Annotated in this window: 44 protein-coding genes, 1 tRNA gene and 2 pseudogenes (1 of these 47 only partly in view); 15 read left to right on the top strand and 32 right to left on the bottom strand. The window is 59.8% G+C overall.

Translation table 11 applies throughout. The annotated features are described in order from the left end of the window. From DK254_RS08170 to DK254_RS08155, 4 genes and pseudogenes are all read left to right on the top strand, one after another. Positions 1-576 carry the 3' portion of an AraC family transcriptional regulator gene (locus DK254_RS08170; protein ID WP_109933372.1) on the top strand. The gene continues 420 nt to the left of window position 1, outside the view, so only the last 576 of its 996 coding nucleotides appear in the window; its start codon lies beyond the left edge, outside the window; the stop codon is at positions 574-576. A gap of 196 nt (positions 577-772) precedes the next feature. After that, positions 773-2,137, top strand: a complete 1,365-nt coding sequence (locus DK254_RS08165) for an FAD-binding oxidoreductase (RefSeq protein ID WP_109933371.1) — start codon at positions 773-775, stop codon at positions 2,135-2,137. A gap of 453 nt (positions 2,138-2,590) precedes the next feature. After that, a pseudogene (locus DK254_RS08160) lies at positions 2,591-3,984 on the top strand (tyrosine-type recombinase/integrase). Between the two features lie 248 nt (positions 3,985-4,232). Further along, positions 4,233-6,878 (top strand): ATP-binding domain-containing protein, encoded by a 2,646-nt coding sequence (locus tag DK254_RS08155; RefSeq protein WP_109933370.1) that lies wholly within the window; start codon positions 4,233-4,235, stop codon positions 6,876-6,878. 179 nt (positions 6,879-7,057) lie between these two features. Here DK254_RS08155 and brxL read toward each other — a convergent pair whose 3' ends face one another. From brxL to rmuC, 13 genes are all read right to left on the bottom strand, one after another. Then, positions 7,058-9,109 (bottom strand): protease Lon-related BREX system protein BrxL, encoded by a 2,052-nt coding sequence (gene brxL, locus DK254_RS08150; RefSeq protein ID WP_218281407.1) that lies wholly within the window; start codon positions 9,107-9,109, stop codon positions 7,058-7,060. Continuing rightward, positions 9,106-11,427, bottom strand: coding sequence for a BREX-1 system phosphatase PglZ type B (gene pglZ / locus DK254_RS08145; RefSeq protein WP_109933369.1), 2,322 nt, complete (start codon positions 11,425-11,427; stop codon positions 9,106-9,108). The genes brxL and pglZ overlap by 4 nt, the downstream gene beginning before the upstream one ends. A gap of 39 nt (positions 11,428-11,466) precedes the next feature. Further along, positions 11,467-13,140 (bottom strand): DUF262 domain-containing protein, encoded by a 1,674-nt coding sequence (locus DK254_RS08140; RefSeq protein WP_109933368.1) that lies wholly within the window; start codon positions 13,138-13,140, stop codon positions 11,467-11,469. A 119-nt stretch (positions 13,141-13,259) separates the two neighbouring features. Next, the gene (locus DK254_RS33750) at positions 13,260-14,273 is read right to left on the bottom strand and encodes a hypothetical protein (RefSeq protein ID WP_146219582.1); all 1,014 of its coding nucleotides are present in this window, start codon (positions 14,271-14,273) and stop codon (positions 13,260-13,262) included. Further along, positions 14,218-15,885 carry a hypothetical protein gene (locus tag DK254_RS08130; protein ID WP_109933366.1) on the bottom strand — a complete coding sequence of 556 codons (1,668 nt, stop codon included), beginning with the start codon at positions 15,883-15,885 and terminating at the stop codon, positions 14,218-14,220. The genes DK254_RS33750 and DK254_RS08130 overlap by 56 nt, the downstream gene beginning before the upstream one ends. A gap of 8 nt (positions 15,886-15,893) precedes the next feature. Continuing rightward, complete coding sequence (locus DK254_RS08125) at positions 15,894-16,406, bottom strand: SMI1/KNR4 family protein (protein WP_109933365.1); 513 nt, start codon at positions 16,404-16,406, stop codon at positions 15,894-15,896. A 57-nt stretch (positions 16,407-16,463) separates the two neighbouring features. Continuing rightward, the gene (locus tag DK254_RS08120; protein ID WP_109933364.1) at positions 16,464-19,769 is read right to left on the bottom strand and encodes an Eco57I restriction-modification methylase domain-containing protein; all 3,306 of its coding nucleotides are present in this window, start codon (positions 19,767-19,769) and stop codon (positions 16,464-16,466) included. Between the two features lie 158 nt (positions 19,770-19,927). Continuing rightward, positions 19,928-23,392 carry a BREX system P-loop protein BrxC gene (gene brxC, locus DK254_RS08115; RefSeq protein ID WP_109933363.1) on the bottom strand — a complete coding sequence of 1,155 codons (3,465 nt, stop codon included), beginning with the start codon at positions 23,390-23,392 and terminating at the stop codon, positions 19,928-19,930. 23 nt (positions 23,393-23,415) lie between these two features. After that, positions 23,416-23,961, bottom strand: coding sequence for a DUF1788 domain-containing protein (locus DK254_RS08110; protein WP_109933362.1), 546 nt, complete (start codon positions 23,959-23,961; stop codon positions 23,416-23,418). Then, positions 23,954-24,733, bottom strand: coding sequence for a hypothetical protein (locus DK254_RS08105; protein ID WP_109933361.1), 780 nt, complete (start codon positions 24,731-24,733; stop codon positions 23,954-23,956). Before DK254_RS08105 ends, DK254_RS08110 begins: the two co-directional genes overlap by 8 nt. 928 nt (positions 24,734-25,661) lie before the next feature. Continuing rightward, entirely contained in the window at positions 25,662-26,507 is an 846-nt protein-coding gene (locus tag DK254_RS08100) for a hypothetical protein (protein WP_109933360.1), read from the bottom strand. Between the two features lie 173 nt (positions 26,508-26,680). Next, positions 26,681-27,328, bottom strand: coding sequence for a peptidase M15 (locus DK254_RS08095; RefSeq protein WP_109933359.1), 648 nt, complete (start codon positions 27,326-27,328; stop codon positions 26,681-26,683). A 44-nt stretch (positions 27,329-27,372) separates the two neighbouring features. Further along, positions 27,373-28,953 (bottom strand): DNA recombination protein RmuC, encoded by a 1,581-nt coding sequence (rmuC, locus tag DK254_RS08090; protein ID WP_256595828.1) that lies wholly within the window; start codon positions 28,951-28,953, stop codon positions 27,373-27,375. A 129-nt stretch (positions 28,954-29,082) separates the two neighbouring features. Between rmuC and DK254_RS08085 the strand changes: the two genes are divergently transcribed. Continuing rightward, complete coding sequence (locus DK254_RS08085) at positions 29,083-29,958, top strand: YafY family protein (RefSeq protein ID WP_109933358.1); 876 nt, start codon at positions 29,083-29,085, stop codon at positions 29,956-29,958. A 219-nt stretch (positions 29,959-30,177) separates the two neighbouring features. Here DK254_RS08085 and DK254_RS08080 read toward each other — a convergent pair whose 3' ends face one another. From DK254_RS08080 to DK254_RS08070, 3 genes are all read right to left on the bottom strand, one after another. Then, positions 30,178-32,307, bottom strand: a complete 2,130-nt coding sequence (locus DK254_RS08080; protein ID WP_256595827.1) for an NERD domain-containing protein — start codon at positions 32,305-32,307, stop codon at positions 30,178-30,180. A 142-nt stretch (positions 32,308-32,449) separates the two neighbouring features. Beyond that, positions 32,450-33,556: an ImmA/IrrE family metallo-endopeptidase gene (locus DK254_RS08075; RefSeq protein ID WP_043106099.1), complete on the bottom strand. Its 1,107-nt coding sequence runs from the start codon at positions 33,554-33,556 to the stop codon at positions 32,450-32,452. Continuing rightward, the gene (locus DK254_RS08070) at positions 33,553-34,221 is read right to left on the bottom strand and encodes a hypothetical protein (protein WP_109933357.1); all 669 of its coding nucleotides are present in this window, start codon (positions 34,219-34,221) and stop codon (positions 33,553-33,555) included. The genes DK254_RS08075 and DK254_RS08070 overlap by 4 nt, the downstream gene beginning before the upstream one ends. Before the next feature lie 351 nt (positions 34,222-34,572). Here DK254_RS08070 and DK254_RS08065 point away from each other — a divergent pair, with 351 nt between their 5' ends. Both DK254_RS08065 and DK254_RS08060 read left to right on the top strand, forming a co-directional pair. Continuing rightward, positions 34,573-34,893 carry a hypothetical protein gene (locus DK254_RS08065; protein WP_109933356.1) on the top strand — a complete coding sequence of 107 codons (321 nt, stop codon included), beginning with the start codon at positions 34,573-34,575 and terminating at the stop codon, positions 34,891-34,893. A 103-nt stretch (positions 34,894-34,996) separates the two neighbouring features. Further along, a pseudogene (locus DK254_RS08060) lies at positions 34,997-35,848 on the top strand (DUF932 domain-containing protein); the annotation flags it as partial. A gap of 335 nt (positions 35,849-36,183) precedes the next feature. On the opposite strand, the gene DK254_RS08055 reads toward DK254_RS08060, so the two are convergent. From DK254_RS08055 to DK254_RS08005, 10 genes are all read right to left on the bottom strand, one after another. Next, a tRNA-Pro gene (locus DK254_RS08055) sits at positions 36,184-36,260 on the bottom strand. Between the two features lie 85 nt (positions 36,261-36,345). Next, positions 36,346-36,702 (bottom strand): MerR family transcriptional regulator, encoded by a 357-nt coding sequence (locus DK254_RS08050; protein WP_009617038.1) that lies wholly within the window; start codon positions 36,700-36,702, stop codon positions 36,346-36,348. Continuing rightward, a complete protein-coding gene (ihfA, locus tag DK254_RS08045; protein ID WP_003090661.1) occupies positions 36,683-36,985 on the bottom strand; it encodes an integration host factor subunit alpha in 303 nt (100 codons plus the stop codon). The genes DK254_RS08050 and ihfA overlap by 20 nt, the downstream gene beginning before the upstream one ends. A gap of 3 nt (positions 36,986-36,988) precedes the next feature. Further along, positions 36,989-39,367, bottom strand: coding sequence for a phenylalanine--tRNA ligase subunit beta (gene pheT / locus DK254_RS08040; protein ID WP_109933355.1), 2,379 nt, complete (start codon positions 39,365-39,367; stop codon positions 36,989-36,991). A gap of 37 nt (positions 39,368-39,404) precedes the next feature. Next, complete coding sequence (pheS, locus tag DK254_RS08035) at positions 39,405-40,421, bottom strand: phenylalanine--tRNA ligase subunit alpha (protein WP_109933354.1); 1,017 nt, start codon at positions 40,419-40,421, stop codon at positions 39,405-39,407. Positions 40,422-40,518: 97 nt separating this feature from the next. Next, on the bottom strand, positions 40,519-40,875 hold the full coding sequence (gene rplT, locus DK254_RS08030) for a 50S ribosomal protein L20 (RefSeq protein WP_003099086.1): 357 nt from the start codon (positions 40,873-40,875) through the stop codon (positions 40,519-40,521). 21 nt (positions 40,876-40,896) lie between these two features. Beyond that, positions 40,897-41,091, bottom strand: a complete 195-nt coding sequence (rpmI, locus tag DK254_RS08025) for a 50S ribosomal protein L35 (RefSeq protein WP_009617012.1) — start codon at positions 41,089-41,091, stop codon at positions 40,897-40,899. Positions 41,092-41,151: 60 nt separating this feature from the next. Further along, positions 41,152-41,703 carry a translation initiation factor IF-3 gene (infC, locus tag DK254_RS08020; protein ID WP_176450353.1) on the bottom strand — a complete coding sequence of 184 codons (552 nt, stop codon included), beginning with the start codon at positions 41,701-41,703 and terminating at the stop codon, positions 41,152-41,154. After that, a complete protein-coding gene (thrS, locus tag DK254_RS08015) occupies positions 41,703-43,625 on the bottom strand; it encodes a threonine--tRNA ligase (protein ID WP_109933353.1) in 1,923 nt (640 codons plus the stop codon). The genes infC and thrS overlap by 1 nt, the downstream gene beginning before the upstream one ends. A 223-nt stretch (positions 43,626-43,848) precedes the next feature. After that, on the bottom strand, positions 43,849-44,682 hold the full coding sequence (locus tag DK254_RS08005) for an alpha/beta fold hydrolase (RefSeq protein ID WP_109933352.1): 834 nt from the start codon (positions 44,680-44,682) through the stop codon (positions 43,849-43,851). 286 nt (positions 44,683-44,968) lie between these two features. Here DK254_RS08005 and DK254_RS08000 point away from each other — a divergent pair, with 286 nt between their 5' ends. After that, positions 44,969-45,337, top strand: a complete 369-nt coding sequence (locus tag DK254_RS08000; protein ID WP_109933351.1) for a histone-like nucleoid-structuring protein, MvaT/MvaU family — start codon at positions 44,969-44,971, stop codon at positions 45,335-45,337. A gap of 433 nt (positions 45,338-45,770) precedes the next feature. After that, a complete protein-coding gene (locus DK254_RS07995; protein ID WP_074980397.1) occupies positions 45,771-45,995 on the top strand; it encodes a hypothetical protein in 225 nt (74 codons plus the stop codon). 536 nt (positions 45,996-46,531) lie between these two features. On the opposite strand, the gene DK254_RS07990 is transcribed toward DK254_RS07995, so the two are convergent. Next, positions 46,532-47,134 carry a helix-turn-helix domain-containing protein gene (locus DK254_RS07990; RefSeq protein WP_177412035.1) on the bottom strand — a complete coding sequence of 201 codons (603 nt, stop codon included), beginning with the start codon at positions 47,132-47,134 and terminating at the stop codon, positions 46,532-46,534. Positions 47,135-47,184: 50 nt separating this feature from the next. On the opposite strand from DK254_RS07990, the gene rhtA reads away from it, so the two are divergent. Then, positions 47,185-48,069, top strand: a complete 885-nt coding sequence (rhtA, locus tag DK254_RS07985) for a threonine/homoserine exporter RhtA (RefSeq protein ID WP_109933349.1) — start codon at positions 47,185-47,187, stop codon at positions 48,067-48,069. Here rhtA and DK254_RS07980 read toward each other — a convergent pair whose 3' ends face one another. The 4 genes from DK254_RS07980 to DK254_RS07965 form a co-directional block, all read right to left on the bottom strand. After that, positions 48,070-48,969: a LysR family transcriptional regulator gene (locus DK254_RS07980; protein WP_109933348.1), complete on the bottom strand. Its 900-nt coding sequence runs from the start codon at positions 48,967-48,969 to the stop codon at positions 48,070-48,072. 314 nt (positions 48,970-49,283) lie between these two features. Continuing rightward, positions 49,284-50,048, bottom strand: a complete 765-nt coding sequence (locus DK254_RS07975; RefSeq protein ID WP_109933347.1) for an SDR family oxidoreductase — start codon at positions 50,046-50,048, stop codon at positions 49,284-49,286. A gap of 76 nt (positions 50,049-50,124) precedes the next feature. Beyond that, a complete protein-coding gene (gene dkgB / locus DK254_RS07970; protein WP_109933346.1) occupies positions 50,125-50,928 on the bottom strand; it encodes a 2,5-didehydrogluconate reductase DkgB in 804 nt (267 codons plus the stop codon). A gap of 317 nt (positions 50,929-51,245) precedes the next feature. Then, complete coding sequence (locus DK254_RS07965) at positions 51,246-52,712, bottom strand: sodium:solute symporter family protein (RefSeq protein WP_109933345.1); 1,467 nt, start codon at positions 52,710-52,712, stop codon at positions 51,246-51,248. A gap of 490 nt (positions 52,713-53,202) precedes the next feature. Here DK254_RS07965 and DK254_RS07960 point away from each other — a divergent pair, with 490 nt between their 5' ends. Next, positions 53,203-54,087 (top strand): Dyp-type peroxidase, encoded by an 885-nt coding sequence (locus tag DK254_RS07960; RefSeq protein WP_109933344.1) that lies wholly within the window; start codon positions 53,203-53,205, stop codon positions 54,085-54,087. Between the two features lie 37 nt (positions 54,088-54,124). Here DK254_RS07960 and DK254_RS34110 read toward each other — a convergent pair whose 3' ends face one another. After that, the gene (locus DK254_RS34110; protein ID WP_158546406.1) at positions 54,125-54,289 is read right to left on the bottom strand and encodes a hypothetical protein; all 165 of its coding nucleotides are present in this window, start codon (positions 54,287-54,289) and stop codon (positions 54,125-54,127) included. 537 nt (positions 54,290-54,826) lie between these two features. Between DK254_RS34110 and DK254_RS07955 the strand changes: the two genes are divergently transcribed. The 4 genes from DK254_RS07955 to DK254_RS07940 all read left to right on the top strand — a co-directional run. Beyond that, positions 54,827-55,255, top strand: a complete 429-nt coding sequence (locus DK254_RS07955; protein WP_089394356.1) for an SgcJ/EcaC family oxidoreductase — start codon at positions 54,827-54,829, stop codon at positions 55,253-55,255. An 11-nt stretch (positions 55,256-55,266) separates the two neighbouring features. Then, positions 55,267-56,781 (top strand): threonine ammonia-lyase, biosynthetic, encoded by a 1,515-nt coding sequence (gene ilvA, locus DK254_RS07950; protein ID WP_177412047.1) that lies wholly within the window; start codon positions 55,267-55,269, stop codon positions 56,779-56,781. Between the two features lie 111 nt (positions 56,782-56,892). Further along, positions 56,893-57,306, top strand: a complete 414-nt coding sequence (locus DK254_RS07945) for a cupin domain-containing protein (RefSeq protein WP_109933342.1) — start codon at positions 56,893-56,895, stop codon at positions 57,304-57,306. Between the two features lie 62 nt (positions 57,307-57,368). Beyond that, positions 57,369-57,671 (top strand): thioredoxin family protein (locus DK254_RS07940; RefSeq protein ID WP_177412046.1); only part of this gene is annotated, 303 nt, incomplete at its 3' end.

Genomic DNA, 57,671 nt, shown 5'->3' with positions numbered 1-57,671 from the left:
CTGCGCATGCTGAACCTGATCACCAGCAGCACCATCAGGCCGCTGCGCATGGACTTCGAACACGACCGGCCCGCGGACACCTCGGTGCACAAGCGGATTTTCCAGTGCCCGCTCTACTTCAACCAGCCCACGAACCGCATCCACCTGCCCCTGCAGACCCTGCAAATGCCGGTGGTGCGTGGCAACGAGCGGCTGTACAAAGCACTCGAGCCCTACCTCGAACGAGAGCGCGAGCAGCGCGCCGTGTCCGATGAACTGCTCGCCCAGGTCACCCGGATGATCGCGACCGAAATGAGCAGCGGCGCGCCCTCGCTGGACGAGATCTGCGAGCAGCTGAACCTGAGCCGACGTACCCTGCAGCGGCGCCTCAAGGACCATGGCATCGAATACTCGTCGCTGGTCGAAGACGTGCGCCGGGAACTCGCCCTGGCGTACATCACGGACTCGGACTACTCCATGACGGAAATCTCCCTGCTGGTCGGCTATTCCGAATCCGGCTCCTTCACCCGCGCCTTCCGACGCTGGACCGGCCGCTCGCCCCAGCAATACCGCGCCAGCAGCCGGCCACGCACCTGACCGCTCTCCCCTTCCCGACTTTGGCGCACGCGGCCCAAATGGCTGGCACCGGCTGACAATTCATCGACTCGCCCCGCCACTACCCTGATGCCGTCCTTTCGAAACCGACGGTCTCTGCACTGCGCCGGAGAAGGCCCTGCGCCACCGCCCTGCAAACGACGTCGCGTTCCCAATCCCCGGCAGACGAGAAAAGAGCATGACCGGCAACAGCGACCCGCTTCTGGGCAGCAAGTCCTTTTGGCAACACGACTACGGGCACTACTCGCCCAACCCTGCCCTGAAAGAAAACCTGAAGGTGGACGTGGCGATCATCGGCGCCGGCTACACCGGCCTGAATACCGCCTGGCAGTTCAAGCGGGACAACCCCAACGCCCGAGTGGTGGTGCTCGAAGCCGCCGTCGTCGGCTTCGGCGCCAGCGGCCGCAACGCCGGCTTCAGCACCAGGATGTTCGGCCTGGAACCCGAAATGGTGCTGCTGCGCTGGGGAAAGCAAAAGATGATCGAGGCGCACCTGTACCTGGAGAAGGCGGTGACCCATACCAGGAGCCTGATCGAGGAAAACGGCCTCGACTGCGACTACCGCCACAACGGCCTGGTTCGCATGAGCTACTCGGAGCAGCAGGCCAATCGCCTGAAAAAGAGTTATCAGCTGTTCCAGGAACTGGGCCTCGATGGCGACATGCGCTGGCGGGAGAAGTCACAGGTTCATCAGGACTTCCATTCCGAACGCTTCAACAGCGGCATCTATGAATCCGGCACCGGCTACCTCAACCCCTGCAAACAGGTGCGCGCCCTCAAGGGGCTGGCCGAGTCGGCGGGCGTCACGATCTACGAAACGACGCCCGTGACGAACATCGAAAGAACGGCCTCCGCCATCGGCCTCACAACACCACAGGGCAAGGTCACAGCCGACAAGCTAGTGGTGGCGACCAACGCCTACTCACGGCAGGTGCCGGATACCCGCGCGCTCAAGACCCGGCAGTTCCCGCTCTGGACCTACCAGATCGTGACCGAGCCACTCAGCGACCGACAATGGCAAAGCATCGGCTGGAAGGACCGGCAGTCGTTCGGCGACAACCGGCAGATGCTGCATTACTTCCGCCCCACCGTGGACGGCCGGATCCTCATGGGCGGCGGCGACGCGATCGTCTACAGAACGCCACCGATGGACGAGGTCCCCTCGCCCATGAGCTGGCAACACTGCGAAGCCCACCTGAAGTGGATCTACCCCCAGTTGAAGGACGTACGCATCGCCTACCGCTGGGGCGGCCCGGTCTCGGTGAACGTGGACATGGTCCCTGAAATCAGCTTCGTCGGCGACGAACGCATCATCTACTCGGGCGGCTGCTTCGGCCACGGCGTCGCGCTGACCCACCTCAACGGCAGAACCATCGCGGACCTGCTCAACGGCGAGAAGACCGAACTGACGGACTTCTGGATCGTGAACCGGAAATCCATCCCGATGGCCGGCGATACGCTCTTCTTCCTGGGCGGCCGGGCGGCTCGGCAGGCGCTCAAGGCGTGGGATTGGTGGGAGGAGCGGGGGTTGAGGGAGAGGTGATTGGGTGGCTGTTCCGGGGGAGCGGTTTCTCGATGCTTCGCCGTCGATGGCAAGTTATGTCGACGGTCTATATGGCAACTTGGCGGCGTGATGCCGTCGTAGGAGCCTCCTGGGTCAGGTCCTATGAGGAGGTCCGCTCTTGTCGTGGTGATGGCGGGGGCGCGATCTCGTTCCCCCCTTCTGAGTAAGCTCCGGGCGCTGCGGTAATTCATGTCATGGCCTGATGGAGCGGATTATTTTAATACTCTACCCCTTGTACCCCATGCGCTTAATTTGTGGATTTCCATAGATCGTTAGAGACATCTACAAACAACAGCAAGCCTAGTAACCACGGGACTTTCAGGCTATCTTACCTTCCCATAGCGTCCACTATCGTTCGCCACCAGCCAAGCGTTTCGGTGGCACAAAAGTGGCACAAAATTCAGGGGCGAAGAATATTGCTAGGGGTAGAGAGTGGCCAAGCTGACGATCAAGCAACTGGAGGCTTTCACAGCTGAAGATCATGGAAAGGTCTTCCGAGAGGATGGGGGCTGGTTGCCGAGGTGCGAGCTGGTGTACGCGGAGTCACGGTGCAGTTCAGCTATGAATTCAAACTGGATGGTTCCAGAACCCGAAAGCGGCTGGGCAGCTGGCCGAAGAAAAGCTTGGCGCAAATCCGATCTGAGCGAGACGAAGCCCGGGCACTCGTCACGAAAGGCTTGCACCCTACCCTTGCCGCCAAAGCAGCCCGGATCGAGGCACAAGCTGCGATTGCCACCACTATCGCTGAAGCAGAGCGTGAAGCCGCCGAAAACAAAACAGTGGCTGACCTGTTTGACGAATGGATACGCGACGGCGTTTCCCGCCAGGATGGCAATGCCGAACTGGTTCGAAGCTTCAAAAAGGACGTGCTACCCCTCATTGGCAAGAAGCCGCTGCGCAGCCTGACAGAGAAAGATCTGCTCACCGTCCTGCGCTCGGTTAAAGCGCGTGGTCTGAACCGTACCGTCGTGATTCGCAGCAAGGACATCGGTCAAATGCTGCGCTGGGGCGAGAAACGCAAGCCATGGCGCAGCCTAATGGCTGACGGCAATCCTGCCGACCTGATCGACGTGAGCAGGCTGCTGGACCACGACTATGAAGAACAGCGCGACCGCCTGCTTTCGCCAGACGAGATTCGTGAGCTGCGCGATATCTTCGAGCGCCTCGAGCGTGACTACGAGGCCGTGCCCGCCGGCCAAAAATATTCAGGTATTCGCCCGGTCAACCCGCGTGTTCAGTGCGCAGCGTGGATCTGCCTGAGCACGCTTTGCCGAATCGGCGAGCTACTCAAATCTGAATGGCGGCATGTGGATCTGGATAAAGGCACCTGGTTCATTCCAGCCGAAGCGACCAAAGGCCATAAGGGTAAGCGTCAGGATCACCACGTATTTCTTTCAGCCTTTGCCCTTGAGCAGTTCAAGCGGCTGCACAAAGAAACCAGCCATACACCGTTCTGCTTCCCTAGCAAAGATGGCGATAGCCACGTCGATACCAAGACGGTCAGCAAACTGATCGGAGACCGACAGTGTCGCTTCAAGAACCGCAGCAAGCCTCTGGCGGGCCGCCATCACGACGACTCGTTGGTACTGAGCAAGGGCACCAAGGGTGAATGGACACCGCACGACCTGCGACGCACAGGCGCGACCATGATGCAGGAGCTCGGCGTCACACTGGAGATCATCGATCGCTGCCAGAACCACCTGCTGGGCGGATCCAAGGTACGGCGGCACTATCTGCATCACGACTATGCGAAGGAGAAAACCGAGGCATGGGGCATTTTGGGAGCCCGCTTGGAAGTAATTCTGACATCCCCCTCAGCAAACTAGGTCGCTTGCTCCTTTATGGAGACCGACCGCTCGTAGCTTGTCGTTTATCAAAATGCTCTGAATCGATGCCAGGCAGTCAATCGGCCTGAATAATAACTTTACATGTATGCATAGCCATGCTGGCTCTGTGCCCGCGAAGAAGATATGGTTTGTGAGTTTAAACATTGGCCTCGGCACAGAGCAGGGTTCCATATAGCACCGCCTATCAAAACCTGAGGCACGGAAAAATTAGAACAGGGAGAGCCTCAATGAGCGCAAGCGAAGCAGTCGAACTTGCCAACAACGCGCTGGGCGTCATTCAGGAAATCGAAAACCGCGCCTCCGAAAAATTGGCCAACCGAGGCAGCGACGCTACGGGGGCCTTGGCTGCAATCAACACATTTAACGGTTCCACGGTTGTTGATCGCATAGCCTCTATAACCGACAGCGTGACCCAGTCGCTTCTTAGCCTGGTTCGCGAACCAGCCATTTCGCGTGTCACCGTTGAGAGGGACGATGGAGAAGTAAGCACCTACTACATCTGTCGTACAGCAGGAATCCCGCTGAACGGGGCGAAACTCGCGAGCTATCGGACGGATCTTGGTCGCCTGGCCTCCCGCGGCGTCGGCGAAGAAGTGGAAGTTCAGATCGGTGAAACACGGGTTGGACTGCGCGTTCTAGAAAACCTTGAGCTGAAGCCCAAAAAGGCTGACGGTCAGTGGGACTCTATCGGGGGAATATGGAGACGCGAGGAAGAACCGCCCCAGACTATCCCATCGCTACGAAAGCTGGTCACGCCCCATGAGCAGGACGATTTCGCGGCAATGCTGGCCGGAAACACCGACGAACAAAAACTCGTCGAAGGTCTACGCCACCAGATTCGTAGTGCCATGGCGCTACGTGACCAAGCGATCCTGGACAGATTCCAGGATGATATCTTCCGCTTACCGATTGATCGTCAATTAATCATTCTAGGCCCACCGGGCACCGGCAAGACCACTACGTTGATTAAACGCCTAGGTCAGAAGCTTGACTGGGAGGCTTTGGACGAGCACGAACGTTCTTTGCTGGATGCAGCCCATTACCGCTCGCGCTGGGTGATGTTCACCCCTTCGGAGCTCCTCAAGCATTACGTCAAGGAAGCCTTCAGCCGAGAGAATGTCCCAGCCTCCGATGAACACATTAAGACCTGGTCCAAGCGCCGACATGAGCTAGCAAGATCAGTATTTGGCATATTGAAAACCAATACTGGCGGGACGTTCATCCTCAAAGAGGACCGACATCATTGCGGTACGGAGACCATCGACGACCCTTGCCATTGGTTCGATGCAGTTAAAACCTTCCATCGTCACCGGATCATCAAAGACTTGCAGGAGGGAGCGACCCTACTTCGTGACTCGGCCCCAGAGCATACCCGACCAATTGTTGACCAAGTTCTGCGCGCGGTCCCAGACATCGAATCAGGACAGTTACTCGAAGCCTATGCTGCCTGGAATGGTTTGGAAGATCGGGTCGAGCCATTGCTTAAGGCAAGCCGTGAGAAGACAGACAAACTCATCAGAGAACAAGGCAACCTTCTCTACAATAAGAATCAGAAAGTATTTTCCGAACTCGCCAGCTTTCTGGACACGCTCGGGCAAATCGACGACGAAGACGATGACGGCGCAGAGTTTGATGACGATAGTGGCGAAGAAGCTGCACAGCCTTCGCATAATGAGGTGCAGAAAGCGTTCTTGGCATTCCAACGCTTCCTCCAAAGCTATGCCCGCAGCCGCTACCGCGGACGTAGCCTGGGCAAGACCAGCCGAGCTGCGCGCATTCGGGACTGGCTCGGCCAACGCGTGCCCTCAGATGAGTGGCTGAAAAACCTGGGCGGCGAGATGACCTTCCAGAATGCACTACGCCGTTTCCGTAATGCCTGGAAACGCTACGTTTTGGACGTTCCGACCAGCTATCGAGCGTTTCGTCGTCAGTGCCTTCTTGATCAGACGTACGGATATCAACGTCCTGAAAGCCCTGCCCACATCGACACTACAGAACTCGACGCGATTCTCCTTCTGATGCTCAGCTCGGCTCGAGAGCTGATCCAACAGGACTTCGTGAGGCGCCATCTCGATCAACCTAGGTTTACCGAGCTACTCAGAATCTCGAACCAATTTCAGTACCAGGTCCTGGTCGATGAAGCGACCGACTTTTCGGCGCTTCAGCTCGCCTGCATGGAAAACTTGAGCGACCCTCGCACCAGGTCGTTCTTCGCTTGCGGGGACTTCAACCAGCGGATCACCGGCAACGGCCTACGAAATCTTGAGCAGTTGAAATGGATATCTGATCGCCTGACGTATCAGCGCATCAACACGGTGTATCGACAGAGCCGACTGTTGAACGCATTCGCCAGCGAGCTGCTTAGCCTGATGGGTGGCGACCTTGAGGCTTCCGGAAGCCTGCCAGAGCATTCAACCCACGAAGGAGTCATGCCAGTTCTGGCAGAGAATCTTGATAGCAAGTCTATCTCCTGCTGGCTGGCGGATCGAATTGGTGAGATTGAGCGGCTGGTTCGTGAAATGCCGAGCATTGCCGTGTTGGTCCCCTCGGAAGAACATGTGAAGCCGATGGCTGAAGCCCTAACGGAGCAGCTGGAGTCCATAAACCTGCGTGCAGTCGCGTGTGTCGATGGCCAGACCTTGGGAGACGAGACGGACGTCCGCGTGTTTGATATGCAACATATCAAGGGCCTTGAGTTCGAAGCGGTCTTCTTTGTCGGTGTTGACGAACTCGCAACGGCGAAGCCAGGACTATTCGAGCGTTACTTGTATGTTGGCGCAACCCGCGCCGCAACATATCTGGGGGTGACCTGCCATAATGCGCTGCCCGCACGCTTGAAAGCACTTCAACAGAGATTTGTCGAAAGCTGGTAAGTAGCCAGGAAGCTTCCTGAGCTGAGGAATCTGTTACCTCAGGAAGCTCCCAATTATTCAACCCTCTGATTACAAAAGCTTAAAGGGCTTGGACCAATTCCAACAAAGTCCTACCAGTGCCCACAGCACAATCGAGCTCGGCAAACTGGCGAGAATCATGGATGCGACTGACTTACAACCTACTCAACAATCGCCTTCAAAAACGCGTCCCTAGCATCCTGATAAAACTGAATGTCAATCTTCGTGGCCATGTCATCAGACAGGTCATAGAGCTGACGGCGGCAGGTGACCGGCATTAGTAGCGCACCAGCCCCTTTCTCGACCGCTAATTCGGCGATGCTCACCGGGTTAAGCACAGGCTCAATTGAGCCACCCAGGTTAATCTCGCCCACCACAATCAACCCGCCCCGAACAGACTTTTTCAGCAGACTGCTGCACATTGCAATCAGAGCCGCTACACCGAGCTTGGAACCGCGCTTGGCGGCGTCAAAAGCACGTAACTGCACAGTGAACTCATGCGCGCGAGGATCGCGATCGCCAATCAGTTGGGAGGCACGAGCGTACAGGTTTTGCTCTGCGTAGCGGACCGACTCTTTGAAAGCTGGCGGCACTGGATTATTGAGGATCTTCACCCCAGAACCTGGCCCTTCGTTGACCTCAATCCGGTACAGGCCCGCGTTATCATCGATTTCTGCCCCGCCCTCACTGATTGTCCAGATCTGGCCAGGCTCTAGGGGGTCATCCCCGATCTCGTTATCCGCACGCAGCTCAGGGGTCGCAACGAACTTCTCGACGCCGTCATCACCAATGAAGTAGCTGAAGTGGGTGTTTCGAAACTCAGCAGAACCGATACGCTTCTGCTGCTCTTTGACCCGACGGCGCACCTCAAGAGCGAGGCGCGTTGCCCACTCAAGGTCTTCATCTGAAATCGTCTGAGATGAATCGGGATAGAGCAGCTTGAGAAGGCCGGACACCGTCTTGTTCACCGCATTGGTATCTCGGCCGCTCAAAGCGCCGCCCAGATGGACTCGGTTCTGCAGCGCACTGACCCTACTCTCGTAGCGAAGACGGCTCAGGCACTCAGAGAAGAAGTCGCTCACTAACCCGAAATGATCAGTGGTCAGCTCACGATTCATCTTGGGCACATCCCAGCCAGGTAGGAAGCAGTGAATCCGATCCATCCAGGCGGTGTCATCGCGCATTTCCTGAGGCAGTGGCCCAAACAGATGCCCCACTCGCTGCTGGTGCTCAACGTCTACATCGAAATTTCCCACAAAGACCAACGAGCCATCGGCACGGATGCTCTCTTTGCCGCGGCTGAATTCGCCAGACTCCATGTAACCTTTCATGATGTTGATGCCTTCCTTCGAGTCGAAGGAAATGCCGCTGATCTCGTCAAAGCACACCACGTCATACTGACACACCAGACCTCGCTGCCCGCTGGCGTTATTGACGAACATCTTGGCAATTGTTGCCTTGCCGCCTGATATCAGGTGCGCATAGGGGGAGACCTGTTGAAACAGATGGCTCTTACCCGTACCGCGGGGCCCCAGTTCAACCAGGTTGTAGTTCCGCTCAACGAACGGAACCATACGGAGCAGGAGCGCATCCTTAGCTCGGGCATCCAACTTCTCAGGCTCAAGACCGATGGATCTCAGCAGAAAGTCCTTCCACTCCCCACTGCTGAAAGACTTTCGTGCCTCGCCAAGAGTATCGAGCACGTCGCGCTTTGAAAGCTGAATGGGCCGCAGATCCTGCACGCCAAACGGATTACCGCGCTCCTCCGCTATCGCGGGGTCATATTCCAACGTGATTTCCGCATAGAAACCACCAGTGAGTAGACGCTCGTTATCGTCCACCAACTTGTCTGCGATGCGAACGTTCGTGAGCTGAACGCTAGGCAGGCTCGCGAGGTAACCGTTGTCTTTCTGACTGAAGCGCGCACTCACAAGATCGATCAACTTCACCGTGCCGTTCTTGTAAGCACGTGCCTTGAACAGCTCCTCCTCGCCGGCCTTGACGGTCCGGGAAGAAAGCTGACGCTCTACGATCTCGATGCCTTCTTCGATTTCATCGGGATCGGTGCTTGCGCAGTATCGACCCAGCAAAAACTCGACCACATAGGTCGGCACCGGGAATTGCCTGGCAAATGTCCTAACCAGATCCTTGCGGACGATATATCCCTCAAACGCGGCCGCGGCTTTCGAGTCAAGAATGTCCAGTTCGATCACACTTCTTCTCCAACCAAGGTTGCCTGCTTGGCGAGCACGTTCCCAGCGCTGTCCAGAACCACCACCACCACTGCATCCCCAACCCGATCATCATCTTCCACCGGCAGGCTGCATTTGCCGGCCTTAAGGCCTTTAGCGCGCACAAGCGAGGTTGTTGGATCTGCAGGGCTGCTGCGCAAATCGACACTCAGATCATTAGCGGTGCTTTGTACCTCGACACGACAGGTCAGGCCCAGCCACTGAACCTTTGTGATAGCTGCGGCACTGAGTTTCAGCGATGGCGTAGCCGTACTAAGCACTTCGATGATGGGCGTCAAACACTCCTGCAGACTCAACCCGCCGTGATCGTAATGACGCCCAGCAAGGAAGGCACTGGCTCCAGGTGCTACGGCAATGGTCTGCTCAGGGTTCCAGTGCCAATTGACGGTGGGAAGGCTGGTCTGAACTGTACCTTTTATTTCAGCACAGCGAGCCCAACGCACCTCAGCAAGGTGCTTGGGTAGATCAACTTTAGTCATCGGCTGCGGTGTCAGCAGCCAGCCGTGATCCGTGACGATACGGATTTTCCGCCAGCCGGCCTGAAGTAGCTCCTCAACTCGCAGATACACGTCCTGAAGAAGGGAATCGATCCGACCTGCCAGGCGCAGGTTGTCCGTATGGCCTGCCTCATCGATATTGCCGGTCTGCACCCAGGCCAATCCTTGCGAATCACCATTCTCCTCAGCCCCCAGAACTTGCCACCCGCCCTCCTCCATTAGCTTGCGGAAGTAATGACTGCTCAGCGGCTTGTCCTCACTTTTCAAGCTGGGCTGGAAATCAGTATCGGTTGTGCGCCCCGTTACCTGCTGATGAATCGGCATGACGGCAGCTTTAGCCGTGGCCGTCACCGAAGGCAATGCAGCCCAGTTTGACCGCTGTCTAACCTCACCCAAGCTTTGTAGGCGACTGGCCAAACGCTGCGCTACGTCATAGCGCAGTCCATCGACAAAGAAAACGACCTCACTGGAGGTTTGATAGGTAGCAACAGCTTCGTTAACGCCGTCGCTCCCAGGGTAGCCTTTCGCTCTCACCAGCTGCTGGAAGTTCAGCGCTGTCTCGTGCAGCCAGGGCGTATACAGACTGTTGAGGATATCCCTCACCAGCGACTGCATGGACGGCTCCCTTGCCATCGCCAGAGCTCGAAGTTGAGCATCGTCAACGACCCAGTAATGACTCCGATAATGCTCGGCCATTTCCTCGGGACTGGTGCCGGAAAGACCACTATCACCAACTGTTTGAGCAATCAGCACCAATGGTTCGAGCAGCTGAGCAACAGGAGCCAGCCCCATCTCCGCCCACACCCATGACCTGCGCACACCGTGGTGAGCATCAAGATCGATGAGACCTTTACGCAGCTCACTACTACCGCGCGTGGAAAGCGAGCGCAGCTGCGCCAGCAGATCGTTTTCCTGCTGCTGGTTATAACTCGGATAGGTCGAGACATCCGCTGCCAGATCTGGCTGGCAGCGCATCAAGACGCCAGGCAGCCGTGAAAAAGCAGCAGTGTTCTCAATGAACCGCTCCCAGACGCGCGCCCAGGGCCCCAACCTGGCGCAAAGATTCTCTGCCGCGGCTAGATCGCCATCTTTCTCTGGGTGGACCAAAAATTCGCCATGACAGATGCCGACAAAGGCATCCCAACGGGCTCCTGCCCAACCGGCCTGCACACCCTTGCTGTCACAAAGCCACGTCAACACATCTCGTACACTGTCAGTACTGAGAAGCTGGTTGAAGTCACTGGCCTCCAGTCGACGCCCTTGGAGCTGTGAAACATCAGTATCGAGCAAGGGCTCAAGCGCGCGCAGCATTGCTGTCTGGGTTTTGGCGTCCTGCGCAACATCCAGCCCCAAGCCGCCAGTGCGAGAAATCAGAAATGCATTGACGGTCCAGTCCTTGGCGTTCACCTGGCTCCACAGCACGCCCCGATACTGCAGCTCAGCCAATGGTTGTAGATCTACAGGACACGCAGTGATCGCCCGCAAATCCTGCCGACTCACACCCGGCAAGTAGATGATCGGGGTTTGGCCGACCGGTAAAGAGATCTCAGGCAACGCATCTGCGATTACGCACTTGAGCCATATGGCTGGGCCTTGACGGTGATCGGGCTTATAGCTCCCCAGCGAAAAAAGCTCTGGAAGAGCGCTTTGCAGTTGGCCAAGCACAGGCAACCACTCCCGATCTTTGTCAGGCCAAAGGATCGCTGTAGGTGCAACCTGCGAACTGGCGTTGTACTGCGCTGCAGCACGAAGGCTCGCAGCCAAAGCCTCAAGTACGTTCATCAATTAGCTCACAATCAAAATCTGAAAATGCCTGATCAGCTACGCCAAGCGCCAGCTGTCAGAAAGCGCCTTCAATAGATCTTTCTGGCGCGCCTCAACCTGCTTGGGTGTCCACTCGTGCTGGTGCAACACTTGGCTTGTCAAAGCATACGGCGTCACACCACTGCTACCCGCAAAATACGCAGACTTTTTCTTCGCAAAGTCATAGTTCAAGGCTTTAGAGTTTCTAGCGCGCGTCAGAGGCACCAGGTTCGCCAGACGATGCAACCATGTCGTCCGCACAACTGAGTCCGGCCAAGTGGCTGCCCACTCGCTGGTAGGATCGACAGTCTGAGGCAGGATGTGCTCGATTGTCAGGACATTCGGTGTGTAGTTCGCCGCCATCGCGGATACAAACGAGTCCAAGCGCAGGATCAAGTAGTTTCGACGTCGGGCGGTCATCTCGTAGACGTTACCATCCAGCGCTTGCAACATCTCAGCGCACTCAGCAGGCGTTAGCTCAACACGGTCGACATAAACCCCTTTCAGTATGTCCTCGATCACAAGGGCATAGCGCTCGATACGCTGGTTCACATTCTTGGCAGTCAGGTGCAGGAAGGCTGCCAGCCGTTCAAGCCGAGAAATGAAGTCCAACACAGCCGCGGCATCGCTGCCTTTACAAGCTAAGAAGGCAATCGCCACTGGTAACCAGTCTGAGTTGTCGATCCTGTTCAGCCAAGTGAACAGCTCGTTAATTTTTTCTGCCGAGGATGTAGAGACGTACTGGCACTGCTTGGCGATCAAATAGGCCTCAGCGTAAGGCGCAACCACCTCATCTACCAGGGCCTCAGAGGACGTCACCTGGCTAAGCACATGATCCTTAAACTCCTCAAGTAGCATGCGCCGAGCCTTAAAGCGGGCATAAATCATCCGGATATGGCCAAAAAGCTCGTTGAAGCCATCGCGGCCGGTCGCAACCTCGAGATCTTCCCAGCGGTCGTTGAAAGCTTCGCGCTTGTCTTCCGGAAGCTTGCCGATAACCTCCGCTTTAATGATGTCTGTCGGTAGAAGATCCAAGCCTCGGTTGTTCAGAACGGAGAAGACCCTGAAGGCCGACTGTTGACTTGGGGTGGTGACGGTAACCAGAAAGCAGCGCATCAGCAGAAATGAGCCGAAGTCCACCAAAGCGGCCTCATCAGCTCGAAATTTTTCCTGAAGCCGGTCCCTCAGCAGGCGAGCATTTCCCTGTATATTACGCTGCGATTCATTCTCAAGTTGAGCAGGATCAATCTGTACCAGATCGTCAAATTGAAGCGCTTGCACATACTGAGCAAAAAAGCCGCGATCCCTCTCACGCAGTGCCAAACGAGGCTTGGGATTGAGCTTCAACGCCACGTTCCCTGGCTCACGAATAAAGCTGTAGAAAGAGGAATGATTGTCCCCGGCCAACAGGGACGTCAGGGTTGAGAGCAAAATTGTTAGGGTTGTTAAACGCTGCTGCCCATCAATCACTTCAGCTGCGGGCTTGCCCTCATCCTTGATAAGGACAATCGATCCTAAAAAGTAACTGTCCTCGGCCTCACTCCTAAAAAAATCATAGAGGTCGTCAAATAGCTCACCCGCCTGATCTTTTGTCCAGGCATATGGGCGCTGATAGGGCGGGATGACATAGTCGAATTCAGAGCTAAATATTTTTGACAGCGGATACTCGGCACCACTAATTTTTTTGCTCATCTAAAACTCTCAAGTCATCCCGAACTTCGCTGGGAAAAGTCAAAATTTGGATTTAGCTAAAACCAACCTTCGATACAACTATTTTCTCGGACCGGTCACCCTCTAAGACTCATCGTATTTCAAAATAGAAAACTTGCAGCACCTACTCCCGCCAACGCCATGGCAAGCAAACTCATGCCAATGATCATTTTCTTACTCAGTCCCGAATGCTGCAAAACCTGCTCGTTCAAACGCAGCTCCATCGCTTCAGCGCGCTGTGAAAGTGCAGCCATCTGCTTGTTTACAGCCGCTTCAATCAGTTGCGATAGCGTGCCTTCTAGCTGTTTCAAACGCTCGTCAAGCCCCTGCTGAAGCGAGGCCTGGTTGGCAAGCTTTTGCTGTTGATCCTGGATAAACTGCAGAAGCTGCTTGTCACGCGCTTCAAGGGCGCTCACGGCCGACGCCTGGGACGTGCCGAGCTCATCACGAACCTGGCTAAGGTGCTGCTCAATCGCAACCAGGAGCTGGCGATTGACCTCTGAGATTCGCTCCTCAGTCGCCTCCACTCTCTGCACGCATCCAACTAGGTTGCGTGCCTGCTCGGCAGTGACACCTTTAGCTTCCAAGAGCCCCTGGTTGGCTTTGCTAATTTCAGCCTGCTGGATTTCTAGGGCTTTCTGCTGCTCAAGGATGTCCAAGTTTTGCTGCTTAAGCTGCTCAGCTTGTTGCTCAAGGATCTTCTGTTGGCGCAACAACAGATCTTGTTGGTCACACAGAACTTTGGATATTGCTGTGTTGAAGATCAAGAGCTGTGAAGAATGGCGATTTAAATTTGCTACTGTCGTAGTGAGGTTTAGCTGAGCATCCTTAACTCGATCCTCGGTATTGTTCCACCAGTTGCTAATGGCATTCTGGTTCGCCTTTGCCATTCTTGCCCACTGCAACCTATCTGCAGCACCGCTTGCCTGTTGCTGAGCATCAACTACTGCCGATATCAGTTCTTTAACACAGCTATCGCCAATCAGATTTTCTGGTAGATCCGCGGACGATAGCGCATTAACAATCTGGACTTCCTTCCCCGCTAAACTTCCCATAGAACTACCTTTTCTTAAAAAAATCGTCCAGCATGGATTGAGTATCGTCGAGATAATCAATCATCTCATTCGTCTCAGCCACTTGATTCTTCGCATTTGCTACGGCTTGAGCCAGGCTAAACGCGGTGGCCTGAGAGGCAATTCCGGCGGCAGCAAGCGTCTCGCCTATTCTTTCGTAACTCTTTATCGACTCGGCGTACTTTGCGATTGATGCCAACGAGGCCTCTGCTTGGCTGACCATATCGCTGGCTAATTTCTCGGATAGCTTTGCGTCAGATGCAATTGCATCCAGCAGCTTCTCGTCGTACGCATAACGGTAGCGCTCAAAGAGATTATCCAACTGGTATGCCAAGAAAGCAGACAACAGGCCAGTCATGATGCCAACCAACACGCCGGATACCGCATCCGCTACTGGGATAAGGAAGGGCAGGGTCTTAAGAAAGGTCGCCACACTTTCCTGCAGCATAAAGCCGACACTGGTAACGATAACCAGCGTCAGTATCTTCAGGCCCTCCTGTAATGCCTCGCTCGATGTCATGCCTTTAGGCGGGAACATGATCATCTTGAACGCTTTGACCAGGCCCAGCAGCCCCTCACGGATGATGGTGACGAAGCGCTTTGCGGTCGACAGGAAGTTATTGATCAGGAAGGTGATCAGGTTACTCATAAAGCCACTGACACCCCCCTGAATCGCTTGGGATGCAGCCGCAGGGATCTTTTTGACCACAGAGGCGATCACACGCTGGAGCCGCTCCTTGATTTCCTCAAACAGTGTCTTGCCGGCCTCTACACCGGCTTTAATCAGTACTTTAAATTCGTTAAACAGACCATTGACAAGTTCGGTCAACAGCAGCCCTAGCGACTGTCTGAGCCCCATCAGAGCAGCCTGCTTGCCGCCGGTTTGAAGCAGCTCTGTTGCTTGTTTCTTGAGAAGAGCATTATTTGCCGTGCTCTCGACATGAGCCCTAGCCTTCGAATAGGCCTCATCAACCAGCCTATCGTCTAATCCAAACTCTTCTGCGTTAGTCGTGCCATCAGCCCGCTCCTTACCAGCCCACTCCTTCAGGTCATGAGCCTTCTTAGAACCGTTGGCCGGTTTATTAGTCAGAGCCAGATTGTCATCGTGATTAACCATTTCTCGAATGCGAGAAGTGTCAACCACCTGCTCACCTGTTGCGGGATCGGCAACAACCTTACCTAGCGCAAGATGATTCTTCGCAGTACGGTGGGTTTCGCCAATCGACACAACATGGTCGAGTTCAGCATTTACGACCTCACCACTCTTAAGGGTAATCTTCCCATCTGAAGAAACAGCTGCACCGGTATATTCGTCCACACCCTGCTTTATTTTTTCGTCGCGCTTTTTTTCCCAAGTTTTACCGCCCGCAGTATCTGCCTTTTTCTGCGTATCGATCTCGTATAGAGACCTCACATCTTCGTCATACTCAATTTTTGAGTGAGCATGAAGTGCCTTGTCTGACTCCGTAGCGACATAGGCGTCATCATCACGAGAGAAATTACGCAACGTCGTGACATTGCCGCCATTCTTGTCCTCAAACATGGCCATGGACAGGCCGAAGGGTCCGATGATCTGCCCAAGTACTTGCTGCTGACAATCAGCGAATAATTTTTGCAGACGCTCCTCGCGCAGCTCGGTAAGAGTTTTTTCCATGTTGCACCTCAGTAGCCGACCTTAGCCTTCACAAACGACTCAAACCATTCAGAGAAACTTGAAGCCCTCAAGCGCCTAGAAGGCAATTCACCTGAGTACTTGATGACTTGGCCAGGCGTTCCCTTTGGGGATGGCGCAAGGTCCAAGCAGAAATGGTCGCCACCGCCATTTGAGGTAACTGGAACCCAGCTTGGGCTCCACCATTCGGCTATCACTTCAGGATCAGGTTTTGCCGCCTCTCCATCGAAGTCACCACCTATAAGCAGCCGATTCAAGACCGCCCAGTCCATCAGTATTTTCTCTATCGACAGAAACTCGTGCCCCTCAAAAAGCCAATCCGCTTTGCCCTTCTGCCCATTGTGTACTTTCAGGCAGGCGACAAAATCTGCAGGCAATTGCACGCCTATCGCCTTTTCGAGCTCACGAATCTGGGCGTCGGTGGCCGGGGGGTTAAGGTCTGCAAGCAGCTCGGGGTTGTGAGTGCTTAGGTGGTTTTCCAGTTGCTGCCAAAGCTGCTTCATGTCTCGCCTCCTGCGGTGCATAAGCCCTGCCAGTCGAAAGCTGGCAGGGCTGCAGTTTTATTTTTGTGCGGCTTTTTTCTCGGCCAGGGTCAAGTGGTGGTCGTTGATGCGGGCGCCTTCTTTTTCGCCGTATTCAAGGCCCAGGGTGTACCAGGGGGCGCTGGGGACATCGTTGCCGCGATCTTTCTTCCACTCGATATTGAGTTTGGGCTTTTTGTTGTGGCGCAGGACCTCGGCGGTAATAAAGGGGCGGATGTTGAGGCGCACACCGTCGTTGAGGTCGGGGTTCCAGCCAATGGGTTGCTGCTCTAGTGGCTTCCAGCGTACGAAGATGTCGTAAGGGGCTTCGCCTTCAAGAATGCGGACCAGACGGGCTTTCAGATCCTGTGCTGCCGCGAGGCGTGCGTCAGCACCGTCCGCGCCCTCACTCGCTGCACGCTGTTGGTTGCTAATCCAAGTGTCCAAGTAGGTATAGATCAGCCTTTCCAGGTTGTTGCGGTCGAGTTTGTGGTAATTGACCAAGGCGCTAAAGCCGTCCTTGAGGCCATCCCAGACCTGCCAGATAAAGGGACAGTGATGGAACAGCTTGCAGTGCTGTTCGAAGAATTTTTCACGCAGCCAGGCATCCAGGCTTTTGGCACCGACCTGCTCTAATAGCTGGTTGCGACGCTGTGGCGTCCAATCCGCACCGAACGCCGCGTGCAGCAGACTTTCCAGACGATCAGCAGCCGCCTTCTCACCGCGCAGAGGCGATAGGCAGACGATGCCATCGTCATCAGCCAACGCATTCAGGGCGGCGCTACGGCTAATCCAGGCACGGGCCTCGTCGGATAGCTCCATCTCGGCATCCGATTCTGCCGACCAGTGGTAATCAAGCAGGCGTGCGACGGCGACCTGCAGAGGCTCAGTAGCGGGCTGCGGATGGCCATGGAAAATCCATTGGGTAGGATCGTCGGAATAGGGTTTTGGCAAACCATTGGGGAACTGCTCAAGAGCTTGCTGACGCCAATGGTTAGCATCGAAAGGCACCTTGATCAGGGTCGCATTAGTAACATTCAGCTTTTGATCAATTCGCCGAACCTCACCATTAAACTCAGAGGATGAGCAATAGCACCAAATGGCGGCCAAATCGGAGCCATCATTTGGAACAATAACCCCAGTATTATTATCGTAAAGAGCACCGCAATACATGGTTGCAGGTAGGTTTTTCATCTGCCCAATAGCAACACCTTTTCTCCCGTAAGCCTGGTTCTCCGTCCCAGGCCTAAGCATCCCTCGCCCTTCCATCCCCCAGTCAATAACATGCTCTTTTCCAGAAAATAGAGCGCCTTCCTGGGGAACACTTTGCTGATATTTCCACCTCCCCGAAAGCTCTTGAGCCTCCCAGAAGCAACGAACCCATCTCTCATTATCCCCTGAGACAATTCCTCTCATTGAAATTGCATAGTCCCCCAGAAGAGTAACCCCCGTGGAGGTTTCATCCAGCACAACTCTAGAGTCGGGATTGCCTAACTGCGATCCCTGATCGACCCTAACAACTGGCAACCTCTTTAATTGCTCTGCCTTTTCTTGAGGTGTTCTGGGAACACTCGCATCTAGGCCGTTTAGCATAAATCCCGAATCCGGCGCGACCACATCAAGAGTGAGCAATATGACATTTACGACTTCGCCACTAATTGCGTCAAAAGCGCCAGAACCAAGCCGAGCAATTAAACTCCAAGAAACTTTCTTTAAAAGAAGCTCTCGTTGTTTTTTGTAACGACCTAGGAACAACCAATTCTGCGGCATCACGATCTGCACAGTGCCTTTATGAGCCGCCAATGCCAAACAGCGCTCAAGGAAGACGTTGGCAAGATCACTTTTTGCCAGGTCGAAATAGCGCTCGCTAAACTCCCTAAGCGTCTCTGACTGCTTACCACGGGCAAGATAGGGCACATTAGTAACTATCAACTGATAGTGCTGACCAAGCAGTTCAGCTGCACGAGCCAAACCTTGTGCGGTAATCGCCGCCTCGTGCAGATCTTCCTCGCCCGCTTCACCCACCGCGAGCGCCTTGCTCAGTAGAGGTTGTACACGGCTCCAATCAGCCGTGAACAAATCTCCCTTTAGACTACGAGCCGGATCAATTAGCGAGCCCAGAACCGGCGCATCACGGAAAGTGTCGTAAAGACGAGCCATCCCTGCCTTCAGCTCAGGATTGTCAGCGGCCAGCGCCAGCCACTGGTCACGTGGCGTCTGAATCCGCTGCCCCACGCAAGCGATATTCAGCGTCGGCAGACTGCGATAACCACCGGCACCTGGATAGCGCCAGGCTTCAAGAGCAACGGCAAAGGCGGCAAGCTCGACGCAGCGTTGATCCAGCTCCAGACCATGAAGGTTCTGGCTAATCACCGCGTCAATGGCCTGATCAGCAGACAGGCCTTCGGCCACCATCCTCATCGGCACGAGCATCAGCAAGGTGGCCACCAAGAAATGGCCCGAGCCGCAGCATGGATCCAGCATCTTGAACTGCGCCAGGTGCTGCGGCCATCCATCAAAGGTGCCCGCTGCGGGAACTTGCGCGCCAGCAGTAGTCGCGGATGAGTCTGCCCCTGCGGGAGCTGGTACGGTGCGCAGGTAGGTAAGTGGCAACAGCTCACGATGTTGCGGATAATGGGTGACCCACCAGGCACCCAGACTGTTATCCAGCAGGAACTGGACCATGTAGGGCTCGGTAAACAGCTGGGTCACAGGCGACAACTCGTCGGCACCGATCTTCACGCCCGAGGCGTTCACTTCATCCTTTTTCTTGGATTGCCAGTATTGGTAAACCCAGCCCAGGCTATCGGCAGCCTGGAAAATGGCCTTGTCCAGATCGGCAATCAGCTTTTCCAGCGCACGCACATGGTTAAAGGCTAGGGGTACGGCCAGAGCTGGCGAGCCGGCACGAAACACCTGAGGCAGCATGCGCGAGGCCAGCTTCCCGGCCAGCTCCCAGCCATTGGCGCAGCCTTCATCCGCCGCCAGTTCCTGGCACTCTTCCAGAGTAAGTGCGGTATGCGGGTCGTACATCAGCAGCTGGTTTTGCTCCAGGAAGCGCGCGAACAGCATGCGGTGCCAATGCTCGTAGGCAATTTCCACGCAAAGGCGCTGGGTTTCCTGCTGGCCGGTACGGGCATCACGCAGATCCCCCAGCTGGCGACCATGGGCACGTAGGCGGTTGCGCAGTGCGCGCTGCTCGTCATCCAGGTAACTGGCCGGGCTGGCGTCGCCAACGCTGAGTCGGGTAAGTGCCTCTTGCGCGGCCTGTTCGGCGATATCGCGCGCCTTGATGACGGTGGTTTCCAATTGTTTGCGAAGTTTTTTGTCGAGGAACTCGCGCATAGGTACGTCCTTGCCACAGCCAGTGCTGGGGTAATCAATCGGCCTGCCGCATCAAAGCGCAGGCGAGAAGTCATGTATTCATTTTGTTGGTACCGCTTTGGTGGGTTACGCCGCGCTGCGGCTAACCCACCCTACGAGCCACTATGCTGCGGGCGTAATCAGACCATCACGGGGCCTTCCGCAAGCTTGGCCAGCAGCTGAGCCTCGATCTCCGTCAACCATTGACGTAGCTGCGCTTCGTTTTCGAAGGTGCGCTTAGGCAAGCTGACATGCTGAACCTTGGGTTGCAGCAGCTTGACCGCTTCCTGTCGGGCGCTTTCAAACTTTGCGGCCAAGCCATCCTTACGGTCACTCCACTGATCGAGGCTGGTGGTTTCCAGACTGTCGATGACTTCTTCGCGGCTGCCGAGGCTAAGTGCTTCGGGCTCAACCAGGCCGCGGCGGGTAAGCAGCTCATTCTGCTGAGCAGCAGAGAGCTGCTGCCAGTGGCTATCTGCTGCCAGCTCAGCGTGGCGCTTTTGGTATTCAGTTTGGAAGGCGCGGAAGTGGTGGTTGATCGCCTCACGCAACTGGCTGACGGTGGTGCTGATCAAACTCTCGAGGGGATTGGGTTCGGCCAACAGGCTGCGATTGCTCTTGATGGCATCAACTTCGCCATTGAGCTTTTCGTGGAAGGCCAGCCCCTTGCTGAGACGCAGCAGGGTTTGCAGCAGGTCCCAGTCGCTACGGCGGGCGCGCAGCTGTTCGCCCAGACCGCGCCAGGCGTCGAGTAGTGGCTTGATCGCGTCTTTGTGGTCAAGCACCAGCTTGAGCTGGGTATTGCCACTCTCCTTGGCGATCTCATCGATCAGGCTGGCGTCTGGGCGCGCAGGAGCGGGGGAATCGCCGCCTGCAGCCTGGTGCAGCTCACGGGCCAGGTTGATCAGTGCGGGCAAACGGGCCTGCTCTTCACCTGGAGGGCAGTCGATACCCAAGGAGCTGATCAGGCCACGGATCTTGATCAGGTCCACCGGACGGATCGTCACGGTTTCCGGGCGGAAGGTGCTTTGCGTGAGCTTCTGACGCTCCAACGTTTGCGCCGTCAAGGCATTGCCGCTGGCATCGGTGGCGCGCAGTACGCCCGCTGCGACCAACGCGAACAGCGCACCATCAATAGTGTCCTGCTGCCAGCCGTATGGGGCGGCTGCAAACTGGTCGCGAATCTCGTTGCCCTTCTTGGAGGCGCCGATGTAGCGCAGGAGGGTGGCGCAGACTGGGTGCTTTTCCGTATCGCCACTAAAACCAACGGCCTCCAGTGCGTTCTGGCCGCCGTCCTTTCGGGCACGATCATAGACCTTGGCCCAATGCGGACTATCGGCCATATCGAATTCACGGTACAGGCGCACCACAGAGGCTTGTGCAGCGGTTTGAATCCGCTCTGCAATGCTGTTGCCATCTACTTCCGCACCGCCAGCCTGAAGCACCTGCACACCGGAGAGGATTTCCTTGAGGAGCTGATCGACCTGCTTCTGCGCATCGCGCTGGCGAGTTTCCATAGCCTTGCGGGCATCTTTTCCCGCTTCGGTATTGGGCATACCCCGCAGGCTTAGGGTCGCATCGGCGGCTTCTTGGTGGATGATGGCGTTGTTCAACTCGGAACGGTTACGCGCTGGGATATAGAGGTAAAGCGTCGGCAGATCCGGGTTGGCTTTACGCGCCTCTGCCAGGAAGGATGATTCGTTCAGACTCCAGCCATCCTGTACCCACAGGTAGATTTTCTGGCTGGCGTCTTTGGGCACTTCTGCATCGAAGCAGGCGATCACCTGGCGGTTTTCTTTACAGGTGCCCTGGGTGACACGAACTTTGGCGAGCTCGGACTTGATCTGCTTGTGCAACAGGTCGATCCGGAAATTCTCGACACGCTGCATGTTCCCTCGCAGGTCGGCCTCCTGCTGGCGGAAGGTGTCGTACCACTGTGCGCTTTCTTGGGTTTGTAGGCGGTACTCGACGCCGGCGCCGGTTTCCATGGCCATCAGTTGACCATTTTTAGCCATCGCCTCCAGTTGAATCGGGATGCGCGCACGCAGCTCGTCTTTGCCCTGGTTGAGGTTGTCTACCAAGAGGTCGGCCAGCATGTCGGCGGTGGCACGTACGCCACAGTCGGAAATTGAGTCCGTAGGCAGCTTGCCAATCAACAGGATCAACGAGAGCAGCCGCGACTGCAGTTGCTGGTCGTCATTTCCAGCAGACAGCTCGGCAATGCGCTCATAGTCCTCCTTGGATATGACGCCGGTCTGCAACAGATTGGGCGCGATCTGCTGATAGATGAAGTCGCCAGGCACAATGTTGCCCAGTTCCTTCTCGGCCGTGGCCTTGGCCGCCTCGTGAATGACCTTAAGCTGGTTACGCAGCTGAGAGACAGTACCGGTGGTGTCGACAATGCGCAGCACCTTCTCCCAGAAACGGCGGCGAACGGGCAACAGCGGGTAGTCGGCCAGCATGACTTTCTCGTCATCCTGGTGATACTCCACTTTGGTGCCGCGCAGATGACGGGAAATCTCGCCCAGGTGCTTGGCCAGAAGTGCCTGCAGCCCAGCACGGGCGGTCTCGACCTTATGCAGAATGACCTTGCGGATGACCGACTCGACATCGGTATCACTGAGCATGATGGGAATCTGGAAACGGCCCATCAAGCGCTGCAGGTTTGGCATCCCAGACAAAGCGTTCTGACCTGTTGCAATGAACAGCAAACGGTTGCTGAAAGCCGAGTGCTTACAGCACGTTTCAACGACCTCCTGCACCATGTGCGCACGGTCTACATCGTTACCCACGTATTGCTGGACTTCGTCGAGCACAACCAGGGTCAACGGGAATTGGCCTTCGCGGTCCAGCGCATCGGCGATGGCCTGGACCATTTGGTCGTTGGTCACATCCGTGACTGTCGGGAACTGGCCCTTAAGCAGTTGATGCACGCCCTGAGCGTCGCTGGCCATGTCCGGGTAGGCCTTGAGCAAGGCATTGGCAATCAGCGGCGAGACGTACAGTTTGCTCAGTTCACGCTCCCAGGGCTTGCCGGCGTCCTCAACCGCCTGCTTAACGGTATTGAAATAGCCTTGCTCTTTCAGCCAGAGGACAAATCGCGCCTGGTGGTACTGCTCTGGCAGCCCCGCAGACTTGAAGATGATGCCTAACAGCGCCAGACGCACATTGTTGTTTGCACCTGCGCCAAGCGTACCGGACGCAGCATGCAGGCCACCGTAGCGGCGCGATTGAATGGTCAGCTCCTTGAACGCATGCGCAACGTTCTCAGGCAGATCGGCAATATGACGCGCAGTCAATCCATCCGGGAAAGACTGATCGACCCAGAGGGTGCGCAGCATCTTGGCCATGTGCGATTTACCAGAACCGAAGAAACCGCTGATCCATACGCCTGGCTGCTCATGGTTGCTTCCCAAATTGCGCAGGTAGGTGGACAAAATCTTCTCCATACCGGCTTGGTACTCACCCTCGCAGACAAAGGTCTTGAGCTCGTAGTGAAGGGTGTTAAGCGCCTGCTCGGACAGATCGTCCTTTACCTCGGCGACACCGTTGTTGGCCAGGCGGTTTTCCAGCGGATCGTTCAGGTAGATTTCGCGGTTAAGCATGTCAGTCCCTTAAAGCTAAACAGTCAGTTGTCAGCCGTCAGCGGCGTGGCGTGGTAACCCCAGCCGTCGCGGGCGTCCAATAAGCGATAGGCGTTGTCGATGTACTCACCCGGAAAAAGCACCAGCAGCCTTCCAGGCACATGAGCAGAGAGGGCTTTAACGAAACCTGCAACCGAGCCAAAGCCGAACAAAGTACCGCTACCAATCAGCGCTACAAGGGTATTCTCGTTGGCTTGATCGCCCAGCTGCTGCTCCAGTCGATCCAGGAGGTCCTGGATGAAATCGGGGTAGTTGCCGATCAGGTCGCTGGGGTCATTGAAATAGGCATCCCGGTACTCTTCTGCGGCCATCCACTCGGGAAATGCATTGGTGATATCCAACGCCAGCCAGGGGTGGCCTGCGCCTTCCGTGGCCACTTTGAACTCTTCGATTCGCGCACGAATCTTGAGCTCGTCTTCCTTGTGATAAACGGCGAACAGGACGCGCTGTTCATCTGCTAGCCCTGCCTGCCAAGGCAAACTGACATGGCGAGCGTAGTTTTTGATGAGCTTGTTGAGGCGACTACTCATGGAGCCAGGCCTTCTCAGTTGCGGTGAGGAAGTCAGGGAAACCGACCTCAATGACCTCACCCGATTGTTTGAATGTGAGCAGCCCGCGCAAGGACGCCGTACGTGCAAGCTCTGTCAGCCGCTCAAGGCGGCAATCCAGCAGCTTGCACCATTCACTGGAGAACAGGCGCTGCCCGCTCAGACCGTTGAGATAGGCCTGGAACAGGGCATAGGCGACGTTCACCTCGGTCACCTGCGGCTGCGCCCTACTCTTCTTGATGCGGCCACACAGAAATCCAGCCTGAGTCCAGCTGCCGTTGATGTTTTGGGCGTAGGACTTGAGCGACGCGGGACTGAAACGATTGGGATCTTGAGCAGCCAAAACCGCCTCAGTTTGTTCACGCTGCAGGGGCTCACCAGGCTGCAGCTCCAACATCAGCGGTACAGACACACGAAACAGAGGATCACGAGCTGCAGCGAGTTGAAGCGCGAGCAATGGCTGCGCCTCTGCGCGCACATCCCAAAGCTGGCGAAAAACGCGAAACAGCGGGATATCGGGTGACAGGCCGTAGAGATCGACCAGGTGCTCAGCCGTCAGCTTGCGCGCTCGGCTGGTGGGCTTGTCCAGGCAGTTCAGCTCCGTGATTTGCTCACGATACTGCGGGCGACCATCGCTGGACTGCGTGCAAGCGAAAAGGCCGCGCAACTCCGGCAACATCATGGTGCGGGAGTCATGCGCCCCGCTTCTGCCGAACTTGAAGCCGAAATTGATCAAAGACTGTCGGTTAGTCATGGCATCACTTGTGGGATCCCAGCTCACAGCCCCCGCTGAGCGGGCGTTGAGGGAGGGAATGATCTGCAAAGCTGCCATTATCTCTGACTATCCAATGTTGGTCTTGCTTCAATCCGTTAATCGTCAAGCTTGATATCAGTTCGACATTAACCCGCATCCTGCCTAATCAGCCAGGAATTGTCATCTGCAGCGGCTCAAGCTGCTTGGCGCATCGGTCGACGTCGACGGTAGTGAGCGCCAGGCTTGCTGACGCAGAAGTCAGGGCTTCTGTGCCCAACAGTCACCACTGCGCCATCTACCACAACCACATAGACGTTCTGGGCCTTCTCGGCCAGCTGCCGTTCAGCCGAGGAGAGCTTGAGTAACAGCCACTTCAAGCGCGCTCGGTCGAAGAAGTACACCTGCGCTCCACGATTCCAGGTATGGCATCCAAAATCGAGAAGCCACTGGACCTGCTGCTGCCGAATACCGCGTTGACTGCATCGTTGTATGGCATGTGTGGTGTACTCCATTGCCCGTCCCCTCTGCGTTGTGACAACCCATCCTGTTTGAGCTAGGCATCCCTGCAAGTAGCTCCATCAAGTGGACATAGCTGCAGGATATGTCGCCCAACTAGGCACACCAATAATGGGCTTTCATACAGGTCAAGTTTTCAGGCAGGTTGGCAGCGCTTGGGAATGCTTCCGGCCAAGAGCCGGGCAAAACCTCTGGGAACACGTCCAGATTAATGACGCGTTCAGTTCAACCCGGTAGAGGTGTTGAGGTCTCTCCAGGTTGCGAAAGAAAGGAACTGTCATTGCGTGGCGCGCTAGCGCAGTAACACCTGTGATCTGATCGTGGAGTGGTGCAGAGCGCGACCCAATCCAGGACTTTGCCGTTTCCGGGCAGTTACTGGCGAACGGAGCCGAAGAAGCTGGCCTGTCAGGGCTCAAGCCTCTTCGTCATGCTTGACGCGGTACTTAACGAAGGCAATGTACTTCGCAAAGCCGAAGTTGATGATTGGCTTGCGCTCTGAGCCAGCGAGCCATCCCATGACAAGGAAATAAGCGCCCTCAAGCTCATCCAAACTCTTGAGGCGGAACGCCTTTAGCATCTCCGCCTCAAGGTGTTCATCTCTGACCAGCAGGCTTGGTTCGGTGCGGTAATCACCACAGTTCAACCAAACTTCCCCATCCTTCCGGTTGACGTTGGTGACCAGCCCCCAGAACAAGCGAACCGTACCTAGTTCGATGTCAGCAAGCTGTCGCTGATGGGAGAGCAACTTACGGACCTCCCCCTCCAAAGCGACACGACCACCGTCGGTCGTGATCCGGATCGAAACATCATCCTCTGGGTAGTCCGAGTTCTTGATCAGGCACGACAGGATCTGCCGGAGTGATTTGTTGATCGGGTAGTCTGCTGCGTTTGCGTATTTCCGCTGCAGCACGCCCCATGGAGAATCGACTGGCTGCCGCTCCCTGGGTTCTGGCACCAAGATGTCTTGAGGCTTGCGCTTATCTAGATCGACATTGATGCGAGTAGTATCTGTACCTTCATCTGGCTCAGCCCCTTCGTCATCAACGACCAGTACCACTGTCTTGATCTGGCAACCCCCTAGGTGGTGCGCGGCGAAGCAAGCAACACGCTCCCGGCCACCACTGAATGAGCCTCTGACAAACCACGCACTGGCCTCGCACTCTGAACACTCGATGTTACCCGCGAACTTCTCGACATCCTGCTGGTACTGAAATGGCGTCACGGGACTCTGATCAAGGCGGTAGGTAACAGATTGCATTCACACTCCAGATGACTGCTGCCAAAAAAGCCGCTCGCCGCAGCGGATAACTACGTCTGGGTAAAATATGTAGCCTTTCGGGATACATCTAGCGTGTTTACCCGTACAGGTAAAGTTTTCATGCATATACCTTGGCAACGCGCGGCAACTTGATCGGTCGCTCTTTCTGCTCCCTAGGTGAGGCTCGCCAACCACGGGCGAACGACCACCTTGCGCTCATCCAGGCTGAGCGTGGCCACACCGTCCCTCACCAGGGCTTTCTTGTCGCCGGTATGAGGATTGCTTACGTAGGTACTGATGCTCGGTAGCACATTCGGATTTGCACTCCAGCGCAGGTTGAATGCCGCCAGCCTGGGAAACCAGAACTGGCTGGCGTACGGCAAGTTGTCGTGGATCCACCAGGCCAGTGGCGTCCAGTCCTTGCGCTCCTCATACCAAGACAGCAATGCCGGCACCACGATGCAGGCAGTCGCACCCAAATGCCCCTCGGCGTCCGGGTAATCCCAGATGTGGGAGGCGTAATTTTTCTCGTTGGCGGCACAGCTGTACTGGTTGTTGTTCGCGGCGCCCTTGGCATTGACTGCCGGCGCTCGGTAAGCCGAGCGAATGACTATGCGCCCAAAGCGTTCCTGCAGAGGCTCTAGCAACTGTTCGCAAAGCCCTCGCCCGGCCTCAATGGCGCGATCCGGATAATCCGGAATGTTGGGAATGCCCTCAATCTGGCTGATTTCCGAGTAGAGGAAATCGCGCATGAAAAAGTGCTTGGATAGCCGGACGCGCCCCAGATCCTCGAGCGTCTGTACCGTTGCTGGTTTCTTCATCCTGTTTTGCTCCTTGGCATTTCGCTTGCGTGCTGCGGCAGGGTTCAGGCCTGCTGTTCAGCTGGCATCTGAGAGAGCAGGTTGAGTTCCAGATCAGCCCGGTCGACCCAGACCTCATTCAGCTCGCCTTTGACCGCTACGCCCAACTGACGGAAATCACTGACCTGCTTGACCAGGTTAGCCTTGCCATTGACCAACTGATCGCAGGCCTTCTTGTAGGCATCCTGCGCCTTGTCCAGGCTGTGACCGATGGCGTCCATGCTGCCGAGAAAGGTGCGTAGCTTGTCGTATACCTTGCCAGCCCGCTCGGCCAACTCGGCGGTGTGTTTATTCTGATCCTCGAAACGCCACAGCTGGCGCACGATGTTCAGGCTGGTCAGCAACGTGGTTGGCGTCGCCACCAACACGTTCTGCTCGATGGCCTTCTGGAATAGTGTTTCGTCCGCCTTCAGCGCCTCGACGAAAGCCGACTCTATGGGCACGAACATAAAGACCATCTCGGGCGCATTCAGCCCCGGCAAGTCAAAGTAGTTGCGGTCAGAGAGCTCTTTGATGCGATGCCCAATGGCCGTCACGTGCTCGGCAAGCGCCATGCGCCGCTCGGCATCGTCTTCGGCATTGATGTAACGGGTGTAAGCGTTGAGCGAGACCTTGGCATCGATGATCAGGTGCTTGCCTTGCGGCAGGTAGACGATCACATCGGGGCGCTGGCGATTGATCTCGCCAGTGAAGCTGACCTCCCGCTTGAAGTCCTTGCCATTGACCAGACCGGAGCGCTCCAGGACGTTCTCCAGAATCAGTTCACCCCAGTTCCCCTGCGCCTTCTTCTGCCCTTTTAGTGCGGTAGTGAGATCCTGAGCCTCCTGGGTGATCTGTCGATTCAGTTCCTTCAGGTGATGCAGCTCCTGGGTCAACGCAGCTTGCTGCTGGACATCCTTGTGGTGAATGTCTTCAACCTTGGTGCGGAAACCCTCAATCTGTTCGCGGAAAGGTTTAAGCAGTGCGTCCAGTGACTGTTGACTGTGCTGCGAGAACGCCTGGCCTTTGGCTTCGAAGATCTGGCCAGCAAGCTGCTCGAACTCCAGTTTGAGCTGGTCGCGGCTTTCCTTGAGCAGTTGCTGCTGCTCGGCGAAGTGCTGCTGCTTCTGATCGAGAGTGCTGCTCAATGTGGCGTGTTCCTTGGTCAGGGCCGCAAAGCGATCCTGCAGGACATCGTGAACTTGCTGTAGCCGGGTGCTCGCCTGCTTGAGCTCATCATGCTGCTGAAGCAGTTGGCCATATTGAGCACGGGCAGCGCTGGCTGCGCTCTGCACCTCGGCCAATTGGGAGGATTGATCGCGATATTCGGCACGCAAGCGCCCAGCTTCTTGCTGAGCGAATTCGACCTGTCGATGAAGCTGCTCAACATGGGCCTTTTCCGCCCGCAGACCAGCACTCAGCTCACGGAGCTCATCGTCTTTCTGTTGAGATGCAGCCATGCGCTGCTCCAGTTGCGACTGACAGATCTGCAAGGCTGTAACCGCCTCTCGACGACGCAATACCTGCCAATAGACTGCAACGCCTGCCAGCAAAACCAGCAGCAAACCGGCACTCATTACCATCCACGACAACCCAATCATGTTCATGCTCAACACTCCCTAAGTCCGGAAGCCCAATGGGGCCGCTTGAACGTCGACCTCAAGATATGTAGCTTTAGATGACTCATCTAGAGTGTTTACGTGTACAGGTAAAGTTTTCGAACAGATGGAGCAGCCATGAAACGCAAGCAATCAATCGAGTCCGTGCGCTGGGATCTAGCGCTGCGCTATCGCCTGATCGAAACCGTGGCCTGGTGGGAAGGCCGCCTGACCACCAACCACCTGATTCAGAGCTTCGGCATCAGCCGTCAGCAGGCGTCGAAGGACATCAACTCCTACATCAGCGATTACGCGCCAAAGAACCTGGAATACGACAAGCATCTGAAGGGGTATGTACCCAGTCGGCACTTCAAGCCACTGTTCATCGACGACAGCGCCAGCGCCTATCTGCACCTGCTCAACCACAACCATGACCGCGCCCCTCATATCGAAGGCCTGGCACTGGCCTACGCGCACACCGAGGTGCTGCAGGTACCGGATCGCACGGTACGCCCGGAACTGCTGCGCCCGCTTCTGCGCGCCTGTCGCGAGGGGCTGCGCCTGGAGTGTGAGTATGTGTCCTTTACTACACCGGATGCCGAGACACGCTTGATCGCTCCGCACACGCTGATTTACACCGGCATGCGCTGGCACGTACGCGCGTACTGCGAGAAGAATCGCGATTACCGGGACTTCGTATTAAGTCGCTTCCGCGGCGCGCCTGAGCTCATGGATGACCCGTCTTCCAATGGACGCGACCAGGATGAGGGCTGGAGCACTCAGGTGGCTATGGTGATCGAGCCGGACTCACGACTTAAGCCGGAGCAGAAGGTGATCATCGAGACAGATTACGGGATGCGAGAGGGTCAGTTAGTGATCGAAACGCGCGGTGCCCTGGTGCAGTACGTCCTGCAGCGCTACCAGATCGACCCCACCAAGGTGCATGCCAAGGCCACCGCTCAGCAGATCGTTGTAGCCAACCTGGATGAGCTTCAACCCTGGCTATATCAGTGAAGTACTGTTAACGGTTCTATTCGACCGATCCGCCATAAGCCATGCGCGCCAGCCCCACAAAGCCCTGCGAGCAGCAAGACCTCATAGAAAGAAAGCAACGTAGTCATGGCACAGCCTCCTTCGGGGTAGTGCCTGGACTATGACCCGATGCAGTAGCGAAGGCGATCTGTCTACTTTTCGTCTGTAAACAAAGCGGACAGATGTTACAAGCACTGAACTCTAGAGCACACCCAGCCAAACCTCATTGCTTTCAATGATCCGGACAAACGCCTGAGCGCTGAATCCGTCCGGATAAAGTGTGGCTATCTCTTCTCCTGCCTCAGCCTCCTGTTCGAACCCCCTCAGGTGGTGCTGCTCGTCACGCAGTGCGACTTCGATCACCTCACGTGATACGACTGGAGCACCATCAAGCACCTCCCCGTCCAGCTCAATCGAGGTGTCCACAACCCAGGCATGCAAGTCCGGCAACGGACCGGAGATCCCCAGTCCCAACTCGTCACGCAAGACAGAATCCTCCGTTAATGCTTGAAGCACCGCCGGACGTTTATGCTTCAACTGCCTGGCAGCCTTGCGTAACGTGTTTGTGCGGTGAAGCCAGACTTCGTGACCGTTGGAACGGATAAATCCTGATTTGACCTCAAGCAAAAGCAGCACGCCCTCGAGGCACGCCAGCAGATCAATCTCCCCCGCATCTCCCTCATCCTTGCGAGACGGCTGATAACCCACAACGACGCGGAAACCTCGCTGCCGAAGAGAAGCTGCCAGTTCGTGTTCGACACGCTCTGTTTCGGAGCGAAGCTCAGGTCTACGCGCCTCCACGCGACGCAGATTATTCACCGCGGCAGTGAGGCTGTTCTGTCTTCCTGCAATCCAGGGAAACTGAAAGCTGAAGCGCCCCACCTTGTAGAAAGGCCGCTCGTACAGCCTGGGCGTCGGTTGATTTGGAGCTTGCTTGATTTGCTCGGACAACGCCTGAAGGTCACTGGTCCAGAACTGCAGGATAGCTTTGGCGGCCTCCGGGTCGCCCGAGGGATGCTTATCACTGACCGTCCAGGCGCGGATCCGCTCCACTTTCTCCGGCAATTCCGACCAGGTCATCGGAAAGCGGTTCTCTCCCTGCAGTAGCCCCTCAAAAGCCAAGCGGCCCAGTGCCGCTATGGAGTCATCAGAGTCAGCCAGGTATCGGCGATAGGGCTGCAGATAGGCCTGTTCGAAAAAAGCGTTGGTCAGCTCACTGGCCAGCATGGCGTGGTGCAGCGAGACATCCGTGCCGTTTCTGAGTCTGATACTTTCGCCCAGCCCAAAAACCACCTGCAGATAGAGCTGGCTGCGAATCGCTTTGATGTATGCGAGCTGGTTGGCTTCATGGTTTGCAGCACTACCAATCACCTGCCCTGCCAACTCAGAAGCCGCAAAGACATCAACCGCGCGACGCATCCAGTAGCACCACAGCAACTGGCTTTTTCGCTCGGTACGCTGCCAGCGCAACAGACCCTCGTTCGTTTTATTGAAGATGACCGACCGCCCAGGCTGGAGCTGGTAATCGCATTCGCTATCGAAACAAAACCAGTCGATGGAACGCTCGTAATCAATGAGCTCTCGCGTTGCCTCGATCATTACGCCGACCGTTTCCAAATTCACAACGCATTCCGCGCCCTCCCCTGGCTGCGGAAACAGTATCGACGACAGATGCTGCCTCAACGAACGGCCAAGCACACCCGTAGAAAGCCGAAAGTCAGACTCACTACAAGTCTTCAGCTTGCGCAGAATGATCCTCTCGTAAGCAACCCAATCCATGCCTGCAGGATCGTCACCAGCCTCCCCGAGACGGGCATAAGCCAGTACGCTGAGATAGGAAAGCAACTCCAGCAATGACAGCGACTGCAATTGCCGCTCAGTGCTCTTGATAACCGTATCAAAGGGCTCTAGCTGCAACAGCAGACGCTCACAAACTCCGAAGAACGTCTGCCACTCCTCGCAGGTGCGGTTATTTTGAAGCTGAATCCAAATAGGCGAGTCCCGGCGTGTGAAAAGCTTGGAATAGCGAATAGCCCAGCGCAGTTGAACGGGGTGATGAACAGCCAGGTGATCCAGTAGCTCAAAACTGATCGCGTCATCAAAATGCAGCACACGCGCAAGCGCAAGACTGGCCAGAGTAGCTCCCTCTACATTTGCGGGGTGCCACCAGAAATCGGCTGCAGCCAGTCCAGATGCACGATTTCTCTGGGTGTACTTTCCGCTTGGTCGCTGGTCGAGAAAGTCATGCAGACACTCATCAAGCGCAACGCCGGAAGCGAGGTAGCGCGCATATCCCGCGAACTGTGTCTGGTAGTAATCCTTACACCGCATGTTAGGAGGCACCAACGCTCACCCCTGGCATAGCACCGAAGTCCACCGACCAAGAGTGGGATCTGTAGGCCTATCAATCAAACGCAATACGGTTGGCCCTTCGATTGAGTTCTACCCCCGTTGCCTCAGTAGCATCGAACTCTCACTTGACCAACCGTAGCCCTGCTCCACCGCGAACCTCAAAAGCTCTAGCATCTCCAGTACCAGGGACAGCCACAGGTGCCATACCAAACAAGATCGGCGTCAGATCTGCAGATGAAACACTCAACTCTGATGCAATGGCACTGAGCGATTTGCCCTGGTCTCTGGCGAGCCCCAAAACCTTCTGCAGCACTTGCGATGTTTCTCGGGGAGAAGGATCAGGCTCGTTAGTTCTTGCCCCCATACTGGCAAGCTCAACACAGAAGCTTCGATAAACCCACTCGGTCAAAATCCCGACTTTTCCCAAGCGGTAGGCAAGAGCCATAGCGGAGACGTTCCAGATCTTCTTCATCTTGATGACATCCGCCACGGACCTACATTTCCACCCCTGAGCCAAAATGGTCTGCTTAGGCATTAAGAACGCCGAAGCAAAGGCGTTTGCTTCGTTCTCAACCTCTTTACCCTTGTTCTCGCCATGCCTGTGCAGAACCAAGTGCCCCAGTTCATGGGCGGCGTCGAATCGGCTGGCTTCAGCCGATTTCTGCGTGTTCAGAAATACGAAAGGCGTTACGCCTCGACGCCAGCAAGAGAACGCGTTGACCTGGCTCGTTTCTTCGGCCAGGGAAAAAACACGAACACCTTTCGACTCAAGAAGGTGAACCATGTTCTTTATAGACAGTAGCCCCAGCCCCCACTCCGCACGCACAGTCTCCGCAGCGGCTTCGGGATCCATGCCAGAACAATCTGGAACAGACGCTTCTGGCAGATGAAATTTGCTGTCGATCCAGTCGCTGAGCATATAAGCAATGCCGCCCGCAGCGAGCGCTGCATCTCTCTGTCCAGCAGTCATACGAGAGAACGAACGGAAACTGGCGTTCTCATCAGTAGGCGCGTCGACATCGACACCGCTGAAAAAGGACAGCGGAAAGCTAAGAGCCTGGGCAATGCTGCTCAGGCTCTCGTGCGACGGAATCAAATCACCGCTTTCGTACAAAGATATCGTTTTGCCACTTAAAGATGTGGCATCTGCTAGCGACTTCTTTGTCCATCCACGGCGTTGGCGGGCGAGCACTAATCGGGCCGGATTGAAATCGCTGGTCTCGGTCATGATCTCGGTGTAACTGGAATGTCGATATCGGGAGCTGTATCAGATCCGTGGTTGTCTTCTGGGGCATCCAGAACGAGCGCCGGCATGATAAAGCGCGGATTCCAGTCGTCAACCTTTCCGTTTTCGCCGATGTTGATCGGGCGCGAGAGTTCGTAATGAACCGTGCGATTCTCAAGATCAACATAGAACAGAAGGATCCAGAGCGTCTGCTCACCTTGTTGATCGTCGATGAAAATCTGTCGACTGCGTCGCTCGACAGGGAACAGATCGGCCTGCCGGGCGTTGTAGGACACGCTCTTAGTCGTGCGGTTACCACGCTTGTTCCGAGTCTGCGGATTCTTGACATACGGGTTACCAGTATTATGGTCACCGCAAGCAACCGTTACAGCATGCTTACCGTCGGGAGAGACCACACGCGGCTGATTACTTGGGTCAGCAGGTTTCCACCCCTTGGGAAGCATCTGTTGTCTAAAGGCTTCCGTACCGAAAATCCAAGCCAGGGTGCCATCTGACCCCTTGGGCTGCAGCGGGCCAGCCAAAGATGCGGACCGAAAGCACTGGAGCGCTGTAGCTTTGAGATCCGCGGCAGTTATGCCCAGCAGTTGCGCAATGGCCTGTTCGGGAGGAAGGTCAGCTATGCGATGAAACGGATTGCTCGGCGCCATAGGGAGTCTCTCGTGTCGGGTTCCTGTTTTTATACATCATTTGATGTATAAAAAAAAGAACCCTTCACCTATCCTCTCTTGCCTTGCCTCCCAATGGCCATGGACACATCCCAAGCTGAGAACATTTCCAAGCTGCAATGATCCCGCACAGAGCGCTGAACTAGCGCTCACCTCGGCAATTCACCCTTCTGGTGCGACTCCGGTACCACAGGATAGGCCCAGCTGTAGCACAGCCTTGGGTCACGACCAGCTTCACCGACCAGATATAACTGAATTTCAGACCTGAATCATTGAAGGGAAGACGGGTGCGTAGTGCCCTCTTCAGCCCTTCCCTTCACAGGAGCCTGAACGATGTCGATTAATTACTCTGAGCGCGTCAGAGCACGCAACCATGCCCGCAAAGTCGGTGGTGCGGCCGGTGCTGTAGGTGGAGCCGCGACAGGCGCGGTGAGCGCTGCAGCCGGAGCACAAAGCGGTGCAGCCCTGGGCGCAGTCGCTGGCCCAATTGGGGCGGCCTTGGGCAGCCTGGCTGGTGCCATCCTCGGTGGTTTGGCTGGCGGCGCGGTCGGCAGCCTCGCCGGTGCACGCATGGGTGAAGAAATCGATGCCCGAGTGCTCGATAACTTCGAGTGCCACGCCTGCGGCCACGTCTTCTCCATCAGCGACCAGTAGTCCCTTCTGCGGTTATTGGGCGCGCCCCTCATTCAGCCCATTTCACACCGACTCGGCACTCGACTGCCGGGCGATAGCCAGTTCCTTTGGCAAGGAGATCTTTATGGCTCACCTCATCGAGCAAATGGCCTATGTCGGTGCCAGCCCTTGGCACGGCCTGGGTAATCAACTCACGCAAGAGCAGCCCCTTGAAGTCTGGCAGCACGAAGCCGGAATGGACTGGCAGATCCTGGAAAGCCCCGTGCATTTCAAGTCAAACGCGATCGGCCACCTCGGCACGATTCACTCTTTCCCCGAGCAGAAGGTACTCTATCGCTCGGACAGCAAAGCGCCGCTGCCAGTGGTCTCCCAGCGTTACCACACCGTGCAGCCGCGCGAGGTACTGGAGTTCTACCGCGACCTCACCGAGGTCTCCGGCTATGAGCTGGAGACTGCTGGCGTGCTCAAGGGAGGCCGCAAGTTCTGGGCACTGGCGCGCACGGGACAAGGCACAGCTCTGAAGGGTAATGACCAGGTCAATGGCTACCTGCTGCTGGCCACCTCCTGCGACGGCACCCTGGCCACCACGGCGACACCGACCACGGTGCGCGTAGTGTGCAACAGCACCCTTACCATCGCCCTGGACGGCACCAGCCGGGCGATCAAGGTGCCGCACAACACCCGCTTTGATCAACAGTTGGTGAAGAAGCAACTCGGTATCGCCGTCTCGCAATGGGATGAGTTTATGTATCGCATGCGGACGTTGGCTGAGCGAAAAGTGAAATCCAAGGAAGCGCTGAGCTTCATCACCACCGTACTGGGCGACAGTTCGCCTACCAGTCAGCAAGGGAAGGCTGTGCCGAACATTCGCGCCATGCAGAAGGTGGAAAACCTGTACCAAGGGCACGGACGAGGCAGTCAGCTAGACTCGGCGCGCGGCACCGCCTGGGGACTACTCAAGGCCGTCACCGAGTGGACTACCCCCGGAACGATAGACATTCCCGGCCTACGCTTCTGGCCGATGTCTGCCTGTCGCGAAGAGCAGACAATGGGAAGATATACCCGCTCCGCCAAAGAGCGGAGTGTTGCTGCCTGTCTGCGCTGCAATCCGATTACCTCTATGAGCTCGTCATCTGAGCCAATCAGCAAATGCATCTCCCCCATCCAATGCTTTAACGTGCCAACTCACCATCAATAGAAGGCAGATAGCACTCGAAAGTCTCGGGTGGGGCAAAATTCAGAAGCGCCACAAAACCACCAGGCATAAAAAAATCCAGTCACCGCTAAGTGACTGGATTTTCTAGGAATTTTTGGTCGGGACGGAGTGATTCGAACACTCGACCCCTTGCACCCCATGCAAGTGCGCTACCAGGCTGCGCTACGCCCCGACGTTGCTTTCCGGTTGCCCGGTTGGCGGATCGCACTATACCGTAAGGTTTTCTTTCGGCAAAGCACTTTTTTCATTTTTTTCAGCTACTTGCGCAGCACGTGAAGAACGTCTTCCAGTTCCGCGATCATCTGGCGGATGAGTTGCTTGTACTGGGTGATGTCTTCGCGGGCTTCGTCGCCGGAGAGGCGCTGGCGCGCCCCGCCGATGGTGAAGCCTTGATCGTACAGGAGCGCGCGGATCTGGCGGATCATCAGCACGTCCTGGCGCTGATAGTACCGGCGGTTGCCGCGGCGCTTGACCGGGTTGAGCTGCGGGAACTCCTGTTCCCAATACCGCAGCACGTGCGGTTTCACTGCGCACAAGTCGCTCACTTCACCGATGGTGAAGTAGCGCTTGCCCGGAATGGGGGGCAGTTCGTCGTTATGACTTGGTTCCAGCATAAGCCTCAACCCTGGCTTTCAGTTTCTGGCCTGGACGAAAGGTGACGACGCGGCGGGCCGTGATCGGGATTTCCTCTCCCGTCTTCGGGTTGCGCCCCGGGCGCTGGCGTTTGTCGCGCAGGTCGAAATTGCCGAAACCGGACAGTTTCACCTGTTCGTTATGCTCCAGCGCCTGGCGAATCTCTTCGAAGAAGAGCTCCACCAGTTCCTTGGCTTCCCGTTTGTTCAGGCCCAGCTCTTCATACAGACGTTCGGCAATCTCAGCTTTCGTCAGAGCCCCCATACGCTACTTCCTTAACGTGGCGTTGAACCTTTGCTCCAGCGAGGCGACGATTTTCTGCGTAGTCGCGTTCACCTCGTCATCGTTAAGAGTGCGTGATGGATGCTGCCAGGTCAAGCCGACGGCCAAGCTTTTTCCAAGCGGATCAATACCTTTACCCTGATAGACATCAAACAGCCTGAGGTCGGTCAGGAATTCGCCGGCCTCTTCGCGGATGGTCGACAGGATGGATTCCGCCGGAATATCGCGGTTGACCACCAGTGCCAGGTCACGGCGCACCTCGGGGAAACGCGACAGTTCGCTGAACTTCGGCAGGCGGCCGCGGACCAGTTCACCCAGCACCAGTTCGAACAGGTAGACCGGGCGATCCAGGTCCAGGGCCTTGGCCAGCTCGGGGTGCAGGGCACCGACGTAGCCGACCAGTTCGCCATCGCGCTCGACGCGGGCGGTCTGGCCCGGGTGCAGCGCCGGGTGCTCGCCGGGGACGAAGGTGAAGGCATCGGCGGCACTGGCGCTGGCCAGCAGGGCTTCGACGTCGGCCTTGATGTCGAAGAAGTCCACGCCTTCACGGACGTTGCTCCAGCCTTCCGGCTCGCGACTACCGCAGAGCACACCGGCCAGCATGTTTTCCTGCTGCAGGCCTTCGAGCTGGCCGACGAAGCGCAGGCCGCTCTCGAACAGGCGCACGCGGGTCTGCTGGCGGTTGAGGTTGTGCTGCAGCGCCTTGACCAGGCCCGGCCACAGCGAGGCGCGCATGGCGGCCATGTCGGCGGAGATCGGGTTGGCCAGCATCAGCGGCTTCACGCCCGGGCTGAACAGTTCGAACAGCTTGGGATCGATGAAGCTGTAGGTGATGGCTTCCTGGTAGTCGCGGGCGACCAGCAGGCGGCGCAGCGCCGGCAGCTCGGCCTGGGTTTCCGACTTGGTGTTGGGCGCCAGGCGTGCCTGCGGGTAGCGGACCGGCAGGCGGTTGTAGCCGTACAGGCGGCCCAGTTCCTCGATCAGGTCGACTTCCAGGGAAACATCGAAGCGGTGGCTGGGAACGCCGACCTTCCAGCGCCCTTCCCCATCGGCCTGCACCTGGAACTCCAGGGCGGTGAGCAGGCGCTCGATTTCCGCACCGTCCATTTCCATGCCGAGCATCTGGGTGACGCGCTCGATGCGCAGCACCACCGGCTCGACCTTGGGCAGGCTGGCTTCGCTGACCTGCTCGACCACCGGGCCGGCCTCGCCGCCGACGATCTGCAGCAGCAGCTCGGTGGCGCGCTCCATGGCGCGACGGGCCAGTTGGAAGTCCACGCCACGCTCGTAGCGGTGCGAGGCGTCGGTGTGCAGGCCATAGGAACGGGCCTTGCCGGCGACGGCGATGTTGTCGAAGAAGGCGCTTTCCAGGAACAGGTCGCGGGTCTTGGCGCTGACGCCGCTGTGCTCGCCACCCATGACGCCGGCCATGGCCAGGGCGCGTTCGTGGTCGGCGATCACCAGGGTGTCGGCGCGCAGGGCGACTTCCTGGCCGTCCAGCAGCACCAGCTTCTCGCCCTCTTCCGCCATGCGCACGCGGATGCCGCCCTTGATCTCGTCGAGGTCGAAGGCATGCATCGGCTGGCCCAGCTCGAGCATCACATAGTTGGTGATGTCCACCGCGGCATCGATGCTGCGGATGTCGGAACGGCGCAGGCGCTCGACCATCCACAGCGGCGTCGGCTTGCTCAGGTCGACATTGCGGATCACGCGGCCCAGGTAGCGCGGGCAGGCGTTGGGCGCCAGCAACTCGATGGAGCGGACTTCATCGATGCCGGGGGCAACCGGCTTCACATCGACGAAGGTGACCGGCGCCGAGTACAGCGCCCCGACTTCGCGGGCCAGGCCGGTCAGGGACAGGCAGTCGCCGCGGTTGGGGGTCAGGCCGATCTCGATGGAGGCGTCGTCCAGCGCCAGGTAGTCGCGAATGCTCGCGCCCACCGGGGCGTCGGCGGCCAGCTCCATCAGCCCGGCGTTGTCGTCGCTGATTTCCAGCTCTTTCGCCGAGCACAGCATGCCGTTGGACTCGACGCCGCGCAGCTTGGCCTTCTTGATCTTGAAGTCGCCCGGCAGCTCGGCGCCGATCATGGCGAAGGGGATCTTCAGGCCCGGGCGCACGTTGGGCGCGCCGCAGACGACCTGGAAGGTCTCGCTGCCGTTGCTGACCTGGCAGACGCGCAGCTTGTCGGCGTCCGGGTGTTGTTCGGTGCTCAGCACCTCGCCCACCACCACGCCGCTGAAGGCGCCGGCGACGGGGATCACGGCGTCGACCTCGAGGCCGGCCATGGACAGACGAGCCACCAGCTCGTCGCGGGAAACCTGCGGATTCACCCAGCTCCGCAGCCATTGTTCACTGAATTTCATCCTGTTCTCCTAAGAAGTCGTTGACGTCGTGCGCGGCCTAGCGGAATTGCCCGAGGAAGCGCAGGTCGTTGTCGAAGAACAGGCGCAAGTCGTTCACGCCGTAGCGCAGCATGGCCAGGCGTTCGATGCCCATGCCGAAGGCGAAGCCCTGGTATTTCTCCGGGTCGATGCCGGACATGCGCAGCACGTTGGGGTGCACCATGCCGCAGCCCATGACTTCCAGCCAGCCGGTCTGCTTGCACACGCGGCAGCCCTTGCCGCTGCACAGCACGCACTGGATGTCGACTTCCGCCGAGGGCTCGGTGAAGGGGAAGAACGAGGGACGGAAGCGCACCGAGAATTCCTTCTCGAAGAAGGCGCGCAGGAATTCCTCGATGGTGCCCTTGAGGTCGGCGAAGCTGACGTCTTCATCGACCAGCAGGCCTTCGACCTGGTGGAACATCGGCGAGTGGGTCAGGTCGGAGTCGCAGCGGTACACGCGGCCGGGGCAGACGATGCGGATCGGCGGGCGCTGGTTCTCCATGGTGCGCACCTGGACCGGCGAGGTGTGGGTGCGCAGCAGCATGTTCGCGTTGAAGTAGAAGGTGTCGTGCATCGCCCGCGCCGGGTGGTGGCCGGGGATGTTGAGCGCTTCGAAGTTGTGGTAGTCGTCTTCGACTTCCGGGCCCTCGGCCACTTCATAGCCGATGCGGGTGAAGCATTGCTCGATGCGTTCCTTGGTACGGGTCACCGGGTGCAGGCCGCCGGAGGTCTGGCCGCGGCCCGGCAGGGTCACGTCGACGCGTTCGGCCGCGAGCCTGGCCGCCAGCGCGGCGCCTTCCAGGTCGGTCTTGCGGGCGTTGAGCGCCTCCTGGACCTTTTCCTTGGCAACGTTGATCAGCGCACCGACCTTGGGGCGCTCCTCGGCCGGCAGGTCGCCCAGGGTCTTCATCACCTGGGTCAGTTCGCCTTTCTTGCCGAGGTAGTGAACCCGGATCTGCTCCAGGGCGTTGACGTCTTCGGTGTTTCGCACAGCGTCCAGGGCCTGCGAAACCAGCGCGTCCAGGTTTTCCATGTACCAACTCCAGATACAAAATAGGGGAAGAGCGGTAAGGCTCTTCCCCTATCGGTGACGTTACGTCCGGACCGAAATCCGGTAACTGTCGTGGGGCTTAAGCCAGGCTGGCCTTCGCTTTCTCGACAATCGCGGTAAACGCCGCTTTTTCGTTCACAGCCAGATCGGCCAGGACCTTGCGGTCGATCTCGATGGCCGCCTTTTTCAGGCCGGCGATCAGACGGCTGTAGGACAGACCGTTCTGACGAGCACCAGCGTTGATACGGGCGATCCACAGGGCGCGGAACTGACGCTTGCGCTGACGACGGTCACGGTAGGCGTATTGGCCGGCCTTGATCACCGCCTGCTTGGCAACGCGGAACACGCGGGAACGCGCGCCGTAGTAGCCTTTGGCGAGTTTCAGAATCTTCTTGTGACGACGACGGGCAATCACGCCACGCTTAACACGAGCCATTTAACTATCCTCTACCAGAAATCAACGCAGACGCAGGGAGCGTTCTACACGGCGTACATCGGAAGCAGCGAGCATCGAGGTGCCGCGCAGCTGACGCTTACGCTTGGTGGTCATTTTGGTCAGGATGTGGCTCTTGAAAGCGTGCTTGTGCTTGATGCCACCAGCAGTCACTTTGAAGCGCTTCTTGGCGCCACTCTTGGTTTTCATCTTTGGCATGTTTGGTACTCCGCATTCGTTAACAACTGATAACCATCAGGCCTGCCAGTGCCCGGGAGGTTATTTACGCTTCTTGGGAGCGATGACCATCATCAGCTGGCGTCCTTCCAGCTTGGGATGCTGTTCCACGGTGCCGTATTCGGCGAGGTCGGTCTCGACCCGCTTCAACAGCTCCATGCCCAGCTCCTGGTGGGCCATCTCACGACCACGGAATCGCAGGGATACCTTGGCCTTGTCCCCTTCACTAAGGAAACGTACCAGGTTGCGTAGTTTTACCTGGTAATCCCCTTCTTCCGTCCCTGGACGAAACTTGATTTCTTTGATCTGTTGCTGGTGCTGGTTCTTCTTCGCCGCAGCCGCCTGCTTCTTCTTCTCGAACAGGTGCTTGCCGTAATCCATGATGCGGCAGACAGGAGGCACCGCATCGGCAGAGATTTCAACCAGGTCCAGCTTGGCCTCGTCGGCGTGGCGCAGCGCCTCATCAAGGGACACTACGCCGATCTGCTGACCGTCGGCACCGATCAGACGCACTTCGCGTGCGGTGATGTTCTCGTTGATCGGCGGTTTCGGGAGAGCCCGCTTATCCTGTCTCATTTCACGCTTAATAATGATTACTCCGAGTCTTGGCGACCACGCCGGGAAACCGCCCGAGTCAACAGCTCGACGAACTGGGAAAGCGGCATCGAGCCGAGGTCTTCCCCTTCGCGCGTACGTACGGCGACGGCCTTCGATTCAACCTCCCTGTCCCCAATAACCAGGAGATAGGGAACCTTGAGCAAGGTATGCTCGCGGATTTTAAAGCCGATTTTCTCGTTTCTCAAGTCGGACTTGGCACGGAATCCGCTTTCCTCGAGCGTACGGACCACTTCCTCGGCGAAATCGGCCTGCTTGTCGGTGATGTTCATGACCACCGCCTGGGTCGGCGCCAGCCAGGCCGGGAACAGGCCGGCGTAGTGCTCGATCAGCATGCCGATGAAGCGCTCGAAGGAACCGAGGATCGCGCGGTGCAGCATGACCGGGCGCTTGCGGTTGTTGTCTTCGGCGATGTAGCTGGCGTCCAGGCGCTCCGGCAGGTTCGGGTCGTACTGCAGGGTGCCGCACTGCCAGTTGCGGCCCAGGCAGTCCTTCAGGGTGAACTCGATCTTCGGGCCGTAGAAGGCGCCCTCGCCCGGCTGGTATTCCCACTCCAGGCCGGATTCGTTCAGGGCGTCGGCCAGCGCGCCTTCGGCGCGGTCCCACAGCTCTTCGGAACCCACGCGCTTGGCCGGACGAGTGGACAGCTTCATGGAGATGTCGGAGAAGCCGAAGTCGGAGTAGACCTGCAAGGTCAGCTTGATGAAGTCGGCCGCTTCCTTCTTCACCTGGTCCTCGGTGCAGAAGATGTGCGCATCGTCCTGGGTGAAGCCGCGCACGCGCATGATGCCGTGCAGCGCGCCCGAGGGCTCGTTGCGGTGGCAGGCGCCGAACTCGGCCAGGCGCAGCGGCAGGTCGCGGTAGGACTTCAGGCCCTGGTTGAAGATCTGCACGTGGCACGGGCAGTTCATCGGCTTGACCGCGAAGTCGCGGCTTTCCGATGAAGTGGTGAACATGTTCTCGGCATAGTTCGACCAGTGGCCCGAACGCTCCCAGAGGATGCGGTCGACGACCTGCGGGGTGCGAACCTCGACGTAGCCATGTTCGCGCTGCACCTTGCGCATGTACTGCTCGAGCACCTGGTAGACGGTCCAGCCGTTGGGGTGCCAGAAGACCATGCCCGGGGCTTCTTCCTGCAGGTGGAACAGGTCCAGCTGCTTGCCGATGCGGCGGTGGTCGCGCTTTTCAGCCTCTTCGATGCGCTGGACGTAGGCGGCCAGCTGCTTCTTGTCGGCCCAGGCGGTGCCGTAGATGCGCTGCAGCTGCTCGTTCTTCGAGTCGCCGCGCCAGTAGGCACCGGAAATCTTGGTCAGCTTGAAGGCCTTGAGGAAGCGGGTGTTGGGCACGTGCGGGCCGCGGCACATGTCCACGTACTCTTCGTGGTAGTACAGGCCCATGGCCTTCTCGTCGGGCATGTCCTCGACCAGGCGCAGCTTGTAGTCCTCGCCACGGGACTTGAACACCTCGATGACCTCGGCGCGCGGCGTCATCTTCTTGATGACGTCGTAGTCCTTGTCGATCAGCTCGGCCATGCGCTTCTCGATGGCCGCCATGTCCTCGGGGGTGAAGGGGCGCTCGAAGGAGATGTCGTAATAGAAACCTTCGTCGATCACCGGGCCGATGACCATCTTCGCGCTCGGGTACAGCTGCTTGACCGCGTGGCCGACCAAGTGCGCGCAGGAGTGGCGGATGATCTCCAGCCCTTCCTCGTCCTTCGGGGTGATGATCTGCAGGGTCGCGTCGTGCTCGATCTTGTCGCAGGCATCGACCAGCTTGCCGTTGACCTTGCCGGCCACGGTGGCCTTGGCCAGGCCCGCGCCAATGGATTGCGCCACCTCGGCCACGCTGACCGGGTGATCGAAGGACCGCTGACTACCGTCGGGAAGAGTAATGATGGGCATGGCGCCTCCTCTCCTAGTGGTGACCCCTACGAAAGGCCACATGGGTTGGGATGTGCCAGTAAGCGTCGCCCGCCGGGCAGGCCTGCCTCACAGTGGCAGGCGCCTTTTCGGCACCCTGCGCTTGCGCGCGCGGACGGAGATCACTGGAAGAAAAACGAACGAAGCCCCGACGAACGGGGCAGGTCGCCATGGTACTGCATGTCGGGGCAACTGACGAGCGGCATCAATGCGAGTCGATGAAAGCGAGCACGGCGCGGTTGAAGGCGGCCGGGCGCGTGGCGTTCATGCCGTGGGAAGCGCCGGCGATGACGTCGCTGCGCACGTCCGGCAGCGTCTGCGCCAGGGCCTCGACCACCTGCGGGAAGGGCTCGGGGCTGAGTTCGCCGCGCAGCAGCAGGGCCGGCACCGCCAGGGTGGCGAGGCGCGAGCGCCCGAGCGGCTCCGGGCGGTCGGCGACCTGGCCGATCAGGGTCATGGCGTTGTCGCTGGCCATGTCGCGGAAGTGCCGCGAGGAACGCCGCCAGATGCCGGGCCCGCTGACGGTGTCGACGAACAGTTCCAGGCCCGCCTCGACCTCGCCCTGGCGGATCAGCTGCAGCGCCTGCTCGCGGAAACGGTTGCGCTCGGCCGGCGCCGCCGGCACGGGCACGCCGGCGGCCTGGAACAGGTCGGCGGCGAAGTCCCCGCCCGGGTCGCACAGCACCAGCGAGCGCAGGCGCTCGGGCGCCGCCAGCGCCAGGCGCAGGCAGATATTGCCGCCGCGCGAATGCCCCAGCAGGTGTACCGGCTCGCCCTGCATTTCGATCAGCGCGAGCAGGTCCTCCACATGCTGGCCGGTAGTGAAATCCGCACCCTCGCCATTCCAGCGCTGCGGGTAATAATGTCGAAGGCTGGGCGCCAGCAGGCGATAACGCTCGCCCAGGCCGCGCAATTGCCATTGCCAGTAGCGGTAATCGCAGAGCGAGCCGTGCACCAGCACCAGCGGCACGCCCTCCCCCTGCACCAGGCAGGCCAGTTCATGTCCATTGAGCGAATACGACTGGACATTCGAAAGCATCTACATCCCCTGTTGCATGGCGCACGCAAGATATCGGCGGAACCCATGGCGAACCGCCATCTAGTTGATGGGCGCGATTATCCGCGATTCGCGCCATGGCGATAAACCCATACATTGGGAAGGACCTTTGCATTGCGGCGAAAAGTACCCGGTCGAAGATTAATTATTGCGTCGCCCGCTTATTTAAATTAATAATTCGCCGCCCACATAACTTTCCGAACACAATGGTCGCCGAACAGCTGCGCACCGATATCCGTTTCGGAATGACCTGCCCTGGAGTGCAAACATGTCCAAACTCGCGGAATTCCGTGAAGCCGAACGCCTGCTCAAAGAACAACTGGCCCTGCTGGAAAAGCTGAAGAACGACAGTTCCCTGAAGAAGGAACTGGAATTCAAGGATCAGCTGCAGGCCCTGATGGACGAATACGGCATGAACCTGCGCAACGTCATCGACATCCTCGATCCGCAGGGCACCGCCAACAACGCCGCCGCCGCGCCGGCCGCCAGCGCCCCGCGCCGCAGCCGCCAGCTTAAGGTGTACAAGAACCCGCACAACGGCGAAGTGGTCGAGACCAAGGGTGGCAACCACAAGACCCTGAAGGCCTGGAAACAGCAGTACGGCGCCGAGACCGTGGAGTCCTGGCTGCAGAAGTGATGCCCCGTCCCGCGGCGGCCGAAGCCGCCGCGGGAACTTTCGCGGAAACATCCGCTGACGACTCGCACTTGAAAGGCCCGGCCAACACCCGGATAATGCCGCCGCGAGTCATGAACTTCAGGTCGCCCCTCCCGACGCCACCCACCCCAACCAGGGCGCCGCAGTCGGGATACACAGGGCCACGGCCAGCAGCCAGTCACTGGCAGGCGTATCCAGCGTTCCCTCTTGAGAACGCAGCAAATCGTCCTTACATATTTGGCAAGCCCGAACTTCGGGGGCTGGCGTATTCTCCCGCCATGGCGCCCTCGAAAGACCCTTCGAGTTTTCATTCGCTGCCACATTCCGGTCATGGATATCACGCATTCTGCGTTCGACCGGAGTTTTTTACGTTTCACGCGGTCATAGGACCGTGACTATTTGGAAGAAAGACAATATGAAAAAAAGCACTCAGATCCAGGAGGCGATCCGCACCCTCAAGGCAGCTTTCGCCCCGCTCAACTGCATCATCCTGGCACCGCGCAAGGACAGCTTCAGCTTCGCCCTGGTGGACGAGCACGGCATCGCCTGCCACAGCGAGCGGCTCTACCCGCAGCAGTATCAGGCCGCAGAGCCGCTGCAGGCCGTCATCGCCCGCGTGCAGAGCACCCTGGCCGCCTGACCGGCACCCGACGAAAAGCCCCGCCGATCAGACTGTGTGAAAAACCGAGCGGCTCTTCGAAGAGCGCGTTCCTACGTGAAATCTGAAGAGGCTTGGCTATTCAGCCAATCCAGAATCCACGTAGAAACGCGAAATCCAGGTTGTTTTTTAACCAGTGGGACCGATCCTGAGGTTTTCACGCAGTCTGCTCGGCGGGCCTTTTTCGTTGCTGGGTGGGGGGCTTTTCGTAGGAGCGAGCTTGCTCGCGAACGGTGCTCACCGGCGGTTATGGCGTATTGGGTTGGCCCCGCAACCCTCTCCCCAGCCCTCGGCTGCGCGCCCCGCCCTGAAGGGAGAGGGGGCTAGTCCGTGCCGAGAGAGGATTTGATGTCAGCCGGCAACTCCAGAGTTACCGGCTGACTCTGGAAAACCCAACCGCTCCGAACGGTCCCCTCTCCCTTCAGGGAGAGGGTTAGGGAGAGGGCGCTCTCAACCCCAGCACCTGCAATCCCCAGCCAACTCTGTTCGCGAGCAAGCTCGCTCCTACGAAAAGCCCCTCAATTCACCACATTGCGCACGAAGCGCAACAGGCTGTCGCCCAGGTTCCGGTAGGAGAACCGCTGGTTGCTCTTGAACACGTGGAAGCCGCCGCTGGCCACTTCCCAGCGCTGGCCGTCGATCTCCAGGGTCAGGTGGCCCTCGATGACGTAGACCATGTCGTACCAGCCTTCGGCGTCGGGTTCGGCGTCGTAGCTGTCGCCCGGGGCCAGGGCCCAGTGCCACAACTCGGCCTGACCCCTGGCCGGGGTGCTGGCCAGCAGGGTGCCGCGGCTGTCGGCCTGGCGGCCGGCCCAGGCCACCACGTCGACGCGGGCGAGGTCGCCGGCCTGGGGCGCGCGCACCAGGTCGGCGAAGGTCACCACAAGGGCCGCGGCGATGCGGTCGAGGGTGGCCAGGCTAACGTTGGTGTCGCCGCTCTCGATGCCGACCAGCATGCGTCGGCTGACGCCGCTGGCCTTGGCCAGGGCGTCCTGGCTCAGCCCCGCGGCGCGGCGCAGGGTCTTGACGTTGTCGGCGACGTGGACGAGCACGCTGGGGCGTTCATTGGTGTTGGGCAATATATTGCTCATTCGGCCGGTTTTGCGCATTATGTTGCACATAAGCATACGCCAGGTCCCTGGCCACATTTCAACCCTTTTGGTCTGCCCCCATGCCGCGTTCCCGTTTCGCCACGCTGTTCTTCCCGGTCGCCCTGCTGCTGGTCGCCATGGCCTCGATCCAGGGCGGCGCGGCCTTGGCCAAGAGCCTGTTCCCGGTGCTCGGCGCCCAGGGCGTGACGGCCATGCGCCTGCTGTTCGCCGCCATCATCCTGCTCGCCGTGCTGCGCCCCTGGCGCAAGCCCGTCGCGCGCGGCTCCTGGGGCCCGCTGCTGGCCTACGGCATCACCCTGGGCTGCATGAACCTGATGTTCTACATGGCCCTGCGCACCATCCCCCTGGGCGTCGGCGTGGCCCTGGAGTTCACCGGGCCGCTGGCGGTGGCGCTGTACTTCTCGCGCAAGCCCATCGACTTCCTGTGGATCGCCATCGCCGTGCTCGGCCTGTGGCTGCTGCTGCCCGTCGGCGACCTCGGCCACGGCGTCGACCCGCTGGGCGCCGCGCTGGCCCTGGGCGCCGGGGCCTGCTGGGCAATGTACATCCTCTTCGGCCAGCGCGCCGGCAACGACCACGGTACCCAGACGGCGGCCATGGGCGTGACCATCGCGGCGCTGTGCATCTTCCCCGTCGGCCTGGCGCATTCGGGCGCCGCGCTGTTCGACCTGCAGCTGATCCCGGCGCTGCTGGGCGTGGCGGTGCTCTCCAGCGCCTTGCCCTACACCCTGGAGATGATCGCCCTGACGCGCCTGCCGGCGCGCACCTTCGGCACCCTGATGAGCATCGAGCCGGCCTTCGCGGCGCTGTCCGGCCTGGTGTTCCTCGGCGAGCAGCTGACCTCGCTGCAATGGCTGGCCATCGCTGCGATCATGGTCGCCTCGGTGGGCACCACCCTGACCAGCCAGCCGAAGCCGGCGGCCGCCAGCGTGGCGGCGGACTGATCAGGCGCCGAGCGTCGCCGCCAGCCGTTCCTGGATGAAGTCCAGGAAGCACTGGATGCGCAGCGCCAGCTGCGAGTTGCGGTAGTACACCGCGTTGATCGGCTGGTGCTGCTCGCGCACCCACTCCGGCAGCACCTTGACCAGGCGCCCGGCGGCGATGTCGTGGCAGGTCATGAAGCCCGCCAGGCAGGCGATGCCCTGGCCGGCCAGGGCCAGCTGGCGCAGCGTCTCGCCGCTGGAGGCGGAGAGACTGGGGGTGATGGCCAGGCTCTCGCCGCCGGCGTGGCGCAGCGGCCAGATGTTCAGGCTCTCCGGCTGGGTGAAGCCGAGCAGACTGTGCCGCGCCAGGTCCTCCACACTCTGCGGCGCGCCGTGCCGCGCCAGGTAGGCCGGGCTGGCCAGCAGGTTCAGGCGGCTGCTGCCCAGCGGCCGGGCATGCAGCGTCGAGTCGCTGAGGGTGCCGATGCGGATGGCGATGTCGGTGCTCTGTTCCAGCAGGTCGATGTTCAGGTCGTTGGTGTTCAGCTGCAGCTCGATGTCCGGGTACTGCTCGCGGAAGGCGCCGATGTGCGGCACCACGGCGTGCAGCATGAAGGGCGAGGCAGCATTGATCCGCAGGCGCCCGGCCGGCCGTTGCCGGCGCAGCGCCAGGCGTTCCTCCAGGTCCTCCATCTGCGCCAGGATGTGCCGCGCGCTGTCGAGGAAGAGCTGGCCCTCCTCGGTGAGCTTCATGCGCCGCGTGGTGCGGTTGAGCAGGGTGGTGCCGAGCTTGTCCTCCAGGCGAGCCAGGGTGCGGCTCACCGCCGAGGCGGTGAGGCCGAGCTGGTCGGCGGCGGCGGTGATGGAGCCGCTGTCGATGACGGTGGTGAAGGTGCGCAGTTCGTCGGATTGGACTTTCATTGGGGGCCTGTCGGTGGCTGCTTCTAGCTCGCGAATGGTGTTTGCCGGTGGGGGTGGTGCATGGGGTTGACTCCGTTCCCTCTCCCCAGCCCTCTCCCTGAAGGGAGAGGGGGCTTGTCCGTGCTGAGAGAGGATTTGATGTCAACCGGCAACTCTGGAGCTGCCGGCTGACTCTGGAAAACCCAACCGCTCCGAACGGTCCCCTCTCCCTTCAGGGAGAGGGTTAGGGAGAGGGTGTTCTTCAGGCCAAGTACCGAGATTGCCGGCGAAGCCCCGTTCGCGAGCAAGCTCGCTCCTACAAGTAAAGCCGCCACTCAGAACGTCCCTGGATAAGCCCCGCCATCCAGCAACAGATTCTGCCCGGTGAGATACCCCGCATGGGCGCTGCAGATGAAGGCGCAGAAGGCGCCGAACTCCTCCGCCGTGCCGAAGCGCCCGGCGGGGATCGCCTGCAGCCACTGCTGGAGCTTGCCCTGGTCGTCGCCCAGGCCCTTGCGCAGGCGGTCGGTGTCGAAGGAGCCGGGCAGCAGCGCGTTGAGCGTGACGTTGCGCGAGGCCAGGCGCGGCTGGCGGGCAAGGCCTGCGACGAAGCCGGTGAGGCCGCTGCGCGCGCCGTTGGACAGGCCGAGGATGTCGATGGGCGCCTTCACCGCCGAGGAGGTGATGTTCACCACCCGGCCGAAGCCGCGCTCGGCCATGCCGTCCACCGTGGCCTTGATCAGCTCGATGGGGGTGAGCATGTTCAGCTCCAGGGCGCCCAGCCATTCCTCGCGGCCCCAGGCGCGGAAATCGCCGGGCGGCGGGCCGCCGGCGTTGTTGACCAGGATGTCCACCTGCGGGCAGGCCGCCAGCAGCGCCGCGCGGACCTCCGCCTGGCCCACGTCGCCGGGCACGCAGCGCACCTCCACGCCCGGCGCGTGCCGGCGCAGTTCCGCGGCGGTGGCCTCCAGGGCCTCGGCGCCGCGGGCGTTGATCACCAGGTTCACGCCTTCGCCGGCCAGCGCCCTGGCGCAGCCCTTGCCCAGGCCCTTGCTGGCGGCGCAGACCAGTGCCCAGCGTCCTGCGATTCCAAGATCCATGGTGTTCTCCTGTTCGAAGCGAAAGTGGCGGCCACGACATTTACCCGTGCCGTGGCCGAGGCGCAAGCCGCCGCTTTCAGTCCCAGGCCGGGGCCAGGCCGGCCGGGCTGGTGATGCGCTCGTTGCGCTCCAGGCCGGCGATGGCGGCCATGTCCGCCTCGCTCAGGCTCAGCTCGCGGGCGGCGAGGTTGCTCGCCAGGTTGGCGCGCCTGGTGGAGGAGGGGATCACCGCGTAGCCCAGCTGCATGGCCCAGGCCAGCACCACCTGCGCCGGGGTGGCGCCATGGCGCTGGGCGATCTCGCCGATCACCGCGTCGCCCAGCACCTTGCCGTAGCCCAGAGTCATGTAGGAGGTGATGCGGATGCCGTGGCGCTTGGCGAAGTCGGCGACCTTGCGGTTCTGCAGGTAGGGGTGCAGCTCCACCTGGTTGGTGGCGATCTCGCCGGCGCCGACCACGTCGATGGCCTGCTGCATCAGCGCCAGGGTGAAGTTGGACACGCCGATCTCGCGGGCCAGGCCGCTCGACTTGGCTTCGGCCAGGGCCTCCATGTACTCGGCGACCGGCACCGCGCCGCCCGGCGAGGGCCAGTGGATCAGGCAGAGGTCGACATAGTCGGTCTTCAGCTGGCACAGGCTCTCCTCCAGGCTGGGGACCAGCCGGTCGCGGGAGAGGTTCTCGGTCCACACCTTGGTGGTCAGGTACAGCTCGCCGCGGGGCACGCCGCTGGCCAGCACGGCCCGGCCGACCTCGGCCTCGTTGCCGTAGATCTGCGCGGTGTCGATGGCGCGGTAGCCCAGCTCCAGCGCGGTGGACACCGAGTCGATGACCACCTGGTCCTTGAGGCGGAAGGTGCCGAGGCCGAGGTCGGGAATGCTCATGGGAATCTCCAGTGGGGGGATGGGTTGTACTGGAGCTTAGTATCCCGGGAGGCACTGCTGAGAAAAACGCCGGTAGCGGCAAAGGATAGTTGCTGTGAAGTCACGAATTGTAGGAGCAGGCCCTGCCCGCGATTTCGCGCGCAGGGCGCGCTCCTGCAGGGGAATGGTGCGGGGATCTCATCCGCGAATCGCGCCGGTGATTCCGGCTATCGCACGGCTTTTCGTAGGAGCGAGCTTGCTCGCGAACCGCATGGCACCGCGTTTGTTCGCGAGCAAGCTCGCTCCTACGAAGAGCGCGCAAAAGAAAAGCCCGAGGCTCAGTTGCCGGCGGCGGCCGCCGCGGCCTGCTCGGTCAGGGTCTCGGTGTGGTCGCCGTGGTTCTTGCTGAACTGCGGGGCCAGGGAGCCGATGATCATGCCGAAGGCGCTGCAGATCAGGCCCACCAGCTGCGGCGGCCAGAAGTCGCCTTCCTGGTGGCCCATTTCCAGCGAGATCCAGCCGATCAGGCCGCAGGCGATGGCGGTCAGGGCGCCCTGGGTGGTGGCGCGCTTCCAGAACAGGCCGAAGAACAGCGGCACCACGGCGGCGACCAGGGTCACCTTGTAGGCGTTGCCGACCATCTCGTAGATGCTGGCGTTGGAGTACAGGGCGAACACGCAGGTGGCGATGGTCATGGCCAGCACGCTGGCGCGCATCAGCTTCAGCGCCTGGTGGTCGTTCAGGTGCGGCAGCATGGGCTTGAGGATGTTCTCGGTGAGGGTCACCGAGGGGGCCAGCAGGGCGCCGGAGGCCGAGGACATGATCGCCGAGAGCAGGGCGCCGAAGAACATGATCTGGGCGAACATCGGGGTGCGCTCCATGATCAGGTGCGGCAGGATCTGCTGGGCGTCCTCGTTCAGCCAGTGCTGGACCATCTGCGGGTCGATCATCGACGCGGCGTAGGTCAGGAAGATCGGCAGCATGCAGAACACCAGGTAGCAGCAGGCACCGGTCATGGTGGCGCGCGAGGCGATCTTCTCGGTCTTGGCCGACATCACCCGGGCGTACACGTCCTGCTGCGGGATGGAGCCGAACATCATGGTCACCGCCGCGCCGAGGAAGGCGACTATGTCCTTGGCCGAGGTGCCCTGCAGGAAGTGGAACTTGCCTTCGGCCGCGGCGTGGCTGATCACCACCTGCGGGCCGCCGGCCATGTCGCCGATCAGCCAGACCAGGTAGCACAGGCCGCAGACGATGATGATCATCTGCAGGAAATCGGTCAGGGCCACGGACCACATGCCGCCGAACAGGGTGTGCAGCAGCACGATCACGGTGCCCAGCAGCATGCCCTGGGTGGTGCTGATGGCGCCGTCGGAGAGCACGCTGAAGCACACGCCCAGCGCGGTCAGCTGGGCGGCGACCCAGCCCATGTAGGAAATGATGATCACCAGGCTGGTGAAGATTTCCACGTGCTGGCCGAAGCGCTTGCGGAAGAAGTCACCGATGGTCATCAGGTTCATGCGGTACAGCGGGCGGGCGAACACCAGGCCCACCAGCATCAGGCAGCCGAAGGAGCCGAAGGGGTCTTCGATGATCCCGGCGAAGCCTTCCTGGAGGAAGGTGGCGGGAATGCCCAGGACGGCTTCGGAGCCGAACCAGGTGGCGAACACCATGGTCACGACCAGGGGGAAGGACATGCTGCGGCCGGCCGCTGCGTAGTCCGAGGAGTTGTGCACGCGGGTCGCGGCGTAGAAGCCGACGATGACCGTAATCAGCAGGTAGATCCCGACAAACCAGATCAGCATTTGTTCGTTCTTTCCATTGGCTGGCCAGGTGCGCGCGGCGGGGTAGGGAGGCGCAGACTGGCAGGTTTTTGTTTTTGGACTTGGCGGCCCGGCTTGCGCCAGGCCCGGTCGGCAGGAGGGGCTGCCGGCCGGGACGCAACGGGCGAGCAGTCTGCCAAAGACGTAAAATATGTCAAACAATTACAGAGCGATTGAATGAAAAAAATGACAGGCGTGCTGTCTTGATTCGCCCAACTGTTTGATTTAGTGAGGTTGCTCTGTGCCGGTAGTCAGAAATATTTGACAGCTGGTGTTCGATAAGAACAACGATCGTGCCGGTCGGGCGTGACCTGGAAGGCGTTTCGTGACTGTTGCGTCCAGGTCATGCCCGCGCCCTGGGGCCTCCCGCTTTCGTCCAGGGGGCGCCGGCCTGCGCCGCGCATTGACCCGGCGGGTATGGAAAACCGCCGCCAGCCAGTAGAATCGCGGCTTTTTCGCACAAGGACGCCCCATGAGCCTCTACCAGCCCGGCATTCTCGCCACCCCGGTGCCCGCCCACGCCCGCCACCTGTTCTTCGACCTGCAGGCTGCCGAGCACCTGCCGGCCGCCCTCGACCGCCTGCTGCGCCTGGCCGATGGCGAGGCCGTGGTGGTCGGCTTCGGCGAATCGCTGGTGCGCGCGCTGGGCCGCCAGGTCGCGGGGCTGCGCGAGTTCCCGGCGCTGGCCGGCGCCGGCGTCGACAACCCTTCCACCCAGCACGCCCTGTGGCTGTGGCTGCGCGGCGAGGAACGCGGCGAGCTGCTGCTGCGCACCCATGAGCTGGAGCGCGAGCTGGCGCCGGCGCTGGTTCTCGCAGATAGGGTCGAGGCCTTCCGCCACGGCGCCGGCCTGGACCTGACCGGCTACGAGGACGGCACCGAGAACCCCCAGGACGACGACGCAGTGGCCGCGGCGGTGGTCGCCGGCGCCGGTGCCGGCCTGGACGGCGGCAGTTTCGCCGCCCTCCAGCAGTGGCGCCACCAGCTGCAGGTCTTCGCCGCGCTGCCCCAGGCCGAGCAGGACGACATCATCGGCCGGCGCAAGCGCGACAACGAGGAACTGGACGAGGCGCCCGAGTCCGCCCACGTCAAGCGCACCGCCCAGGAGAGCTTCGAGCCCGAGGCCTTCGTGGTGCGCCGCTCCATGCCCTGGACCGCGGGCAGCGACGCCGGCCTGATGTTCCTGGCCTTCGGCCGTACCCTGGATGCCTTCGAGGTGCAGCTGCGGCGCATGAGCGGCCTGGAGGACGGCATCGTCGATGCCCTGTACCGCTTCAGCCGCCCGCTCAGCGGCGGCTACTACTGGTGCCCCCCGCGCGGCGCGGCCGGTCTGGACCTGAGCGCGCTGCTGGGTTGAGGCGCCCGGGCACCCGCCGCGGCGGGTGCCCGCCTGCTCAGCGGCTGAGGTGGATGCGCATCTGCGTGTAGCCGTTGACGAAGCGGCCGGTGCTGCCGAAGGCCGCGTAGCGGAAGGCCCGGTGCATGGCGGTGAGGCCGTTGCAATGCAGGTTGCGCAGCTTGCGGTAGGCGTTTCGATAGTGATGAAGGAAGTTCTGCACGAAGGACTTCTCCCTGTTCGTGTCTGGGCGATCCCTGCGTTGAGCGGTATCGACAGTATGGTTGGGCCTGGAGAGCCTGCCAGTCGCCGGTTCGTCAAACTTATGGCGACATCCGGCGAACGATGCATTTCGCTCCAATTCGGCGTCGTAAATCTGACTATGGCGCGGCGACGCTGGCAATCTGATTTCGTCCAGGCCGTTTTCCAGTCCTATCCCCGAAAGACCGCAGAAGATCGCGACCGTTCCCGTCACGCTTGAAATTGACGCAGCCCTGTCTGTCAGACGTCTGATCGCCCACCCGGCCGCGCTAGCCCCGGCGACGCCGCTGGCCCGTCACTGCGACCGGCGCTTGACGGCCGCCCCCGGCTTCGCCTAAGTTGGCCGCCATGACCCGCACATCCCTGAACCTCGGCCGAATCATTATTACCGCCATTACGCAATTGGCGGGTTAGCCGACGTCCACCGAACCCGCCCTAGAGGCGGGTTTTTCATGACTGTCTCCAGGGCGCCGAAAAAGAGCCCAGCAGGAGACAGGCAATGAGCCCCCACCGTGTGACCCAGGCCATCGAACAGGCGGATCGACTGATCAACGCCCGGCAGTTCGAGCCCCTCATGGACTTCTACACCGACGACGCCACCCTGGTGCTGCGTCCGGGCCTGAGCGTCTGCGGCAAGGCGCAGATCCGCCGCGCCTTTGAGACCATCGACCAGTACTTCCACGGCAGCCTGCAGGTACGCCAGGCCGCCATGGAGGTGCTGGAGGCGGGCGACACCGCGCTGGTGCTGGCGCGCACCCTGGTGGCCGGCGAGACCGACGAGGGCCCGCAGGTGCAGGCGCGCAAGGCCACCTACGTGTTCCGCCGCGAGGCCGACGGCCAGTGGCGCTGCGCGGTCGACAATTCCTACGGCGCCGACCTGCTCGACGGCCTGCCGGCCGGCGGCCGAACCCGGGAGGCGCGGGCATGAGCCAGGACGCGCTGCTCAAGGAATACGTGCGCAAGATCCTCGCCGCGCCGGTCTACGACGTGGCCATCGAAACCCCGCTGCAGGGCGCGCGGCAGCTTTCCGAGCGCCTGGGCTGCCAGGTGCTGCTCAAGCGCGAGGACCTGCAACCGGTGTTCTCTTTCAAGCTGCGCGGCGCCTACAACAAGCTGGCGCAGCTGAGCGCGGCGGAGCGGGCGCGCGGGGTGATCGCCGCTTCCGCCGGCAACCACGCCCAGGGCCTGGCGCTGGCGGCGAAGGAACTGGGCGTGAGCGCGACCATCGTCATGCCGCGCACCACCCCCGAGCTGAAGGTCCAGGGCGTGCTGTCCCGCGGCGGCGAGGTGGTGCTGCACGGCGACGCCTTCCCCGAGGCCCTGGCCCACGCCCTGCAACTGGCCGAGGCCCACGGCTATACCTTCGTGCCGCCCTACGACGACCCGGACGTGATCGCCGGCCAGGGCACCGTGGCCATGGAAATCCTCCGCCAGCACCCCGGGCGCCTGGACGCCATCTTCGTGCCGGTGGGCGGCGGCAGCCTGATCGCCGGCATCGCCGCCTACGTGAAGTACCTGCGCCCGGAGGTGAAGGTCATCGGCGTCGAGCCGGACGACTCCAACTGCCTGCAGGCCGCCCTGGTGGCCGGCGAGCGCGTGGTGCTGCCGCAGGTGGGCATCTTCGCCGATGGCGTGGCGGTGGCGCAGATAGGTGCGCACAACTTCGAGGTGTGTCGCCATTACGTGGACGAGGTGATCACCGTCAGCAGCGACGAAATCTGCGCGGCGATCAAGGACATCTACGACGACACCCGCTCCATCACCGAACCCGCCGGCGCCCTGGCGGTGGCCGGGATCAAGCGCTACGTCGAGCGCGACGACGCGGCGGGGCAGACCCTGGTGGCCATCGATTCCGGCGCCAACATCAACTTCGACCGCCTGCGCCACGTGGCCGAGCGCGCCGAGCTGGGCGAGCGCCGCGAGGCCATCCTGGCGGTGACCATCCCCGAGCGCCCGGGCAGCTTCAAGGCCTTCTGCGAGGCGGTGGGCAAGCGCCAGATCACCGAGTTCAACTACCGCTACGACCGCAGCGAGGAAGCGCAGATCTTCGTCGGCATCCAGACCCACCCGCAGAACGACCCGCGCCCGGCCCTGGTGGAGCGCCTGCGCGAGCAGGGCTTCCCGGTGCTGGACCTGACCGACAACGAGGCCGCCAAGCTGCACATCCGCCACATGGTCGGCGGCCGCGCGCCGCAGGTGGAGCAGGAGCGGCTGTTCCGCTTCGAGTTCCCCGAGCGGCCGGGGGCGCTGTTCAACTTCCTCAGCAAGCTCGGCGGGCGCTGGAACATCAGCCTGTTCCACTACCGCAACCACGGCGCCGCCGACGGCCGCGTGCTGGCCGGCCTGCAGGTGCCCGAGCACGAGCGTGGCGAGCTGGGCGCGGTGCTGGACGCCATCGGCTACCGCTACTGGGACGAGAGCGAGAACCCGGCGTACCGGCTGTTCATCGGCTAGGGCAGGGCAGTGGACTGGCGAACTTCGCCGCGATTGGCCCTTGGGCCGGCCCCGGGGCCGGGGTAGCTTGGGGGCACAACCCAAGGGGCCCGTGGCCCGAGGAGCCGTCCCATGTCCATCCGCAACCCCCGCCACCTGCTGCTCGCCGGCCTGGCCCTGGTGCTGGCGCTGCCCGCGCTGGCCCTTGCCGGCGGCCACGAGAAGATCGCCACCCTGCAGGAACACGCGCTGCCCGACGCCCCCGGCAAGAAGGGCCTGCTGATCGAGGTCGGCTACAAGCCCGGCGAGGCGTCAGGGCCCCACGTGCATGCCGGCGCGGTGTTCGCCTACGTGCTGGAGGGCGCGGTGGTGTCGCAGCTGCAGGGCCAGGCGCCGGTGACCTACAAGGCCGGCCAGTCCTGGTACGAGGCGGCCAACACGCCGCACCTGGTCTCGCGCAACGCCAGCGCCACGCAGCCGGCCAGGCTGCTGGTGTGGATGCTGCTGGACGAGCAGGCCCCGGTGCTGACCCCGCTGAAACAGTGAGATTGCCGCCGCCGGCCATTTCTGCTGGGATGCCCCGGTCGACCGTCAACGAGGGGCCCGCCATGGCCAGTTACCAGGAACTCTTCGCCATCGGCGAAAACTTCGACGCCTTCGTCGCCCACGGCCTGCCGGCGGAAATCGCCGCGGTGCGGGTGGTGCAGCGAAGGCTCGACGAACCGGGCCTGATCGGCGCGGCCACCGGCGAACGCCTGGCCGCGGTGCAAGGCCGCTACCACCTGCTGGTGGCCGGCGAGATGTGGTGCCCGGACTGCCAGCTCAACGTCACCGCGCTGGACTGGCTGTGCCGCCGGCAGCCGCGCATCGACCTGGCGGTGATCTCCAAGGGCCGCGCCGAGGACGACCTG

Source organism: Pseudomonas sp. RW407 (assembly GCF_003176655.1).
GTDB lineage: Bacteria > Pseudomonadota > Gammaproteobacteria > Pseudomonadales > Pseudomonadaceae > Pseudomonas > Pseudomonas delhiensis.
Note: the sequence above shows the minus strand (reverse complement) of the source record. Positions and strands in the feature narration are given on the sequence as shown.

What these genes read in the sequence shown, in the direction of transcription:
- DK254_RS07975 (WP_109933347.1), bottom strand. Translation starts at nt 50,048, where the DNA reads ATGGATCTTGGAATCGCAGGACGCTGGGCACTGGTCTGCGCCGCCAGC.
- DK254_RS07990 (WP_177412035.1), bottom strand. Translation starts at nt 47,134, where the DNA reads ATGTGCAACATAATGCGCAAAACCGGCCGAATGAGCAATATATTGCCC.
- DK254_RS08110 (WP_109933362.1), bottom strand. Translation starts at nt 23,961, where the DNA reads ATGAGTAGTCGCCTCAACAAGCTCATCAAAAACTACGCTCGCCATGTC.
- dkgB (WP_109933346.1), bottom strand. Translation starts at nt 50,928, where the DNA reads ATGAGCATTCCCGACCTCGGCCTCGGCACCTTCCGCCTCAAGGACCAG.
- DK254_RS07945 (WP_109933342.1), top strand. Translation starts at nt 56,893, where the DNA reads ATGTCCATCCGCAACCCCCGCCACCTGCTGCTCGCCGGCCTGGCCCTG.
- DK254_RS07960 (WP_109933344.1), top strand. Translation starts at nt 53,203, where the DNA reads ATGAGCCTCTACCAGCCCGGCATTCTCGCCACCCCGGTGCCCGCCCAC.
- DK254_RS07955 (WP_089394356.1), top strand. Translation starts at nt 54,827, where the DNA reads ATGAGCCCCCACCGTGTGACCCAGGCCATCGAACAGGCGGATCGACTG.
- DK254_RS08155 (WP_109933370.1), top strand. Translation starts at nt 4,233, where the DNA reads ATGAGCGCAAGCGAAGCAGTCGAACTTGCCAACAACGCGCTGGGCGTC.
- brxC (WP_109933363.1), bottom strand. Translation starts at nt 23,392, where the DNA reads ATGCTTAACCGCGAAATCTACCTGAACGATCCGCTGGAAAACCGCCTG.
- DK254_RS07995 (WP_074980397.1), top strand. Translation starts at nt 45,771, where the DNA reads ATGAAAAAAAGCACTCAGATCCAGGAGGCGATCCGCACCCTCAAGGCA.
- DK254_RS08065 (WP_109933356.1), top strand. Translation starts at nt 34,573, where the DNA reads ATGTCGATTAATTACTCTGAGCGCGTCAGAGCACGCAACCATGCCCGC.
- DK254_RS07965 (WP_109933345.1), bottom strand. Translation starts at nt 52,712, where the DNA reads ATGCTGATCTGGTTTGTCGGGATCTACCTGCTGATTACGGTCATCGTC.
- pglZ (WP_109933369.1), bottom strand. Translation starts at nt 11,427, where the DNA reads ATGAACGTACTTGAGGCTTTGGCTGCGAGCCTTCGTGCTGCAGCGCAG.
- DK254_RS07980 (WP_109933348.1), bottom strand. Translation starts at nt 48,969, where the DNA reads ATGAAAGTCCAATCCGACGAACTGCGCACCTTCACCACCGTCATCGAC.
- DK254_RS08070 (WP_109933357.1), bottom strand. Translation starts at nt 34,221, where the DNA reads ATGGCGCCGAGCAATCCGTTTCATCGCATAGCTGACCTTCCTCCCGAA.
- pheT (WP_109933355.1), bottom strand. Translation starts at nt 39,367, where the DNA reads ATGAAATTCAGTGAACAATGGCTGCGGAGCTGGGTGAATCCGCAGGTT.
- rhtA (WP_109933349.1), top strand. Translation starts at nt 47,185, where the DNA reads ATGCCGCGTTCCCGTTTCGCCACGCTGTTCTTCCCGGTCGCCCTGCTG.
- DK254_RS08095 (WP_109933359.1), bottom strand. Translation starts at nt 27,328, where the DNA reads ATGAAGAAACCAGCAACGGTACAGACGCTCGAGGATCTGGGGCGCGTC.
- DK254_RS08105 (WP_109933361.1), bottom strand. Translation starts at nt 24,733, where the DNA reads ATGACTAACCGACAGTCTTTGATCAATTTCGGCTTCAAGTTCGGCAGA.
- DK254_RS08100 (WP_109933360.1), bottom strand. Translation starts at nt 26,507, where the DNA reads ATGCAATCTGTTACCTACCGCCTTGATCAGAGTCCCGTGACGCCATTT.
- DK254_RS08085 (WP_109933358.1), top strand. Translation starts at nt 29,083, where the DNA reads ATGAAACGCAAGCAATCAATCGAGTCCGTGCGCTGGGATCTAGCGCTG.
- pheS (WP_109933354.1), bottom strand. Translation starts at nt 40,421, where the DNA reads ATGGAAAACCTGGACGCGCTGGTTTCGCAGGCCCTGGACGCTGTGCGA.
- DK254_RS08050 (WP_009617038.1), bottom strand. Translation starts at nt 36,702, where the DNA reads ATGCTGGAACCAAGTCATAACGACGAACTGCCCCCCATTCCGGGCAAG.
- DK254_RS08125 (WP_109933365.1), bottom strand. Translation starts at nt 16,406, where the DNA reads ATGAAGCAGCTTTGGCAGCAACTGGAAAACCACCTAAGCACTCACAAC.
- thrS (WP_109933353.1), bottom strand. Translation starts at nt 43,625, where the DNA reads ATGCCCATCATTACTCTTCCCGACGGTAGTCAGCGGTCCTTCGATCAC.
- DK254_RS08120 (WP_109933364.1), bottom strand. Translation starts at nt 19,769, where the DNA reads ATGCGCGAGTTCCTCGACAAAAAACTTCGCAAACAATTGGAAACCACC.
- DK254_RS08075 (WP_043106099.1), bottom strand. Translation starts at nt 33,556, where the DNA reads ATGACCGAGACCAGCGATTTCAATCCGGCCCGATTAGTGCTCGCCCGC.
- rpmI (WP_009617012.1), bottom strand. Translation starts at nt 41,091, where the DNA reads ATGCCAAAGATGAAAACCAAGAGTGGCGCCAAGAAGCGCTTCAAAGTG.
- rmuC (WP_256595828.1), bottom strand. Translation starts at nt 28,953, where the DNA reads ATGAACATGATTGGGTTGTCGTGGATGGTAATGAGTGCCGGTTTGCTG.
- DK254_RS08000 (WP_109933351.1), top strand. Translation starts at nt 44,969, where the DNA reads ATGTCCAAACTCGCGGAATTCCGTGAAGCCGAACGCCTGCTCAAAGAA.
- DK254_RS08165 (WP_109933371.1), top strand. Translation starts at nt 773, where the DNA reads ATGACCGGCAACAGCGACCCGCTTCTGGGCAGCAAGTCCTTTTGGCAA.
- DK254_RS08140 (WP_109933368.1), bottom strand. Translation starts at nt 13,140, where the DNA reads ATGAGCAAAAAAATTAGTGGTGCCGAGTATCCGCTGTCAAAAATATTT.
- DK254_RS08080 (WP_256595827.1), bottom strand. Translation starts at nt 32,307, where the DNA reads ATGCGGTGTAAGGATTACTACCAGACACAGTTCGCGGGATATGCGCGC.
- DK254_RS08130 (WP_109933366.1), bottom strand. Translation starts at nt 15,885, where the DNA reads ATGGAAAAAACTCTTACCGAGCTGCGCGAGGAGCGTCTGCAAAAATTA.
- ihfA (WP_003090661.1), bottom strand. Translation starts at nt 36,985, where the DNA reads ATGGGGGCTCTGACGAAAGCTGAGATTGCCGAACGTCTGTATGAAGAG.
- DK254_RS08005 (WP_109933352.1), bottom strand. Translation starts at nt 44,682, where the DNA reads ATGCTTTCGAATGTCCAGTCGTATTCGCTCAATGGACATGAACTGGCC.
- rplT (WP_003099086.1), bottom strand. Translation starts at nt 40,875, where the DNA reads ATGGCTCGTGTTAAGCGTGGCGTGATTGCCCGTCGTCGTCACAAGAAG.